This window comes from Mesobacterium hydrothermale, assembly GCF_035818635.1.
GTDB lineage: Bacteria > Pseudomonadota > Alphaproteobacteria > Rhodobacterales > Rhodobacteraceae > Mesobacterium_A > Mesobacterium_A hydrothermale.
Genome location: NZ_JAYLLH010000029.1, coordinates 1 through 50364, shown reverse-complemented (window position 1 = coordinate 50364; position 50364 = coordinate 1). Strand labels below are relative to the sequence as shown.

General features: G+C 63.1%; 11 protein-coding genes. 8 read left to right on the top strand and 3 right to left on the bottom strand.

What is annotated here, in order from left to right:
* The first annotated feature begins 69 nt into the window (after positions 1–69).
* From VK792_RS16120 to VK792_RS16110, 3 genes are read left to right on the top strand one after another with little or no spacing between them, the layout of a single operon-like run.
* Positions 70–1968 carry a GAF domain-containing protein gene (locus tag VK792_RS16120; protein ID WP_326298893.1) on the top strand — a complete coding sequence of 633 codons (1899 nt, stop codon included), beginning with the start codon at positions 70–72 and terminating at the stop codon, positions 1966–1968.
* Between the two features lies 1 nt (position 1969).
* Positions 1970–4120, top strand: a complete 2151-nt coding sequence (locus tag VK792_RS16115) for a PqqD family peptide modification chaperone (RefSeq protein WP_326298892.1) — start codon at positions 1970–1972, stop codon at positions 4118–4120.
* Positions 4113–6092 carry a preprotein translocase subunit SecA gene (locus VK792_RS16110; protein WP_326298891.1) on the top strand — a complete coding sequence of 660 codons (1980 nt, stop codon included), beginning with the start codon at positions 4113–4115 and terminating at the stop codon, positions 6090–6092. The genes VK792_RS16115 and VK792_RS16110 overlap by 8 nt, the downstream gene beginning before the upstream one ends.
* 55 nt (positions 6093–6147) lie before the next feature.
* Here the strand turns inward: VK792_RS16110 and VK792_RS16105 are convergent, their stop codons facing one another.
* Together VK792_RS16105 and VK792_RS16100 are read right to left on the bottom strand one after the other, a co-directional pair.
* A complete protein-coding gene (locus VK792_RS16105; protein ID WP_326298890.1) occupies positions 6148–6552 on the bottom strand; it encodes a type II toxin-antitoxin system VapC family toxin in 405 nt (134 codons plus the stop codon).
* Entirely contained in the window at positions 6549–6791 is a 243-nt protein-coding gene (locus VK792_RS16100) for a type II toxin-antitoxin system Phd/YefM family antitoxin (RefSeq protein ID WP_326298889.1), read from the bottom strand. Before VK792_RS16100 ends, VK792_RS16105 begins: the two co-directional genes overlap by 4 nt.
* A gap of 339 nt (positions 6792–7130) precedes the next feature.
* Here VK792_RS16100 and repA point away from each other — a divergent pair, with 339 nt between their 5' ends.
* From repA to repC, 3 genes are all read left to right on the top strand, one after another.
* Positions 7131–8312, top strand: coding sequence for a plasmid partitioning protein RepA (gene repA, locus VK792_RS16095; RefSeq protein WP_326298888.1), 1182 nt, complete (start codon positions 7131–7133; stop codon positions 8310–8312).
* 1 nt (position 8313) lies between these two features.
* On the top strand, positions 8314–9273 hold the full coding sequence (gene repB / locus VK792_RS16090) for a plasmid partitioning protein RepB (RefSeq protein ID WP_326298887.1): 960 nt from the start codon (positions 8314–8316) through the stop codon (positions 9271–9273).
* A gap of 175 nt (positions 9274–9448) precedes the next feature.
* Positions 9449–10510 (top strand): plasmid replication protein RepC, encoded by a 1062-nt coding sequence (gene repC / locus VK792_RS16085; protein ID WP_326298886.1) that lies wholly within the window; start codon positions 9449–9451, stop codon positions 10508–10510.
* Between the two features lie 56 nt (positions 10511–10566).
* Here repC and VK792_RS16080 read toward each other — a convergent pair whose 3' ends face one another.
* Complete coding sequence (locus tag VK792_RS16080; RefSeq protein ID WP_326298885.1) at positions 10567–11319, bottom strand: efflux RND transporter periplasmic adaptor subunit; 753 nt, start codon at positions 11317–11319, stop codon at positions 10567–10569.
* 333 nt (positions 11320–11652) lie between these two features.
* Between VK792_RS16080 and VK792_RS16075 the strand changes: the two genes are divergently transcribed.
* The gene (locus VK792_RS16075) at positions 11653–49959 is read left to right on the top strand and encodes a putative Ig domain-containing protein (protein WP_326298884.1); all 38307 of its coding nucleotides are present in this window, start codon (positions 11653–11655) and stop codon (positions 49957–49959) included.
* A 34-nt stretch (positions 49960–49993) separates the two neighbouring features.
* Complete coding sequence (locus tag VK792_RS16070; protein WP_326298883.1) at positions 49994–50338, top strand: DUF3467 domain-containing protein; 345 nt, start codon at positions 49994–49996, stop codon at positions 50336–50338.
* The last annotated feature ends 26 nt before the right edge of the window (positions 50339–50364 follow it).

The window sequence follows — 50364 nt, the reverse complement described above, 5'->3', positions numbered from 1 at the left end:
GTCCGGCTGATCGACGAGCACGAAAAACGGTACGGCCCGCTCGGCGACTGATCCGCGCGGAGCCCCTGAATGGCCATTGGCAAAAGCCTGAGCGACAGCGGCACCGGGACCCCGACCACGACGGGAGACAGCGCCGCACCCATCGGGCTGGACAAAAGCCTGTGGTCATCCTTTGTCAATGCGCGGGGCGAAACGGCGCTGCTGACCGCCTGGCTGGCGTTGCTGGTGAACCGCGTACCGGCGGCCACGCTGGGGGTTCTGATGCACCCCGATCCGACGGTTGCCGCCTTTGTCCCTGTTGCCATCGTCCCCGATCCACGCCGCGACCTGACGCCCCTGGGCGAAATCGTCGGAAAGGTTCTGGCTTCTGGCCGTCCGGCATCGCGCCGCAGCGGCGACGGCGCTGTCAGCCACGCGGCCTTTCCGGTGCGCCGGGGCGATGGGCCGGTGGGCTATGTCGCGGTGCTGGAACTGCGGGGGTGCGAAGACACCGATGTTCAGGCCGCGCTGCGCGACATGCACTGGGCCGCAGGCTGGCTGGCCGCGCAGTTGTGGCGCGACGCGGCCGAGGACACCCATGGTCAACTGGAGCGCGCAACGGTCGCGTTGGATATCCTTGCCGTTGCTTCCGAACACCGCACACCTGCTGCCGCCGCCATGGCCATCGTGAACGAGGCGCAGACCGTTCTGGGCTGCGAACAGATTTCCATCGGGCTGGTCCGAAAACGCAAAAGCGCGCCACGGATCAAGCTGCTGGCCATGTCTTATTCGGCTTGGTTCAAGAAACGGTCCGCCGTAACTGAAGGCATCGAAACCGCGATGGAAGAAGCGTTCGACCAGCACGGCGCGGTGTCTTACCCACCGATCGCGTCGATTGCCCGCGCCGTGGCGGTGGCCCATGCCGAACATGTTCGCACCAGCCGTACGTCGCATATCCTGACAGTGCCCCTGTCGGACGAAGACGGCCCCATCGGCGCGATGACCTGCGAACGCCGCGACCCCGACAAACCGTTCGACGAAGACGCGCTGTTGATGGCCGAAAGCATCGCCGCGTTGATCGGCCCGGTGCTGGAAATGAAGCAGCGCAACCGCCGCTGGTTCGGCGGGCGGCTGGTGGACGGCTTGCTGCATGTGCTGGGCGTGTTGCTGGGACCGCGCCACCTGAGCTGGAAACTCTTGGCTGTCGCCCTGATCGCGCTGGGTGTGGCAGCCGCCACGGTGACCGGCCCGTTCCGGGTACAGGCGGATGCCGTGCTGCGCGGCCAGGAAATGCGCGCCGTCGTCGCCCCCTTCCCTGGTTTCATCGCCGAAGCGCCCTGGCGCGCAGGGGACGCCGTGGCCAAGGGCGATGTTCTGGTCCGGCTCGACGATTCCGACCTGCGGCTGGAAGAACTGCGCTGGCGGTCGGAAATCGACCGGCTGATTTCTCAATCGCGCGAAGCGCAGGCGGAATATGACCGTGCTCAGGTCGCGCTTCTGGATGCGCAAATTGCGCAGGCGCGGGCACAGCTGGCGCTGGCCACGGCGGAACTGTCGCGCACACGGCTGCTGGCGCCCATCGACGGGGTGATCGTGTCGGGCGACCTGAGCCAGAAACTCGGCGCACCGGTACAACTGGGCGAGGTCCTGTTCGAGGTCGCTCCGCCCGACCGCTACCGCGTCGATATCTTCGTCGATGAACGCGACCTGTCGTTCGTCGAAACCGGCCAGTCCGGGCGGCTGGCGCTGGCCGGTCAACCGACCGAGGGGCTGGTTTTCGACACCACCCGCATCACCCCGATTGCCGAGGCCCGCGAGGGCGCCAACACCTTCCGTGTCGAGGGGCTGTTGCGGGAAACCCCGGCCGACCTGCGCCCCGGCATGGAAGGCGTGGCCAAGATCGACGCGGGGCAAGAGCTGTTGTCCTGGGTCTGGTCCCGACGCCTGATCGACTGGGCGCGCAAAACGCTTTGGACATGGCAACCGTGACATGGCCGAAAGCTATCTTTCCACGATCTGGTACCGCGTCGCCGACCTCCAGCCCCGGCTAAGGTCGCACGTCAAGGTGCACCGGCATCGCTACCGCGGACGGCCCTGGTACGTGCTGCATGACCACGCCTCGGGCCGGGTGCACCGGTTCACGCCGGGGGCCTACATGCTGATCGGGCAGATGGATGGGGGCCGCACCGTCGATGACGTCTGGCGCAGCATTGCAGAAGCCCATGACGAAGACGCCCCGGGGCAGGACGAGGTCATCCGCCTGCTGTCGCAACTGCACCAGAACGACCTGATCCAATACGCCGGATCGCCCGACGTGGCCGACCTTCTGGAACGCTATGACCGGCAGGCCAAGCAGGTTGTGAAACAGAACGTCCTCAACCCGCTCAGCTTTCGCCTGCCGCTGTTCGACCCCGACAAGTTCCTGCAACGCACCCTGCCCATCGTCCGCCCGCTGACCGGCTGGTTCGGGCTGCTGCTGTGGCTGGTCGTCGTCGCGGCCGGGCTGGCCACGGCGTTTGTCCATTGGCAGGAACTCTGGCGCGACATGGCGGGGCAATTGCTGGCCGCGCAGAACCTGATGATCGCCGCAATCGCCTATCCGCTGCTGAAAACCGTGCATGAACTGGCGCACGGCTATCTTGTGCGCGCGCGGGGCGCAGAGGTGCGCGAGATCGGGATCATGTTCCTTGTCTTCTTTCCCGTACCTTACGTCGATGCCAGCGCCGCCGCATCGTTTCGCAGCAAATGGCAGCGCGCCGCCGTGTCCGCCGGGGGCATCTTTGTTGAAACCTTTGTCGCCGCGATTGCCGTCATGGTCTGGGCCAGCGCCGAACCCGGGTTCGTGCGCGCCGTGGCGCATAACATCGTTCTGATCGGCGGGCTGTCCACGATCCTTGTGAACGGCAATCCGCTGCTGAAATATGATGGCTATTACGTCCTGTCGGACCTGATCGAGATCCCCAACCTTGCCAACCGATCGACGAAATACTGGGGCCATCTGATCCAGAAACGGCTGTTCAAGGCCAAGCAGCTGAAAGAGGAAATCGCCACCACCGGCGAAAAGATCTGGTTCCTGTTCTACGCCCCTGCCGCCTATGTCTATCGTCTGATCGTCATGGTCGGCATTGCGCTGTATATCGCACAGAAGTTCTTCGTGATCGGCGTGTTGCTGGCGATCTGGTCGGTGTTCAATTCTGTCGTGAAACCGGCGTTCAAGGCGGTCCGCCATGTCGTCACCTCACCCGCGCTGCGAAAGGTCCGCCGCCGCGCCTATGCCTGGACCTTCGGCGGTCTCGGTGTCGTACTGGCGCTGGCGCTGTTGATCCCGCTGCCTCTGCGTACCGATACCGAAGGGGTGATCTGGCTGCCGGACGAAGCGTACCTGCGCACCCAGACCTCGGGGTTCCTGACCCGGCTGGAGCATGAACAGGGCGACCGCGTGACCGCCGGCGCCGTGATCGCCACGATGGAGGAACCCACCGTGCGCGCCCGCATCAGCGTGCTGGAATGGCGGGTCGAAGAATTCCGCCGCCGCTTGTCCGCGACCGAGGTCCAGGATCGCCGCCGCACCGAAATCGCCCGGCTGGAACTGCAAGAGGCCGAGGCGGAACTGGCCCGCGAACGCGAACGCATTGCGGACCTGGCAGTGCGCGCGGGCACAGAGGGTACGTTCCAGCCCGCGCTGCCCGGGCATGATCTGGAACAGCGCTATATCCCGGAAGGCGAGTTGCTGGGCTATGTTCTGCCCGACGGGCCGCGACAGGTGCGCGCGCTGGTGCCGCAACAAGACATCGCCCTGGTGCGCAGCCGGCTGCAAGGGGTGGAACTGAAACTGGCGGGCCATCTGGACACGGCTGTGCCGGCCCGCGTGATCCGTGCCGTGCCGCAGGCCACCGCCAAGCTGCCAGCCGCCGCGCTGGGGTCCGGGGGCGGCGGGCGCTTCCTGGTTGACCCGACCGATGCCGAGGGGTTGACCCTGCTGGAACAGGCGTTCCTGTTCGACCTCGCCCTGCCCGACGGCATGACTGACACACCGTTCGGCACCCGCGTCTATGTCCGGTTTGACCACGGCACCGAACCGGCGGCTTTCCAGATCTGGCGGCGCGTCCGGCAGCTGTTCCTGAAGCAGTTCAATGCCTGAGCTGTCCGGTCCCTACGGCCTTGGCCGCCTGCCGCTTGGCACCGGGCCTTATCCGGAAATGGCCGACCCCAGCGGCAATGCCGTTGATCTCTGGCTCGAACGTCGCCTTGGCGCACTGGTCGCCCACCTGCCGCTGACCCGGATACGGCTGGAACGACGGGCCCGCAGGGTGCTTTGGCACGGCATCATGGTCGAAGAAATGTCCGACGCCGCACTCCGCGCCGAAGCGCAGCGTCTGCGCCCGGCGCTGTTGCGCGGCACCGATACCGAAGCGGTGGACCGTGCCTTTGCCATCGTCCGAGAAGCGTCGGCCCGCGTGCTGGGCAAGCGGCACTACAAGGTGCAGATCATGGGTGCCATCGGCCTGTTCGAAGGCCGGATGATCGAAATGGCCACCGGCGAAGGCAAGACCCTGACAGCCACCCCCGCCGCCATTGTCGCCGCGCTGTCGGGCAAACCGGTGCACGTGGTTACGGTGAACGACTACCTCGCCAGTCGCGACGCAGAGGAAACCGCGCCGCTCTACGATTTCTTCGGGCTGACCGTGGGTGTCATCGACAGCGACATGGATCCCCCCGCGCGGCGCGATGCCTATGCCTGCGACATCACCTATGTGTCCAACAACAACCTGACCTTCGACTATCTGCGCGATCGCATCGCGCTGGCCCGCAGGCGGGGCAGGGCACGGCGCAAGACGCTGGAACTGGTGTCAGGCCACGCGGCGCAACCGCTGATGCTGCGCGGCTTGGCCTTTGCCATCGTCGACGAGGCCGACAGCGTACTGGTGGACGAGGCGCGGACACCGCTGATCTTGTCGTCAACTGCCGACGACCCCGAGGCCGGCAATACCTATGCCACCGCCCTGACGATTGCCGAAGCCTTGCGACAGGGCACCGATTACACCGTTGACCTGATGAACCGCCACATCACGCTCGAGGATCCCGGCAAACACGCGCTGGAAGGGCTGGCCGAGGGGCTGCCGGGGATCTGGCGCATCCGCCGCGCGCGCGAAGAACTGGCCCGGCAGGCCCTGTCGGCGATCCACCTGTTTGAACTTGGGCGCGACTACATCATTCTGGACGGCGCGGTGCAGATCGTCGACGAATTCACCGGCCGCGTGATGCCCGACCGCAGTTGGCAAGGCGGGCTGCATCAGATGATCGAGGCGAAGGAGCGCCAAGAGGTGACGGGCCGCAAGGAAACGCTGGCCCGGATCACCTATCAACGGTTTTTCCGCCGCTACCTGCAACTGGCCGGCATGACCGGGACAGGCATGGAACTTGCCGGCGAATTTCGCGACACCTTCGGATTCTTCACCACCCGGATCCCGCGCCATCGTCCGAAAAAAGCGCGTCACCTCGGCACCCGGTTCCTGCGCGACGAGGCGCGGAAATGGGCCCATGTCGCCCGCCGCGTTCAGCAGATGCATGACGCTGGCCGCCCGGTCCTGGTCGGCACCCGCTCGGTCGAAGCGTCAGAGGCCTGCGCCCGCGCCATCGCCAGGCTGGGCCTGCCGCACGAGGTTCTGAATGCCACGCAGGACAAGGCAGAGGCCGACATCATCGCGCTGGCGGGCCAACCCGGCGCCATCACAGTTGCCACCAACATCGCCGGGCGGGGCACCGATATCCGGTTGGGTGACGGTGTGGCCAGGGCTGGCGGGCTGCACGTCATCCTGACCGAATTTCACGAAAGCGCCCGCATCGACCGACAGCTTTACGGTCGCACCGGGCGACAAGGCGCACCGGGCAGCACAGAGGCCATCGTCAGCCTTGAGGACGAACTGTTCCGCCGCTTCGCCCCGCGTTTCCTGCGGCTGGCCAAGGTGCTGCCGATCCGCCCGGTTCGAAGGCTCTTGCCCTGGGTCGCGCAGATGCGCGCAGAATCCGAACACGCCACCACGCGACGCGAACAAACCCGTCTGGACAAGCAACTGGAACGCGCGCTGGCCTTCACCGGACCCGTTGAATAGAAACTGTTTTCGTCTCCGTCTTAACATAATTCACATTATGGGAACTGTCGGCCCGTCAGAACGGGTCCACCACGCGCGCGCCCGTCGGCAGGAAATCGGCCACGTTCCCGGTGACCACCACCGCGTCCCGTGCCAGCGCTTGCGCCGCGATCATCAGGTCGGCGCCGTTGTGACCCAGCCGGGCCGACAAATCCCCCCAGATCCGCGCGTCGGTCGCCGTGAAGGGCAACACCCGATCGCCGAATACCGTCACCGTCCGGTCCAGCCAGCGTCTCAGGTCGCGGGCAAAGTCGGGGTTGCGGGGGTCTTGCAGGCGAATTCCCCGCTCGATCTCTCCCAATGTGATCACGCTCAGAAACAGCGTATCCTCTGCCCGGTCCGCCAGCCAGGCCGCCACCTGCGGCGCGCGGTCCGCGCGACGCACGGCGGAAATCACATTGGTGTCGAGGATATGGATCAAAGCACCACATCCCGCGGCGCAACTTCGGAGCGCGGCAGGTCTTCCCCCGGAAACGCCATCAGGTGATCGGCAAAGCTTTCGCGCTGGCTGCGGGCGGTCGACAACAGCCGGTGATATTCCTCGACCGACAGGATCACCACCGCCGGCTTGCCCCGGCGCGACACCTCTTGCGGGCGTCCGGCCAGCGCCGCCTCGACCACGGCGCTGAATTTGTTCTTGGCATCCTGAAGCGTCAGCATTGCTTTATCCTGTCCAGCTATCTGGCTAGATAGCATCAAAGGCTCGCAGAATCAACCGGGCCCCCTGCCCCATCGATTCGCAGACTGTGGATAACTCTGCCGAAACGCGCGAAATCAGAGCCTAATACGGCCCAAAACGCTGATTTTCCACAATATCATTTTTTTCCAAGGACTTATTCGTCATTTTGTAGGCATCGCCTGAAGTGCCCCAAAATCTGGTAGGTGCAGAAAAACACAGGAAAATCACGAAACTGTTGCCAAGACCCCTTCTGCTTTCGTAAAGAAACGGAAAATAATGCGCTGACGGAAAACAGCGTTACTATCGAGGCGGCACAGAAGATGACAGGGGCAGACCCGATTCATATCAATACCCGTATCCGCGAGAACGCGCAAAACCTTGCCGCGGCGCTTGAAAATCACATGCTGAAAAGCTTTGCGCCCGACGCGCGCAAAGAGATGCGGCTGTTTTCCGCGGGCGAGGCGGCCGAGCTTCTGGGCATTTCCCCCAGCTTCCTGCGCAAACTGCATTTCGAAGACCGCCTGCCAGAGGTCCACACCACCCCCGGCGGGCGCAGACACTATTCCGGGGCAGATCTGCAAATCATCCGCACCGCGCTGGAAGAAACCGCCAAGACGCCTGGCGCCTACCTCAAGGGCCGCCGCCCCGGCGACAAGGTGCAGGTTCTGTCGTTCCTGAACTTCAAGGGCGGCTCTGGCAAGACGACCTCGTCCATTCACACCGCGCAGATGCTGGCGCTCAAGGGGTATCGCGTGCTGGCGGTGGACATCGACCCGCAGGCCTCGCTGACCACCCTGTTCGGATACCAGCCGGAATACGATTTCCTGCACTCCGGCTCGATCTATGACGCGATCCGCTACGAAGACCCCATGCCCTTTTCGCAGATCATCCAGAAAACCTATTTTCATGGGCTCGATCTGGCGCCGGGCGGGCTGATCCTTCAGGAATTCGAACACGAAACCCCCACAGCCCTGCGCAACAACATCCAGCCGCCGTTCTTCGCCCGCATGGCCACCGCCCTGCAAGAGGTCGAGGCGGATTATGACGTGATCATCTTCGACTGCCCGCCGCAGCTCGGCTATCTGACCATGTCGGCACTGTGTGCCTCGACCGGGGTGCTGATTACCGTGGTGCCCAACATGCTCGATGTCGCCTCGATGAGCCAGTTCCTGCAAATGAGCGCGGATCTGCTGGATGTGGTGTCCGATGCCGGCGCGCGGATGGAGTTCGATTTCCTGCGCTTCCTGATCAACCGCTATGAGCCGTCAGACGGGCCACAACAGCAGGTCGTCGCCTTCCTGCGGCAATTGTTCGGGGACGAGGTGATGGTGTCGCCGATGCTGAAATCCACCGCCATTTCCGACGCCGGGTTGACCCAGCAAACGGTTTACGAGGTTGAGCGCAGCGCGTTCCACCGCAATACTTATGACCGCGCCATAGACTCTCTTAACGCGGTTAACGACGAAATAGAGACGCTTTTGCAACAGGCATGGGGGCGCTGAAATGGCACGAAAGGGCATTCTGACACCGTCGGACGACACCCCGGCCAAGCCGCGCAAGCAGCCCGATCGGCTGATGCCTCGCGGCGCTGTGGGCGCGTTGCAAAGTTCACTGACCCGGTTGCAGGAAAACGCGGTGCAGGATCTTGATCCGCACCTGATCGACGCCGCCGGGGTGGCGGACCGTCTTGGCGTTGATGAACAGGCCGACGAAACGCTGCGCGAGAGCCTGAAAACCTATGGCCAGCAGGTGCCGGTCCTGGTCCGGCCACACACGAACAAACCGGGCCGGTTCGAAATCGTCTATGGCCGCCGCCGGGTGCTTGCGCTGCGCGACCTTGGCCTGCCGGTCAAGGCGATGGTGCGCCAGCTGGACGACCACGCGCTGGTGCTGGCACAGGGCCAGGAAAACACCGCCCGTCAGGACCTGTCCTTTATCGAGAAGGCCAGCTTTGCGGCGCAACTGGATGCCGAAGGGTACGACCGCCAGACGATCTGCGACGCGCTGTCGATAGACCTGCCAATGGTCAGCCGGATGCTGAAGGTCGGCAAGGCGTTCGACATCGAATTCCTGCGCCAGATCGGCTCGGCCCCCGGGATCGGACGGGAACGCTGGATGAAGCTGGCCGATGCGATACAGGACGACGACGTCCGCGACCGCGTCGAAGAGATGCTGAGCGTGACACCCTTCATCGAAACATCCGACGCCCGCTTCGAGCAGGTTCTGGCTTGCGCGCTGAACCGCAGAAAAGACCCGAAACCGGCAGAAAAACCTGTCCCGGCCCGAACCCTGAGGCGGCGCGACGGGACCCGGTTGGCCGATCTGAAACGCAGCGCCAGGGCGCTGACCCTGACCATCCCGATGCGCGACGCTGACGGGTTTGACGATTGGTTCGAAACCCACGCCGAAGCGCTGCTGCAAGAACTTCATGACCGCTGGTCCGCCCGGCCGTCGGAAGACTGACCCAGAAACCGAGCAGACAACAGGAGGCACGACAGAAGACAAAGAAAAAGCCCCCCAGGACAATTCCCGGAAGGCTCTCTCATTTCTCGCACCTTTGAGATAGCCACCCTTCCCTGATCCTGTCAACTCTGCCGATTCGGTGGACGGGTATTTTTTGTCTTTCGTGAAATTTTGCATGACACAAATGTCCCGGATCGCATCCGGGCAGCCGGTCGATCTTTGCCCGGCGCCCGACAAATGGTCACTTCTGGACGCGCTCACGCGGGTGGCCAGGGACCACGGGCTGAACCATCGCAGCCTATCGGTGCTGAAGGCCCTGCTCAGCTTTTTCCCGGATCGCGCCCTGCCCCGCGATCCGGGTGCCGCGGTGGTGTTCCCATCCAACCGCACGCTGTCGCTGCGACTGAACGGAATGCCGGAAAGCACGCTGCGCCGGCATCTGGCGACACTGGTCAAATCCGGCGTGATCACACGGCAGGACAGCGCCAACCGCAAACGGTTTGCCCGGCGCGGCGGGTTGGCTTTTGGCTTTGATCTCAGCCCGCTGGCCCGTGCCGCAACGGCGCTGTTTCAGGCCGCAGATGCCGCGACGGAACAACAAGACCGGATTGCCGCCCTGCGCGATCGGCTGGCCGCCACCCGCGCCCGCCTGCGCGAGAGCGGCGCCCTGCCCGACGATCATCCCGCGATGGACGCCGCCCGGCTGACCCTGCGCCGCAAATCCGGCGAAGCGGCCCTGCGCGCGCAGATCGCAACGCTGGAATCCTTTGTGGACACCCCCCTGCGCTACCCTACGGATCCAGAAAAAACGAGCGGCAGAAACAGCCAGAATGAGCGGCACATACAGAAAACAGATAAAGAAGAATCTGTTTATAAATCGACACCTACGGATGAAAGCGACAGCGTCGCGCTGACCGATGTGCTGGACCATTGCAAAGAATACAAAAGCTACTTTCCCGACACGCCCGGCACCTGGACCGGGGTGCTGCGGACTTGTGACAGGTTGCATGGCATGATGGGGATCGACCGGCCAGTCTACGAAGATGCCCAGCGACGCCTTGGGGTCGAGGCTGCGGCGATAACCATTCTGTGCATGCTGGAACGCATCACAACCATCCGCAACCCCGGTGCCTATCTGCGGGGACTGGTGCAGCGCGCGGCGTCCGGCCGGTTCAATCTTGGGAGCATGGTCAGAGGGGTGGCACGAGGGCGATTGTCAGCTGACAATTTTGCCTGAAAGCGCTATGCCCCCTACCCTGCCCCGAAAAATTGTCAGCTGACAATTTCCCCCGGTCAGCGGCTTTCAGCGGACAATGCCGCATCGAAATACAGCTCGCATCGCAATCCTGCGGGCAAGGACAGATCGGGGTTGGGCAATGCCATCCGCACCCCGACCGTCGCCGTCGCGGCATCGAACACCTGGTCGATCACCGCAATCGTCGCGGGCCGGAACGCATCCAGCGGCGGTTCCGGCAGAATGCTGACCGGCTGCCCAATGCCAAGATCACGGTAATAAGTGATCGGAACAAAGGCTTCGACCCGCAGCACATCCATCTTGGCGACGGTGGCGATATGCGCCTGACCGTCACGGTATTCGCCAGGGTTCAGCAGACGTTCGACAACCACACCGTCCACCGGGCTGCGCACCACCTTCTGGTCCAGCCGGGCTTTCGCCCCGGCCAGTTCCAGCGCAGCAAGCTGTTTGGCCAGCCGTGCCTGGTCCAGTTCGCGCAAGGCAAGATCGGCTTCAAGCCGCGCTTCGCGGGCGGTGTTCTGGGAAACGGCATTGCTGCGCGCCAGCTTTTCGTTGCGCTCTGCCTGACTGGCCAGAAATTCGATCCGGGCCTGCAAGGCGGCGATCTCTGTATCGTCCTCGGCGCGGACCTGGGCGATTTCCACCTCGATTTCTTCCAGCGCGGTATCCAGCCTGGCGATCACCTGTCCCTGGGACACGCGATCGCCGCGATCAACCAGGACCTCGGCAACGATTCCGGCAACCGGAGTCGAGACGCGAATCACCTGATCCGGCTCGATCAGACAGCTCACAGGTGTGGCTGGTATTTCTGCGATAGCGGGAAAACCAGCCGACAGGACGGCCAACACCACCGGGATCCTGCAGGAAAGCCGCGTTTGCTTAAAGAAGGATATCACAAAAATGTTCCCAAATGCGGTCAGACCGGACTAACCTGAACCATATTAGAAAGTGCCGCCACTGTTTCAAGTTTATTGGGCGGAGCCGTTTTGAACCAAAGCCCTGGGGGGTTTGTTATGAAGCGACTGGATAAAACCCGGTTCCATGGTGTCACGGATGCCGAAGGCAGATCGCGTGGCGGATCAGGTTTGGGCAATAACTCCCGACGACAGCTCAAGGGGCACACGATGCTTAGCCGGGGCCTGCATCTTGAGATGCTGGAACCGCGCCTGTTGCTGTCGGCCGACCTGATCCCCGTTGCCGGCGAAATCGAAGTTCCCGGGGAAACCGATTTCTTCACGTTCGAACTGGCCGAAGAACGCACCATCCTTTTTGACGCGCTGACCCGAAGCAACAGCCTGACCTGGTCGCTGGAGGGCACGGGGGGCCAAATCGTTGCCCCGACCTATTTCGAGGATTCCGACAGTTACGACGGTGGCGAAATCATCGCGCTGGATGCGGGCACCTATACGCTGGCCATCGACGGACAGGGCGATGCGCAGGGCGAATACCAGTTCCGCCTTCTGAACACCGACAACTCTACCCAGATCGCGACCGATACCCTGATCACCGGAACGCTGGAAAGCGAAGGCCGTGAAACGGACTTGTTCCAGTTCGATGTCGATGCGGGAACGGAACTGTTCTTCGACGCGGTGAGCGGCATGGAAAACGGCACCGCGACGTGGCAACTGGTCGACCCTGACGGCACAACGGTTTTCGGGCCCAGCACATTCAATGTCGGGGCCGATGTCGCGCGCTTTGTTGCGCCTAAGACCGGTACTTATACCCTGATGCTGGAAGGCCGGGTCTATAACACGGTTGAGTCCGACTATGCCTTTACGGTGGCACGGGTCGTTGACGAAACCCGCGCGATTGCGCTGGACGAGGTGGTTTTCGGCGAATTGACCCAACCCGGTCAGAAACATGTTCTGACCTTCAACCTTGCCCAGAACACGCAGGTGTTTTTTGATTCACTGATCGATTCCTACACGCCCTATTCGCTTTTCGGGCCGAACGGGCAGGAAATCTTGAATGTCGATCTGCGCAATGCGGACGGAAGTGCGCGGCAACCGCTGAACCTGCTGGCCGGGGATTATGAACTGACCATCGGTGACGGCACTGACGATATCGGATTCTATGGCTTCCAACTGCTGACCGCGGCGTCGGCGCAGACGGTGGCGCTGGGGGAAACCGTCAGTGGTACCCTGAGCGACCGGGGGGTTGCCCTGCGCGAGGCGCGGGTGACATCAACCGCGCCTCTGACCGGCGATGCCGGGCGGGCGCAGCGCTTTGGCCTGGACAGCGAACCGATTGTCACCGTGGCGGATGACGACGCGCTGAAACCCGCGGCGTTTACGCTTGAGGCCTGGATCAAGCCGGATCGCGTTGACCGGTTCCAGGCGATCGCGGCCAAGACTTCGGGGTTTGGTCTGACCGACGGCTATGGGTTGATTACCAACGGATCGGGGCAAATCACCTTTTTCGTCAACAACTGGTATGACACGGCCAGCCAGATCAGCGCGAACATCAACGCCAACGAATGGCAGCACGTCGCGGCAACCTATGACGGGACTGCGCTGAAGCTTTATGTGAACGGCGTGCTTCAGGTCGAACAGGCCTATGCCACCGACATGTCGCATTCGTCGGATGCGCTGCGGATCGGCGGTGATGAATACGGCAACAGCAAGTTCGACGGCGATATGGACGAACTTCGCCTGTGGAGCCGCGCTTTGACCCAGGCCGAGATCGAGGCCCAGAGGACGCAGGTGATTGCTTCGGCCACCGGGCTGGAACTGTCGCTGGGTTTTGACGCGGCCGATCCGGCCAGTTCCGAAGACCGCTCTGGCAATGGTCTGACCACGACCCTGTCGCAGGGGCCGGGGCTGGAAACGCGGTTGTTTTCCATCGACGCGGCGGGCGGGGAATCCGTTGTGCTTGGCACCACCCGCGACGGGGGGACGGTGTATTACACGCTGCTCGATCCGAACGGGCAGGTGCTTTATGGCCCGACCTCGCGCAGCAGCGAGGACCTTGTGCTGCCGGATGTGGCGGGGTCCTATACGCTGGTGGTCGAGGGGTATCAGCGGTCGTCCTACCCGATCGAGTTTTCCTTCCTGATCACACCCAAATCGGAAGAAACGCTGACGCTGTCGATCAATGACACGGTCGAGGGCAACATCGCCGTGCAGGGCGAAGCGGACGCCTACAGTTTCACACTGGCAGCGGCGAGCGATCTGTATTTCGATTCGCTGGTCGACCGAAGCGACTTGACTTGGCGGCTGATCGGGCCGCGGGGCGAAGAGGTGGCACCGCGGCGGTTCGATTCGTCGGACAGCTATGGCTTTGATGGCGATCCGCTGCTGCACTTGCCAGCGGGCGCCTACACACTGATCGTGGATGGCACCGGCGCGGCCACCGGCGACTACGGCTTTCGGTTGGTGGACCTGTCCACCGCAACGACGGTTGCCTATGGCGATGCGGTCAGCACCACCCTGGCCCCTGGCAGTGCGACCGCCATCGTGCGGTTCACTGCGACAGCCGGTGACACGATTTCGCTGCCCCGGACAACGGGCAACCCGCAGGGGACCATGATCGACCCGTTTGGGCGGACTGTCTTTGAGGACAATTACTTTAGTAATGTCAATGACTTACAGCTTAACGCCACCGGCACTTACACGCTATTCGTGGAAGGGTATCCCTATAACGGGGCGACTGACGAGATCCTCTATGAATATGTGATCCAGAAAACCGGGTCGAACGCGATCCCGGCGCTGACCGGCGACGCGATGACGTTGGGCACGCTGGTGACCGGCGCAATCAACGACGGTACCCAGCCTGACACCTATCTGTTCACCCTGACCGACGCGACAACGATCTATTTCGATGCGGTCAGTTCGCCGGAAAACTGGGCGCGCTGGTCGCTGACCGGGCCTGGCGGGCCACTGGTGGCGAACCGCTATTTCTATCAGACCGACGGGTTCCAGGGCTATCAGGACGACGTTGTCATGACGCTGGCCGCGGGCACGTACCAGGTGAGCCTGGACATGGCGGGAAGTACCGGCAGCTATGGATTCCGGGTGCTGGATCTTGGCAACGCGACGGATATCGACCTGGGCGTGGCCGTCAACAGAACGCTGGATCCGCGCCAGTCCACCGCCGCCCTGAAGCTGGCGGTGACCGAAGGCCAGCGGCTGACGCTGGATGCCCCGACGGTCAGCAACGCCGACAATTACGGGCTTGCGGTCCGGGTGATCGACCCGATGGGCCGCCAGATTCTGGCCCGGCAATCCTTCCTTGAATCGCCCGAGTTCACCGCGACGATGACCGGCGATTACCTGATCCTTGTCGAAGGCAGCATCTACGACGGAGCGTCCGGCACTCCGACCTTCGGGTTCACCGTAAACGAGGTGCAGGACACCACCACCGCGCTGACGCTTGGCGATACGATCACCGGCAGTTTGCAGACGGCGCACGGCACCGCCACCTACACGTTCAGCGTGTCTGGTACGACGGACGTGGTGATCGACAGCTTGCTGCGCACCGACCAGACAACTTTCCTGATCCGCGGCCCGAACGGGTTCGTGCGTGAATTCCAGCTGCGGTATTCCGACTCTGCCGAAACCGGCACATCACCGATGATGCGGTTGCCGGCGGGCGATTACGAGGTGGTCCTGAGCGCCGACCGGGGCGCAACAGAGCCCTATGCCTTCCGCTTGCTTGAGGCGGGCAAGGGTACCGTGGTGGCGCTGGACACGGCAGTGACGGGCAACCTGCCCACCGGGCGGGAAACCGATGTCTACCGTCTGGACGTAACGGCGGGGCAGGTTGTGACCTTTACCGGCGTATCGAACACTGGCGGGTATTATGGCGCTTATTACCGCCTGATCGATCCGCGCGGGCAGGTGGTTTCCGGGTCTGCCCGTCTGAACGATTTCGGGCCGATCACGCTGGAAGAGACGGGGACGTATACGATCCTTGTCGAAGGCCGGATCTATGAACCCGACGGGCGCAGCATCGACTATGGCTTTACGGTGCAGGACCCGCAAAATCCGGCGGACCAGACGCTGACGCTGAACAGCCTGGTCACGGGCACCCTGTCGCGCAGCGCGCAGGCGCACACGTTTACCTTTGACCTGGCGCAGGCCGGACAGCTGTACCTGGACAGCTTTACCAACGAAACCTACGCGCGGGTGCGGATCGAAGGCCCCGAGGGGCTCGACCGGAGCTATCGCCTGATCAGCGCCGACAGCTATGACTATGGCAGCGGCAACCCGGTGATCCAGGCGGCGGCGGGGCGGTATACCGTGACCGTCTATTCCGAGAACAGCTTTACCGGCGACTACGCATTCGTGCTGCGCGAACTGACCAGCAGCGGCACCGACATCGCCATTGGCGACACTGTGCAGGCCACGCTGGACCCGGCGCGCGAAACCGACGTGTACCATTTCGACGCGACGGTCGGCGACAGTTTCCTGATGGATATGCTGCGCGAGGACAACGACAGCAGCGGCGTGTACTGGCGGCTGATCGACCCGTCGGGCAATCAGGAAATCACCCGTCAGCGGTTGCAGGATGGCAACCTGTTCACGCTGAAACGAACCGGCACCTATACGCTGCTGATCGAAGGCAGGACGTATGAATCGGCGACCGGGACGATCAACTATGGCTTCATCCTGCAACCGGCGGTGACCCGTGACTATGCGGTCAGCTTGGATGACCCCGACCTGTCTGCCGGGCTGGCCGCCAGCATCGGGCCGACGGGCGCGGCGGCGCAGGGCTTTACCGGTTTTGAAAACATCGAGATCGACAATCCGGCGGTGAACATCACCGGCGATGTCAGCTTTGATCTGTGGTTCAAGCCCAACACCCCGCGCCAGACCTGGCAGGCGCTGGTCTATCACGGGGAAGGCACGAACGGAACGAGTGGCCGGCAATATACACTTTGGCTGAACAGTTCGGGGTATTTGCACCTGACCAGTTCGGATTCCAGTGGCCAGATCAACGTCAATTCGCCCGGCGGATCCGTGGTGTTCGAAACCTGGAACCACGCCGTCGGCGTGATCGACAGGACCGCCGACGAATTGCGGCTGTATCTGAATGGCGCGCTGGTCGGGACAACCGCGTTGCGCGATCAGGACAGCGTGAGCACCGACAAGCCGCTGTACCTGGGCCGCAGCCTGGAAGGCAACGACGGCTACCTGGGGGCCATGGCCGGATTCCGTCTGTTTGACGCGGCTCTGGACGATGCCGCGGCGCTGGCCGCTTATCAGCGGGGTGTGGTTGGGACCCCGGCAGTGATCGACCTGACGATGACCGATGCGCCGGGGGTGGATGCCTTGGCCGACCAGTCCGGCAACGGGCTGAACGGGACGGTCAACGATTTCACCGACCCGTTGAAAGGCGTGTTCGCGGGCAATCTGGAACAGGCCGGTGAGGCGCATGTCTACAGCTTTACGCTGACCAGCGAGCGCACGCTGTATTGGGATACGCTGAGCAATCGGGGCGACATCACCGCCAGCTTGCGCGGGCCGAACGGGTTGCAGATCTCGCGCGATCTGAACACCACCGGGATGCCCTACAACACCGGTAACTATGCGTTCACCGCGCCGGCGGGGGATTACACGCTGACGATCAAGGCCGACGCGGGGGTGAAAGCCGCCTATGGCCTGCGGCTGTTGGATCTGGCGGACGCCACGGTGATTTCCGCCGATGGCGCCGCGGTGACAGACACCATTCCCGCCGCGCGCAGCAGCGTGGCCTATGGGTTCGACGTGTCGGCGGGCGACCGCATCTTCCTGGACATGCAAAGCCTGGGGGTCAGCGCGAACGAAGCCAGCTGGCGGTTGTACGACCCGTTCGGGCGGATGGTGCTGGGGCCGGTGTCGGCCAGCGATATCGCCGATACGGAACTGGCGTTTGACGGGCGCTATACGCTGCTTCTGGAAACCAACCGCGATCTGTGGAGGCAGCGGAGCATCGACCTGTCCTTTGCTCTGCATGGTGTGACGACGACGCAAATCCCGATCACCATTGGGCAGGACAATCCGCTGGGCGACCCGGTGGTCGCGGCGGGGCAGGTGGGCAACGCGCTGGAACTGCGCGGCGCGGAACGGCTGCACATCGCGCATGACGCCGCGCTGGAAATGACCGGCAACGTCACGATGGAGGCGTGGGTCAAGCTGGACCGGTTTGCCAACACCTGGACGCCCGTACTGTCGAAATCAGACGGGGCGGGCGGGCGCACGTATGATCTGTGGATCCGCAACAACGGGCAGGTCTACACATCGACCACGATCCCGGGCGGGTCGAACCAGAACGCGGCTACCGGAACCGGGCAGGTCACGCTGGGCGACTGGGTGCATCTGGCGGCGGTGTTCGATCGCGGGGCAGGGATGCAGCGCATCTATGTCAACGGCACGCTGGCGTCTGAGGAATCGATGTCGACCACCCCGGCCGAAGGCTCGGGCGGGCCCTTCCTTGTTGGCTGGACGATGGAGACCAGCAACAGCTACGGCCCGTTCGAAGGCATGGTCGACGAAGTCCGACTGTGGAACACCGCCCGGACAGAGGCCGAGATTCAGGGTGCGATGAACAGTGCCCTGACCGGCAGTGAAGACCGGTTGCAGTTGTACCTGCCGCTGGACGTGGTGACCAAGGCCGATGGCACCGCCGACGCCGGGCCCAATGGTCTGGATGCCGGCTATGTCAATATGGTCAGCGACGGTATCACCGGAGTCATTGCGGCCGCAGGGCAGGAACTGGAATACACGTTCACGCTGACCGACGATACACGGCTTTACCTGGACAGCCTGACAAACCGCGGGGACATCCGGTACCGGCTGACCGGGCCGCAAGGTGTGCTGGTCGATCGCGAAATGCGGCAATCGGATGCGGACGGGCAGGGCAGCGGCAACCCGGTGCTGAGCCTGCCGCCGGGCGATTACGCGCTGCGCATCTCTGGCACCGGCGATGCCACCGGCCCGGTGAACTTCCGCCTGGTCGATCTGGGCGATGCGCAGGATATCGTCACCGGCAGCCCGATCAGCGGCGAATTGCGTCCGGGAAACCGGACCGCCGCCTACAAGTTCGACGCAACGGCGGGGCAGGGGGTCTATATCCACAACATCGTCGAAAATGGCGACATGGAATGGCGCCTGATCGACCCCTTTGGCCGGGTGATGTTGGGCTATGTCAACCCGGCGGATCAGGCCAATGTCGCTCTGGACTATGACGGGACCTATACCCTGCTTGTCGAAGGCGACGTCGATGCAGGCGGGCGCGCCGTCTATGAGTTGGGGATCTATGACCTGGTGCAAGAAACCCCCGATGCGCTGGTGTTCAACACCCTGACCAACGTCGACCTGACCTATCCCGGTGATGTGCAGCGTTTCAGCTTTGATCTGACGGGCGCCACCAACCTTGTCATGGACAGCCTGGAAAACCGCAGCGATCTGTTCTGGAGCGTTGTGGATTCCGAGGGGCGCAGCGTGGTCTCGTCCCGGGCGTTTTCGGCCACGGATGCGGAACGGTTCAGTGGCGATCCGACGATGCGTCTGGGCGCGGGCAGCTATGAGTTGCAGATCTTTTCGAACACGGCGCTGACCGGTGCGTTCGAATTCCGCATGATCGAACTGGAGAGCGCCGCCAGCGACATTTTCTTCAACGATCTGACCAGTGGCAACCTGCCCACCAGCGGGCTGGGGACGAAGGTTTACAAGATCACCGGCACCCGCCACCAGCCGTTCAGCATCGACGTGGTTGACCGACCGGCGAACTATACCAGCTGGCGGATGATCGACGCGCAGGGCTATCAGGTGATATCCGGGCGCCGGATGCTGGACGAGGGTGGCTTTGTCCTGCCTGAGGACGGCACCTATTACGTGCTGATCGAAGGTAACGTGCGGGACGGCGAAACCTCGAACGGGTATCGGTTTGAACTGCAAAGCCCGGCCTATGCCAGCGCGATCGGACAATCGCTGGAAGAGTTTGGTGCCGGGTCGGGGATCGAACATGTTCTGCTTAACGACAACGGCACGCAGGCACAGGAAGTGCCGGCCGGCGGTGGCGAAACCGTTCTGCAACTGCTGGATATCCTGTCGGCCAACAATCGCAACGGGATTGCGTTTGGCCAGACCTTTGCCGGGCCGGTCGATGCGCTGAACATTGATTTCGACTATGATCTGACGGCGCCGGGCGTGGGGGATCCCGGCAACGGGTTCTCTGTTCTGGTGCTGCCGACAGCGACCTATGGCGCGGGCGGGCCGATTGGGTTCCTTGGGTTGGAACCGAATGCAAGCGGCGTCTTTGGCGCCGTGATCGACATGTACCAGGACAGCGGTGACGGCCCCGTTCCGCATCTTTCGCTGCACTATGGGTCCGAACTGGTCGAGGTGCCGCTGTCCGATCACGGGCTGGGCGTGGCCGATCTTGTCGGGTCTGCCGGCAAGCTGTCGATTGCGCTGTCTCGGGCCGCTGGCGGGGCGACGGTGGACGTGTCGCTGATCATCGGCGGGACCACGACGCTTTTGGTCGATGATTTCTTTGTCGGCGGACTGGAACTGTCGGACAAGCGCGTGGCGCTGAACGCGCAGAACGGCAACACCACGGTCATGGGCATGACCGTCGACAATGTGTCGATATCCACCACGGCGGCAGCGTCGCCGATGACAGCGGCGCCCGGCGACGTGCTGAGCGGCACGCTGACCGAAGGCACGGCGGTGGATGTCTACCAGATCGCGCTGACCGATGCGGCGCGGGTGGTGTTCGATGCGATGACCAACAACAGCGCGCTTTACTGGAGCCTGTCCGGCCCGGTCAGCCAGAGCGCGCTTCGGTTCACTTCGACCGACGGGTATGGTCGCACCAGCAACCCGGTCTATGACCTGCCGCCGGGGAATTACACGCTGCGGGTTTATACCAGCGACACTTCGGTGGGCAGTTACACCTTGGCGTTGCGCGACGTCGATGCGGCAACCGCGGTCAGCCCGGGCGAGACCGTCGACGTGGCACTGAACCCCGGCAACGACAGCGGGCTTTATGCGTTTGACTGGCCGGGTGGCGAGACACGGTTCTTCCTGGAAACCGACCTGGTGTCGGGAACGAACGGATACTGGAAACTGATTGCCCCCGATGGCAGCGTGGTGACGCAGCGCCAGCGCTTTGACGTCGACTACGAATCCACCGGGCTGAGCCTGCCGGGCACCTACCTGCTGATCTACGAAGGCCAGATCGATGCCGGTGAACCCAGCGCGGTGCGGTTTACCCTGCGCCAGCCGGCGCAAGGCAGCCAGGCGATGTTGCTGGACACGGTGGTCAGCGGGACGCTGGCAGCGCCGGGGGCGCGGCAGGTTCATACCTTCAGCCTGACCGGGCCGACGCAGCTGTTGCTTGATTCGCTGACCAACCGCTATGACATGACGCTGTCGCTGGCCGGACCGCAGGGCACGATCTATTCCAACGAGATCCAGCAACTGGACGCCAACTATCGCGGCGACGCGGCGGTGTTGTCCCTGCCAGCGGGAGATTACACGGTTACGATCGACGGTGCCGGGCTGACCACGGGCGATTACAGCTTTGTCATCCGTAACCTGTCCAACGCAACGCCGCTGACCCTGTCGGACCGGATCGACCTGACCTTTGATCCCGGCAATACAACGCAGATCCTGAGCTTTGACGGGTCTGCCGGCGACAGTTTCTATCTCGACTACCTGGAAGGCACGCAGAGCGGGCGCTGGAAGATCGTCGATCAGTACGGCAAGCTGGTAGGATCGACCACAAACCTGCGCAGCGACATTCAAAGCGTTTCGCTGGCCACGAACGGGCGTCACTACCTGATCATCGAAGGATCGGTGGACATCACGGATGCCCGCACCCACGCCTTTCGCATGGTGCCCCTTGTGGGATCGGCCAGTGCGCTTGTTCTGGACCAGACCGAAGCAGGCACGATCGACCTTCCGGGGCAGACCGCGGGCTACAGGTTCAGTGTCACCGACCAAAAGCGGGTCTATATCGACGTACAGACCCCTGCCGACGGCAATTGGCGCTGGACGCTGAGCGGGCCGCGGGGCACCGTGGCCAGCCGGATCTTCACCCAGTCGGATTCCGTCGATACCAGCAGCCCGCCGCTCTATGATCTTGGGGCAGGGGACTATACGCTGACCATTGCGCCGTCGGGCGGCGTGACGGGCGATTTCAGCTTTGTCGTGCTGGATGCCGACAACGCCGCGGCGCTGACGCTTGGCACTGCGGTCACTGACCAGATGGCACCCGGATCGGAAACCCGGGCCTACAGCTTTGACGCGACGGCGGGCGACCGGTTCTTCTTTGATGTGGCAACCCAGAACTACGACACCTATTGGCGCCTGATAGACCCGTTTGGCAACCAGGTGTTCCGGGAATATTTCACCGATATCGACACGATCGAACTGCCGTTCGACGGCACCTACCTGTTGTTGGTCGAAGGCCGGGTCTATGCCCCGACCACGCGCGATTTCACGTTCAACGTCTTTGCGACGCCTGACCGTGCCCCGATCAAACTGACGCTTGAAGATATCCCGGCACCCGATCTGGTGCCGTCCGGATTTACCGTGACAACCGCTGACCCGCTTGAAAGCGGCGGGGTCATTCCGCTGTCCTGGACGCTGTCGAACAACGGCGACATTCCGATGGCGACCGATTTCAACAGCCGGATTACCGTCCGCCGGGTCGACAATGGAACGATCCTCACCGATGTGGTGCTGCCCTACGCGGTGGCGACCGAAGGCCAGATTTCCGTTGGCGGCTCTGTCACCCGGACCGCCAGCCTGCAACTGCCTGCCGGGTCCGGCGCGGTCGGAGAGCTGGAAATCACCCTGCGCGTCGATGTGAACAACAACGTCGAGGAACAGAACGACTTCGGCGACGCCGAAAACAACAACTCGCAAGCCATGACGGTGGATGTGGTTCTGGCGGCGTCGCCAGATCTTGTCGCGCGCGATGTGGCGATTTCGCCGGCGTCGGGCTGGGACTCCGGTGACACGGTCACGCTGGATTACACGCTTGCCAACGACGGCGGCAAGGCGGCGGGCGGGGTCTGGACCGAACGGCTGGTGGTGACGAACCGCAACACCAACCGTGTGGTCCTGAGCCAGGATCTGCGCTCGACGGGCGAGGCGCCACTTGGGGCAGGGGAAACCCGTGCCCGCAGTTTTGAATTCGGTTGGCCCGAAGGGCTTGATGGCACCGGCCTGTTCGATTTCACGGTAACGGTCGATGCGCTTGGCGAGGTGCCCGAAGCCAACGCAACCGACACTGGGGAAAGCAACAACACCACGGTGACGCAGGTCGCCTCTGGTCCTGACCTGGTGGTGACGGATGTATCTGTCGCCGAGACCGAGCTGGCCGCAGGCGGACAACTGACGCTGAGCTGGACCTTGCAGAACGCCGGGGCTACGGCGACGCCGGGCGACTGGTTCGACCGCATCCGGATCTACAACCGCAGTACCGGTCAATGGCTGCATGACGTGGCTGTGGCGTCCGAAGGGGCGATGATCGGGGCAGGGGACAGCGCCACCCGCACCCTGAGCTTTGACCTGCCGCACGGATCGGCCGGGGTTGGCGATCTGCGGATCTATGTCGATGCGGATCAGGATACCTCGGGCCGCGATGCGTTGAACGAAGCGCGCGACGGGCTGACCACCTACCAGGCGGAAACCAACAACCGCAGCACCCTGGACGTGACGTCGATTCAGCGGCCCTATGCAGACCTTGTGGCGACGATCACCGGCACGCCCGCCGACCCGCGTGGCGGCGAGACCGGTCAGATTTCCTGGAAAGTCGAAAACAAGGGTGCGATTGCAACCGATGCGACAGGGTGGACCGACAAGGTCTATATCTCCACCGATGCGATCCTGGATGACACCGATATCCTGCTGACATCGGTCAGTCATGCCGGCGCGCTGGATGTGAATGGCAGCTATACCGTTACCACCGACGTTACCCTGCCAATCGGGATCGAAGGCGCGGTCAGCTTTCTGGTTGTGGCTGACGCAGACAAGGCGGTGCTGGAACCCGACACCCGCACCAACAACGTGGATGATGCACAGGTCACGCTGTCCTCCCCCTATTCCGATCTTGCGGTTCAGGCGCTGACGGCGCCGACCGGATCGTATGTCGCGGGCGAGGAAATCACTGTTGCATGGCGGGTGGCGAACTTTGGCCCCAACGACGTGACCGCGGGCAACGATGCCTGGGTCGACCGGGTCTATCTGTCGTCCGATGTCACGATCGATGGCACCGACGCGCTGCTGGGTGAATTCGTGCGCGACACCGCCCTGGCGAAGGACGCCAGCTATTCCCAAAGCGCGACCTTCACGCTGCCGCCGGGCTTTATCGGCAACTATTATGTCATCGTTGAAACCAACCCGCGCGGGGACGTTTACGAACGCGGCGAGACCGGCAACAACGTCAAGGTTTCGACCGGTACGCTGGCGCTGGCGGCAGCACCGTCGGCTGACCTGCGGGTGTCGTCTGTCACCGGACCATCGTCGTTGGTACCGGGCGAAACCGTCGATGTGACCTTTACGGTTGTCAACGATGGCGAAGCAAGCGCGCGGGCCACCTGGGAAGACGCACTGTATCTTGTCGGGCCGGGGCTGGGCAGCGGGGCGCTGCTGGCGCGCGCGGACCGGACCTTTGATCTGGCGGTGGGCGACAGCTATACTACCACGCTGCAAGTCGTCGTCCCCGAGGTGGGGATCGGCGAATACCGGTTCGAGTTGCGCACCGATCGCGCCGGTGACGTGTTCGAAGGCGGTCGCGACAACAACAACTCGGGCCAAAGCGCGGCGGTCACACTGCGCCACCCGAACCTGACCATTGGCACGCTGACGCTGGATGACACGGCGCCGACTTCGGGCGATACCATCCGGGTCAGCTGGGAGGTGGTCAATGCCGGCGACGGCCCGGCGCGTCTGGACTGGACCGACCGGATCTGGCTGAGCCGCGATGACACGCTGGATTCGCAGGACATCACGCTCGCCGACGTGGCGCAGGTTGCGCCGCTGGCCAACGGGGCTTCTGCCGCGGCCTTTGCCGATATCGCGCTGCCGATTTCCGTGTCCGGGGCCTGGTTCATCCTTGTCGGCACCGATGCCGATGGCACGGTGACGGAACCAGGCCACGAGGATGACAACATCGGTGCTATCGCGCTGGATGTGACATTGGCCCCCTATGCCGATCTGGAAGTCACCGCGGTTGACGCCCCGAACCTGACGGTGGATGATCCGGGGTATGTTACCGTCAGCTGGACGGTCGAAAACACCGGCACCGGACGGGGCATTACCGATGGGTGGACCGACCGGATCGTCATTTCCACCGACGAAGTGATCGGCAACAGCGACGACCGCACGATTGCCGAGTTCGACCACACCGGCGGGCTGGACAAGGACGCCACCTATGACCGCAGCGAAAGCTTCTACCTGCCGACGGCGCTGAACGGACGGTTCCACCTGTATGTGATCGCGGACGCCAAGGACGAGGTGTTCGAGAACGGCCAGGAAACCGACAACCGGATGAAGCTGGACGGGTTCTTTGACGTGGCCCCGATCCCCTATGCGGATATGGTGGTGACCGATGTCACGGCCGCGGATACGGCCAAGTCCGGCGAAACCGTTCTGGTCAGCTGGACGGTGGCGAACCAGGGCATCGGCCTGACCCAGACAAGCCGCTGGACCGATCTTGTCTATATCGCGGACAATCCCGATGGCACCGGCAAGGTGCTGGCTGGCAAGTTCCAGCATCTGGGCTTTCTTGCGGCCGGGGCGGACTATACCCGCGAAGCACAGATCGCGTTGCCCGACGGCTGGGAAGGCCCGGCCTATTTCTTTGTTGAAACGCCGGGCGGCACCAGCACCACCCCCTATGGCGCGCCGTATGAATTTGTCTTCACCGACGATGGCAACAAGGGTGTTTCCAACAAGGTCGACGTGACGCTGACGCCGCCGCCAAACCTGGTGGTGACCGAGATCCTGGCACCCGACACCGCGCCCGAAGGGTCGGCCATCGACGTGACGTGGACGGTCAAGAACACCGGCACCGGAACCGCCGAAGGACCGTGGACCGACCGGCTGGTGCTGCGCAAGTCCGACGGGTCGGGCAACGATATCGCCATCGGGACCTATTCGTTTGACGGACCGTTGCAGGCCAACACGACCTATACCCGGCGTGAACAGATCATTCTGCCGGCGCAGACCAACGATCGGTATGATCTGATCGTCATCACAGACTACGGCAATGACGTCTACGAACATACCAACGAAGGTGACAACGAAAGCGACGGCGCGACGCAGATTCTGGTGTCGCGCCTGCCGCGGCCCGATCTTCAGATTTCCGGGTTCGAGGTCAACGACACCTTTACCGCAGGCGGCACCGGCTCTTTGCGCTGGACGGTGATCAACCAGGGCGCAGTGGCGACCACCGTGCCGAACTGGACGGATTCGGTTTACCTGTCGCTGGATGAAAAGATCACCCACGACGACATCCGGCTTGGCAGCTTCTCGAACGAGGCGGCGCTTGGCTCGGGCGAGGAATACCTGAGCCAGGAGGTGTTTTTCCAAATCCCGCTGCGGTTCCGCGGCGACGTTTACCTGCTGGTCAACACCGACAGCGGCAACGCGGTCGAAGAATGGCCGAATGACGGCAACAACCTTGGCGTTCAGAAGATCTATGTCGATCCGGTGCCGTTTGCCGACCTTGTCGTTCATGACGTGGTCACGCCGACGCAGGCGTTTGAAGGCAACGAGGTAACGGTAACCTATACCGTCACCAACCGTGGGGCAGGGGCCACCAACCTGGGCTCCTGGGCGGAACAGATCTGGCTGACCGTTGACAAGAACCGCCCGCATCCGGGGCAGGGCGATGTTCTGTTGCAGACGCTGCAATATACCGACGGTGTGTTGGATGTGGGGGCCGGGTACGACCGGACGGTGACCGTGACGCTGCCCGATACGGTACGGTCGGGGAACTACTACATCACGCCTTGGGTCGACCCCTATGGCACGCTGCTGGAAGATACGTTGGCGGTCAACGTCAACGAAGACGACCCGACAGAGCTGAATTCGAACAACTACAAGGCTGGCGGCGGCGATGTGATCGGGTCGAACCCGGTGCTGGCGGTGATCGGCGATCCGCCGGATCTGACGCGACCGGACGTGAACATCACGATCGATGCGGTCACACCCACGGCTCTGGCCGGGGTCGATGGCGAAAACGACTTCGAGATCACATTTACTGTCGGCAACACTGGCGACAAGGAAGCCGGGAGCAGTCTTGTCACGATCTACCTGACCTCGACCCCAAGCCTGAGCGCGTCGGGGCAGGAATACTGGCGGTTGTTTTATTACAACCTGCCGGATTCGATCGGCATCAACGAAAGCAAGACTTACACGCTCAAGACCAAACTGGCGCCGGGTCTGGACGGGGCTTACGTGCACGCCATCGTCTCGCAGTCGGGCGATCCGAACAGCGACGACAATTCCGATGTCACCACCACCAGCGTCAGTTCGCCGGAACCGAACCTGCGGGTGACGGATGTCGTGACCCCGACCGAGGCGTTCTCGGGCGAGCTGGTCGAATTCACCTACACGGTGACCAATGACAGTACAGCGGACATCTGGGACACGACGCAATACTGGCGCGATCAAGTCTGGGTGTCGCGCGATCCCGAATTCATCCGGGACCGCGCAACTCTGCTGAAGACGGTGACGATTTCCAACGCCGACGGGCTTGCGGCGGGCGAAAGCTATTCTCGCACGGTGGAAGGGACGTTGCCGCCGGGAATCGAAGGCCCCTATTACGTTTATGTCTTCACCAACACCGACAGCGCGCAGCAGGACCACCAGAGGACCTGGCCCTATACCGGCAGCAACAACGAATTGCAGGCGGCGCGGTTTACGCGCAATGCGTTCGAACACCCCGAAGGTTCGATGCTGCAAGGCACGTTCGATATCACCTATCGGGAACCCGATCTGCAGGTGACGGCGCTGACCGTGCCGGAAGATCTGCACGCGGGACAGACCATCGACATCAGCTTTGAGGTTACCAACGTCGGCAACCGGGCCACGCGCGAAGAAAGCTGGATCGACCGGGTCTACCTTTCGGTGGACAGTTCGCTTGATACCGGGGATTTCCTTTTGCGGCGCGAGGTTGGAAACCGCGAGATCAAGGCCGAAAGCAAGCACGTCGGGGTGCTTGACCCAGGTGAAAAGTACACTGCGACGGTCACCGTAACCCTGCCGTTTGAAATCGAGGGCGATTTCCACGTTCTGGCCGTGACCGATGCGGACCTGTCCGACAGTTCGTACAGCAAATCGACGATTTCCGACCGTTTGCGTGGCCTTTCAGGTAATTCCATCGGTGTGGTGCGCGAATTCCAGGGCGAGGGCAACAACACCACGTTCGAAGCGATCAACATTGGTGCCTATGTCGCGCCGGAACTGGTTGTCACACAACTGGACGCCAGCGAACGGGCCGTGCGCGGACAGTCGTTCGACGTGTCTTATACTGTCACCAACCAGGGCGGCGCGGTGCCGTTCCAGCAGGCGGATTGGGACGATCTGGTCTATCTCAGCCGCGATCCGTTGCTGGACATCCGGTCTGACCGCTTTATCGGTACGATCGGCCATACCGGGGGTCTGGGTGCGGGCGAAAGCTATGACGTCAGCAGCACTTTCACGGTGCCCACCGACATGCCGACAGAGGCCTACTATGTCTTTGTCGTCACCGACCCGTCCCGGAACGGCAACCGCGGCACGGTTTACGAGGTCGATGACGCCAACAACGATGCGCGTTCCGATGTGCCGATGATCATCGACCTGCCGCCGCCGACGGATTTGCAGGTGACGTCGATCACGGTTCCGTCGTCGGCACGGGCGGGCGAACCGATCACGATCAGCTGGGTCGTGACCAACAAGTCCGATGACGTCGTGGCGGAAGGCAACTGGTCCGATACCGCGTATCTGTCGTCGGATGGCACCTGGGATCTAGGCGACCGGCCGATCGGGCGGGTCAGCACCTCGGGCCCGCTGAACCCCGGCGAAAGCCGGACGATGACGCTGGAAACCACGATGCCGGCAGCGACGCCGGGCGGGTATCGCGTCATCGTGCGCACCGATATCTTCAACCAGATCCACGAGGGCGTGAACGAGGCCAACAACACCACCGCCAGCGCCGACACGCTGCAAACCACGGTGGACGAGTTGCTGATCGGGACGCCGACGACGATTTCCTTGCAGAACGCGGGCGAGAAACTCTACCGCATCACGGTTCCGCCAGAGGAAACCCTGCGCGTCACGGTGCTGTCGTCCGAACCGACGGCGCTGAACGAGATTTTCATCCGGCACGATGCGCTGCCGACGGCAAATGCGTTTGACGCAACCTATGAAGGGTCGTTGTCCAGCGACCTGATTGCGCTGGTGCCCTCGACCGAACCGGGAACCTATTATATCTCGGTGCGCAACTTCTCGGGTCCGCAGGACGGCACTGACCTGACGATCCTGGCAGAGCTTATGCCGCTGGTCATCACCGATGTGCAGACCGACCGTGGCGGTTCGTCCAAGTTCGTCACGACCAAGATCACCGGGGCTCAGTTCGCCGACAATGCGACGGTGAAATTCGTGCGTCCCAACATTGCCGAATTTGCGCCGGTCGACTGGAAGGTCGTGAACTCGACCGAGATCATCGCGACCTTCGATCTGACCGACGCGCCGCATGGCTTGTATGACGTGGTGGTGACCAACCCGTCGGGGGCGCAGGCGCTGTCGCCCTATCGGTTCCTGATTGAACGCGCGATCGAAGGCGACGTGACGATCGGGATTGGCGGGAGCAGGGTTGTCCTGCCGGGCGAAACCGAAACCTACTCGGTTGCGTTGCAGAACCTGAACAACCTTGATGCCCCTTACACCTTCTTCCAGGTCGGCGTTCCGGAACTTCTGAACAACCCATATGTGTATGGTCTGCCGTTCCTGGATTTCTTTACCAACGTGCGGGGCGAACCGGATGGCGCTGCCGGGACTCCGAACGAAGACATCTTCTGGGCCGGGCTGGAAAGCATCGTCAACACCAACGGTCAGCTGACCACGCAGGGCTATCTGTACGATCTGCCGGCAGACGGGTTTGCGGGCTTTACCTTCAATATCGCGGCCTATCCCGGCCTGCAGGAACTGCATGACGAGGCGTTCGACGCCTTCCGGTCGCGGATGGCCAGCGTGCTGCCCGATCTGGACGGTATCCTTGAAGAAGGCGGGCAGGGCGCGATTGGCGACTGGTACGACGCGGTCGTCGACAAGGCGGCAGAGGCCAACCCGGCGCTGGGGGCGGCCATGGCGGCCTTCCCGTTTGAGGATCTGTACAACAAGAACGTGGCAAAGCCGGGGGAATGCGAGATCCCGTTCATCCCGTTCCGGTTCCACATCTTCGCCACCTCGACCAGCATGACGCGCGACGAATTCGTGGCGCATCAGACCAAGATCGCGCTGGAATTGCGCGACAACATCCTGGCCGCCGACGAGGCACCCGCACCGCTGATCGCAATCGTGGCCGACCCCGACCTGTGGGTCGACTTCTACCTGGCCGGTCTGGAACAGGCGGGCATCCTGCGCGACGAAGGTGAAAAGCCCCCGATCCGCGAACAGCAGGAAATCCTGTCGCTGATGGCAACGTTGGCGTCGGGCATCCTGTTTGGCCCGGCAGGCCAGGACATCCGGTCGGATGGCGACATTCTTGGGTTCTTCGAAGAATTGCGGACGCTCTACGGCCACCAGGAAGGCCTGATGGCCGAGATCGAGTACTGGGACGAACGCGAAAGCGAATGCTATACCGGCGAAATCCCGGTGCCGCAGTTGCCCGAGTTTGCCGACTACAACCTTGGTCTGACCAACGAAACGCATTTCGAGGCGGTGCGCATCTATTCGCCCTGGGTTCCGTTCGAGGATCGCGGCGCGGCATTGCCAGAGGACTTCATGAACCAGGGCCCGGCCCCGGTGGATGGCGACGAGTTCGAGGCGCTGAACTTCGCCGATTATTTCGCCGATCCGGCGAACAGCGGTGCGCTGGCGTCGATTTCCGGTCCGCAGACGCTGGAAACCGAAGGCTGGTTGCCCGCGTCCGAGGACTTGCCGTTCACGGTGAAATTCGAAAACGATCCGGCCTCGTCGACCTATGCCAACCAGATCGAGGTGGTGACGCAGCTGGATGACGATCTGGACCCGCGCAGCTTCCGGCTGGGCGATATCAAGATCGGCAACATCACCATCGACGTTCCGGACGACCGCTGGTTCTATCAGGACGAAATCGACTTTTCCGACACGCTGGGCTTTGTCGTGCGCATCAGCGCCGGGATCGACCTGTTCCAGGATCCGGCGGCGGCGCGCTGGGTGATTCAGGCGATCGACCCGCTGACCGGCGAAAAGATCCAAAGCACAACCAAGGGCCTGCTGCCGCCGAATGTGGCGGCCGGCGAGGGGGCCGGCTTTGTCACCTACACGGTCAAGCCCGCCGACGATGTCGAAACCGGCACGCGCATCACATCTTCTGCGCGGGTGCTGTTCGACACCGCCGCGCCCGAAGACACCGGTGAACTGATCCAGGTGGTGGATGGCGCAGCCCCGGACACCTCGATTTCCGCAGCGCAGGTGAAAGGCACCGACAATTACGAGATCAGCTATGAATCGAAAGACGATCCAGGCGCGTCGGGCGTCAAGCATGTCACGCTTTACGTGGCCGAGAACGGGGGCGATTTCCGCATCTGGCAACGCCGCCTGACCGAGGTGAGCGGCACACTGATCTTCGAGGGCGAAGCCGGCAAGACCTATGAATTCCTGGCCCGGGCAACCGATATCGCGGGCAACCGCGAGGTGCCGTCGGATGGCTCTGCCGTCACATCTGACGGGCAGCCGGTGAACCTTGGCGGGACGGCGACCGTCGACAGCACCACCGCGCCGAACTTTGGCCGCGCGCCCGATCCGGTGGAAACGCCCTCGACGAACGATCTGTTCGTCCGTGCCAGCGAAAACGTGCCCGCGGCCGACCCGTTGGTGAACCTGCCGGAATACACCACGGTCCTGAACCCGTTCATCGGCAACGCCTTTGCCACCGGGTTCCAGGCGTCGCAGACCGGCATCGCGCCGATGGCCATCCTTGAGCTGTCGAACGGCAATGTCCTGATCTCTGGCGGGTTGAACCGCGGTGAACTGTTCCTGTTCGACGGGCAGGGCGGCGTTGCGGACAGCACCACCCGTCTGGCACAGTTGGATGACCCGATCTTCAACCTGGCCGAAGACGCTGATGGCACGATCTGGGCCACGACCGGTGGCGGCGCGCTGCTGAAGCTGGACGCGGAAACCGGCGGTGTCGTTGCGCGCTATGGCGACGGGCTGACGATGGGTCTGGCGATCGAGGAAACCACCGGGTTGATCTATGTCGGTGCCAATTCTGGCATCCTGACCTTCGATCCCACGACCGAGAAATTCACCCAATGGAGCCGCGACGAAAATCTGCGCATCGGCTCTATCGCCTTCGACAACCAGGGGGCGCTTTGGGCGGTGACCTGGCCCGACCGGAGCCAGGTGGTGAAGTTCACCAACCGTCAGCGGGCGGAAATTCAGCTGGAATTCGACAGCCTGATCGACAGCCTTGCCTTCGGTCAGAAAGGCACCGCGTTGGAGGACTTGCTGTTCATCTCGGCCAACACCGGGACGGTGTCCAGCACCGGCGAGGCGGCAGAAGGCTCGGCCCTGACCATGGTCGATCTGGAAACCCTGCAACGGATCGAGGTCGCACGCGGCGGCACCCGGGGCGATGTGGTCATCACCACGATGGATGGCCGCGTCCTGGTCAGCCAGTCGAACCAGGTCGACGTTGTCAGCCCCGCCTATGCGCCGATGATCGTTGCCACCAACCCGCCTAAGGACGCGGTCATACCGTTGCCGATGTCGGTGCTGACGGTACGTTTCGATCAGGATATGTTCGCGGGCGATCCGACATCGACAGCGTCGGTGGTAAACCCCGAGAACTACGTACTGGAAGGCGTCGAAAACGGCACGATTACGCCCAATGCGGTGGTGTACGACGCTGCCAACCGGTTGGTTCTGCTGAAAGTGTCGAACCTGCGTGCCGACGACTACACCCTGACGGTGAAAGGGTCTGTGACCTCGACCCAGGGTATCCGGATGGGCAACGATTATGTCACCGAGTTCCAGGGGATCGAGGACCTGAGCGCCCAGATCCAGGTTGAATTCGTTGCTACGCGGTACAACCGTGCGCTTGGCACCGTGTCTTATGATGTGCAGATCACCAATACCGGGGCCAACGACATTGTTCTGCCGGTGCTGCTGATGCTGGATCCGCGCCGTGGCTATTCCGGCGTGCCGTCCGATGCCAGTGGCCAGACCGACCAGGGGGTCTGGCTGATCGACCTGTCCTCGACGCTACCCGATGGCGGCAAACTGGCCGCGGGGGCCACCACAAGCGGCCAGACAGTGGCAATCGTTACACCTGATCGCCAGCGGGTGCAGTTCTCTGCCGGTATCGCGGCGTCGGCCGGCCCGAACAAGGCGCCGGTCATCACCTCGACCCCGCCGGAAACCGCGACCGTGGGCGAGGCATTTGCCCACACAATCACGGCGCAGGACCCAGACAACGATACGATCGTTTTCCACCTGCTGGATGGTCCGGCAGGTATGGCACTGAACGCGACGACGGGCGAATTGACGTGGATGCCCGACGCCACCGCGAACCTTGAAACGCCCGTTACGGTGCAGGTGTTCGACGCTCGTGGCGCGGTGACGGTGCAGCGTTTCGTGCTGACCGTCGAAGGCGGCAACGAAGCGCCCGAATTCCTGTCGATACCGTCAGAACTGCGCGCCAGCGAAGGCGAACTGGTCGAATTCGAAGTGGTTGCCGCCGATATCGACGGCGACGAGGTCGTGACCTGGATCGACAACCTGCCGGAAGGTGCGTCCTATGATGCCGAACGCCGGACGTTGTCGTGGCAGGTGGGCTATGAACAGGCGGGCACCTATACCCTGACCGTGCGCGCCTCGGACGGGCTGCGCGAAGTGGCGACCGACGTGATGATCTTTGTCGCCGAAGCCGCGCGCCCTGTTGCCCTGCGCACGCCGGGCAAGATCACTGCGACAGAAGGCGACCGCATCCGCTTCAACCTTGTCGCCGATGCAGAGCCGGGCGCACCTTTGTCCTTCGGCGTGGTCAACGATACGCTGCCATTCGGGGCCAAGCTGAACGCAAGCACCGGCGAATTCGAATGGACCCCGGGCTATATTCAGGCCGGCACCTACGAAATCATGTTCGCGGTTTCTGATGGCACGGGCGTTGCCGTTCAGGCGATGGAAATCGAGGTGACCGCCAGCAATGGTGCCCCGGTCTTTGACAATTTCGATGGTTTGCAGGTCTACGAAGGCCAGGTGTTCTCTGTCCGGGCCTTTGCCACCGATCCCGACAACCCGTTCTATGAACCGGGCTATCGCGATTCAGACGGCGTGTTCCACGAACTGGGCGACCTGTCCAAATCCGTCACCATCGAAGTGGTTGAAGGCCTGCCGACCGGTGCAACGTTCGATGCCGAAACCTGGGAGCTTTTGTGGGTGCCGGGTGCCGATCAGGCGGGTGTCTACGACATCAAGTTCCGCGCCACCGACGATGGCGCCGAAACCGGTACCCCGCTGACCGCAGAAGAAACCCTGCGTATTACCGTGCGCGAACTGAACCTGCCGCCGGTTTTGTCGGAACTGACCAACATCACGCTGGCGCGGGGCGAGGTTCGGGAAATCCCTGTGTCCGCGGTTGACCCCGACGGCGACCCGATCGCACTGATGCTGACCAACGAAAGCCCTGGCCTGCCGCTGCCGAACTTCATCACCTTCACCGACAACGGCGATGGCACAGGCAAGATCCGCCTTGCGCCCGGCGTGGGCGACCGTGGCGAACACGCGGTCACCATGGTGGCCTATGACGATGGCGGGGCACAGGGGGTGCAGCGTGGTGCGCTTTATACCTTTGTCATCGATGTCCAAAGTGACAACGAACCGCCGCAATTCTCATATCAGGGGGATGTGGTTGCCGTTGCGGGCGAAGAACTGTCGCTGACGCTGAATGCGACCGATCTGGATCAGGACGCGCTGACCTTTGCGCTGTCGGGTCTGCCTGCGGGGGCGGTTCTGACGATGGACCCGCTGATCTATGGCCGGGCGCAACTGACCTGGACGCCGACCAGTGGCCAGATCGGGGCGCATACCGCCACCGTGTCCGCCACGGATACCGGGGCTGCGGGTGTGACCGCACCGGCCACCACGAACCTGGTGTTCGGCGTCACGGTGCGGGCTGCCAACGCCGCGCCGGTGCTTGATCCCATCGGCATTCTGAAGGGCAAGGAAAACACCGCGCTCAGCTATACCTTTGGTGCTGCGGATGCGAATGGCGATACGCTGACCTACAGCGCCGGCAACCTGCCCAGCGGAGCCACCTTCGACCGGGCGACCGGAACGTTGAACTGGACACCGTCGCCGGTACAGGCGGGTACCTTTACCGTCAACGTAACGGTGTCGGACGGCCACTCGGAAAGCAACGAGGCCGTGACGATCGAGATTGAGCAGGAAAACCGCGCACCGGTCTTCGTGCCGATGACGACACAACTGGGCCGCGACCGGGCGGAAATGCGCTTTACCGTTGTGGCAGACGATCCCGATGGCGACGCGCTGAAGCTGAGCGTCGTGTCGGGCCTGCCCGAAGGCGCGGCCTTCTCGGAAGAGCGGGGCGAATTCGTCTGGATCCCGCAATATGACCAGAGCGGCACCCACACAGTGATCTTTGGCGCGCAGGACTCCGCCGGGGCCGAGGTGCGCTATGCCGTCGATATCATCATTGCCGATGTAAACCGCGCGCCAGTGATGCAGGTCTCGGATCGCGCCTTCCTGATCGGCGAAGAAAAGAGTTTCACGCTGGAGGCCAGCGATCCGGACGGCAATCCGCTGACCTTCAAGGCGCTGGATCTGCCCGATGGCGCGACTCTGGATGCCACGACAGGCACGGTAACATGGACGCCGGGGCCGGGGCAGGAGGGGGACTATTACGTCACCTTCATCGCTGACGACGGACGGCACGATGCGCGCCAGACCATCGTCATGCGCGCGACGCTGGAACCCGAGTTGCCGGTGGTGCGGATCGAACTGACGCCCAGCTTCCCTGCCGTGCCGGACCAGCAGGTTCTGGTGCAGGTGGTGGCCGACAGCCTGTCCGACATCACCGCCATCAGCCTGTGGGCAGGGGCGCAGGAACTGGCACTGGATGATCTGGGCCGCGCGCTGATCACCCCGACAGAGGCGGGCAAGATCGACCTGCACGCTTATGCGCAGGACGCAGACGGCAATATCGGCGACACCGTGCTGCCGCTCAAGGTCCGCGATCCGGCCGACCGCGCTGCGCCGGTGCTGTTCCTTGGGCAGGGGTTGAACCTGACCCAGCTGAGCGGCGAGGTCGAGATCGGGGGGTTGGTCGAAGACCTGAACCTTGATTTCTGGCGGCTGGAATTGCGCAGCGCCGATGGCAGCCAGCTGATCCGCGAACTGGCCTCGGGCGAAGACCCGGTGGGCGGCGTTCTGGCGACGCTGGATACCCGCCACCTGGCCAACGGGTTCTATTCGCTGCGGCTGACCGCGGCGGATATCGGCAACCGCTATTCTGTCGAAAACGTGGATATCGAAATCAACGGCGCCGACAAGACTGGCCGGTATATCGCCACCGAAACCGACCTGACGACCGATCTGGACGGGGTCAGTTTCTCGCTCACCCGGCGGTATGACAGCCTGGCCGGGCCGGATGCCGATTTCGGCAGCTGGAGCGCGGGTTTTGATCTGGATATCGAAACCAGTGCCGGGACCACCGGACGCGAGGCCTATGGTATCTATGCCGCGCTACAGGAAGATGCGCGGCTGTACCTGACGACCCCGGATGACGACCGGATCGGGTTTACCTTTGCCCCGACCGAGGAAATCCTCGGCGGACGCACGTTCTATCGCGCGGCCTGGGTGGCCGATGGCGGTAGCGGCTGGACGTTGGAAAGCCCCGACATGTTGCTGCGCAAGTCCGGCGGGCGGTACTTCACCGCTGATGACGGGCTGCCCTACAACCCGACCGATCCCTTCGTCGGGGGCGCCCGCCCCTTCCTGCTGACGGCGCCGGATGGACGGGACTATTCCGCCGCTTCCGATGGGCGGATTCAGGAAATCACCGTAGGGGGTCAGCGCCTGTTCGTGGGTGACAGCGGCATCACCTCTGCCGCGGGCGACGTACTGTCGTTCCTGCGCGATGCCGATGGCCGGATCGTGCGCGTCACCACACCCGACGGCAAGGCAACGGTCTATAGCTATGACAGCGACGGCCGACTGGTGCGGACCCGGGCGCTGGAAGACGGCTCTGGCAACAAGTTCGGCTATGACGACGACGGGCTGGATATCGTCACCGGCGCCGGTGGCAGCGGCAAGGTCATCGTGCACGACGGCGCAGGCGGTATCGCAGAGATCCCTGTGAACGAAGACCTTGGCGGTATTTCCCAATTCACCGGCCGGACGATCAGCGGTGACGCGACCGGGGCCAGGCAGATCTATACCCTGACGGTGCGTGACAGTGATTTCATCACCGGACCAGGCGATGGCAAGGGCCCGATCGTGCGTATCGTCACTTCAACCACCGACGCAACGCCGGAAATCGACGGTGCCAACCTTTTGTCGTTGCAGCGGACCGGTGGCCAGACCGTCGCGCTTTATCGCTTTGCCAAGCCCGGGCTGTATACGCTGGCCGTGGGGGGCACTGGGGCCTATGACCTGATTGTTGACGCCGCGGGCGACCTGAACAACGATGGCGCGGTGAACGGGACCGACAGCGACCTGTTGCGGACGAATGCTGCGGGCAGCGACATCACCGGCGACGGGGTCATCGACGCGCAGGACCGGCAGGTGCTGAACGTCAACTTCGGCATTCGCGGGAATTCCGCCCCGGTGGTCGCGACCACGCTGCCGGATATCTTCACCCATGCCGAACTGCCGGTGCTGGTGGCGCTGGACGACATCGCCAAGGATGGCGAGGGCGATCCGGTGTTCTTCCGCATCGTCTCGACCGAGAATGTCTCGGCCCGGTTCACGCCGGATGGCGAATACCTGCGCATCGTGCCGGACCTTGGCTTTACCGGCGCTGCGTCGATCACGGTGTCGGCGGACGATGGTTTTGCCGCGACACCCGATATCAAGCTGGATGTCGACGTGTCCGCTGCGGCCTTGACTGAGTTGACGATCCTCAAGCGTGAATTCCTGTTCAACGAACCGGGCGAAGTGGGCGAACTGATCGTCGTCGGCCAGTTCGAGGATCAGGCAGACGTGATCCTGCCGTTCGACTACGTCAACGTCATGTCGCATGACACCTACGTGGCGCGGGTCGCCGACAGCGGGCTGGTGACCGGCCTGTCCGAAGGTGACACCTATATCACCGTTCAGCGTGGCAATCTGTCTGCGGCCACCGCCGTTGCCGTGGGCATCGCCGATGATTCCGCCGGAGCAGTCGCGCAGATCTTTGGCATCGACGCCTATCCCGACAGCGTCACGATCCTGAAGGACGGTGGCAGCCGTCAGGTCGTCACCGAACTGGGGGCCACCGGTACCAAGTTCGTGCAAGGCACCGAAGATGGCGTGGTCTATGTTGCGGGCAATACCGATATCGTAACGGTCGATGCCGAGGGCCTGATTGAATCCGTGGGGGAAGGCATTACCACCGTCACCGTGATCTATCGCGGCGCAGAAGAAGTGCTGACCGTCCGCGTCGTTCCCCCCGTCGAAGGCAGCAGTGCCACGATCGGCGAGGAAGGCGGCGCGCTGGTCACGCCGGACGGTCTGGAAATCGCCATCGGCGCGGGCCAGATCGAAGGGGCGGCGCCGACCGTATCGCTGACCGCCGTGGACGAGGCCGACCTGGAGATCGACGTGCCGCCGGACTTCACCTTTGTTGGTGGCGGCGTGCTGGAAGTGACGGGCGGCGAGCTGACCGGACCGGTGCAGCTGGGTGCCAAAGTTTCGGCGGACGTGGCCGCGCCGGGCGATGATGTGCTGTTCTTCGTGCTGGATGATTTCACCGCCCGCACCAATGGCCAGTACGGCAAGATCTGGCGGCTGGTCGACAGCGGCAAGGTCGACGCCAATGGTGTGGCCCGGACCGCGTCGCCGCCGTTCCCGGGGTTCTCGGAACGGGGCAGTTTCCTGGTCGCGCGGGCCAACCAGCCGCTGATGGATGCGACGCTCTATCTCCCGTCGCTGGCGCGGGCTGCCGTGGCCGTGATCCCGGCGATGGCAATCGGCCTTGCGGTCGGTGGTCTGCCCGGCGCGCTGGTCGGGCTGGGGCTGGTCGCTGGGATCAGCTACATGGCGTTCCAGATGACCCCCGCGAAACAGCGGATCGACGTTTACCAGGAATTCCTGGAAGGCAAGGAATGGTCGCATTACGAACACGATGCCGACCCGACCGGTGTCGAAGGCCGCCTGAACATCAAGGCTCAGCTGCCCGCCACCCCGTTGACTGCGGCCCCCGGGGCCGATCCGGCGATCACCAAGGTGGAACCCAAGCTGCTTGGTGACGGCTCTGTCGTGTTGGAAATCACCGGCGACAACCTGTTCTATGGCACCAACAACGGCAATTCCTCGACCTTCGGGTCGTCGCTGTCCGACACCCGGCTCAAGATCACCATTGGGGGGTATTCGCAGTACATCAGCGGTGCGTCCTTTACGCCGGTCACTTTGGATGCACAGACCGGCAGCGGCACCTTCCAGGTGGCCTTGTCGTCCGACATCCTGGTTTCGCGCGCGAAATACACGTTTGAACGGCCCAAGCCCGGCGGCATTGCCGGTTCGGTCAACGGCTGGAGCGCCGGGACCGAGGCAATGGCGTCCGAAGAGTTCACCGTAAAGAACGATCGTGGATATGGCGTTGTCGGCGGCTCGGAATGGGATGGCGGGGTCGATCAGACGATCCTGCAAGTGTTCGACGTTCTGCCCGCAGGTCTGTCGGATAGTGAAAGCGGCGCCGCCCCGATTGATGGCACGCTGCCCGAAAAGACCGAGGTGGTGACAAACATCAAGCTGTTCGATGGCGTCAAGCCGATCAACGGGTGGGCCACGGACGTGGTGCTGGCGGGCGATCTGTCCGCAGCCTATGTGGCGACCTACGACGGTATTGCCGTGGTCGACATGCTGAGTCTGCGCCAGTTCGACATCGACCCGAACGCGCCGGGCACCAATATTATCAAGATTCCGGGCAACTGGGTTCAGGCAATCACGCTGTCGAACGATGGCAATTTCCTGTACGCCGCAGGGGCCGGCAAGGTCCATGTGATCGACCTGCGGCCCGGTCCGAACTTCCTGCAGCAACGGCAGGTATCGCTGCCGATCCCGGCGGATGCACAAGCCAGCCAGAATGGCAAGATCAACGACATCGAGGTCAACTCGGACGGTCGCCGCCTGTATGTCGCGGTGCCCTATTCGGGCATGTTCGGCGATGGGGGCTGGGCGCGAGGCAACGGCACCGACGGCCGGATCTTTGTCATCGACGTCGATCCCAAGCAGGCGGAACTGGCCGCACAGGGCGAGACCAACACCTATTTGCAGGTCATCAAGGATTTCAACGGCTACGAAGACCCCTACGACATCGAAGCGACCAGCGATCCGAACAAACTGGTGTTCGTGGCCCGCGGCGAATATCGCGAAGGGTTCTATACCATCCAGGCGACCGAAAGCGACTCGGGGTCGTTCGATGTCAGTGTCAGACCCCTGCGCACGATCACCGATTCCGACGATCAGAATTCGGGCCGCCGCGCGCTGGAGTTGAACAAGCGTGATATCGGTGTGCGCTACAACGGCTTCGTGCTGCCGTTCCCGCCGATCCTGATCGACGACTATCTGCCCCTCAGCAGCCAGCGCTACGACCTGGACATCCGTTACCCGGTGGCCGTGCAGGTGGCGCCGGACCTCAGCTATGCGTTTGTCGCGGATTACGACCTGTCGCGCTATCTGACGATGAGCGACAATCTGATCGCCTATGAAATCGAGCGTCGGCACGAACTGGGCAACAAGGTGGGCCTTGTCCGCAATCCGTTCGACATGGATGAAACGGCATGGAACGAACTGGGCACGCAATATGAATACGGCCTGTCCGGCCTTGTTGGCGCCACCAGCCCGATCCCCGATCAATACCTGACGGAACTGGCGATGCGCCCGGACGGCAGTCAGCTGTTCGCCAACTATCGTGCCTCTGGTGCACTGGTCACGTTCAACATCGACGAACTGATCGCGGCCTCTGACCTTGGGGTCGACGGCGACAAGATCGGCCGCAACCGTGAACTGCCGGTCGATCTGGAGCGTGGCCTGTTCGGCCTTGGCGATCCGATCATCCGCGACAAGGTGTTCGGCGACCCGCTGGATATCGTGTTCTGGGGCCGTGGCCTTGATGTGCAGAATGAAATCGGGCTGGAACTTGTCTATCCGCAAAAGGTCATCAAGGTGAACGGGGCGGATGCCGACCCGCTCAAGTTCGAGGTGCACCTGGACCCGGCCAAGATCGGCCAGCCCTATTTTGAAATGGACCTTTACGTTTCAACCCAGAAGCCGGGCGAGGGCCTGTTCCCGACCGATCCGTTCCGCGACCGCGCGTGGCTGGGCAATGACAATCCGACCGAGGCGACGGACTATCACCGCTATCGCCTGATCAATTCGCCTGCCACCGAGGGTAGCTTTGCGTTCCGGTCGGGCAAGTACTACTTCCTCAAGGCCAACGGCAAGATCGACGGGTCCAAGACCCGCGACCTGACAGAGGATGACGTCGCGCCCGGCACCGATCTGAAACATGCCGTTGTGATCGAGGTCGACGACGGGTTCAGCAATGCGCTGACCGGCAGCCAAAGCTATTACTGGGGGGTCGAGGTCAAGAGTTCCGGCGCATCGATCACCGGGTCGCGCCGTTTCATCACCGATGCGGTGATCTCGGAACAGTCCAAGTTCTCGACGGTCAACGTTCTGACCCACGGGTTCCAGATCGAAGGGATTCTGCCCGACTATGCCAACACCCCGCTGAACGAAGACACGCTGGCGGCCTGGCTGAGCTATGGCGAGATCATCGACAAGGCGTCGGGCGGCGGCACGATCCTTGTCTACAACCGTCAGACCGGCAAATGGCACGAATACCGTCCGGGTGAACCCGAAGGCTACCGGATCGACAAGGATCCGTACACGGTTGCCAATCTCAAGGAAAAAGAGGCGGTGACGCTGATCCTTGACTGGTATCGCGAAAGCAACATTTCCGACAGCGGCTTCTCCGAAGCGGCGGCGGATGCGTTCTTTGCGTCGATTGTCCAGTTGAACGACGACACCGGCGGCAAGGTCTTCAAGAGCCCGGTACACTTTATCGGCCACAGCCGTGGTACGTCGGTCAACTCGGAAATCATCCAGCGTCTGGGCGTGCATTTCCCGGAAACCGATTCCAGCAAGAACATCGACATCCACATGACCACGCTGGACCCGCACGACTTCAAGCAGGATACGCTGAAGGTCGAGCTGGAGACGATCATCAAGAACTGGCTGAAGCTGTTCAAGTTCGGGGCCGCATTGGTGTCGATCGCGAACCCGGCACTGGCCGCGACATTGATCAAGTATATCAACGGGCTGGAAGCCGGGGCCGAGATCCTGTTTGACATCGCAGGGCTGGCCGGGTTGCAGGCACGTTCGATTCCGTGGGACGATTTCAAGGACCCGAACGTTCAGGTCTGGTCGAACATCGACTTTGCCGACAACTACTATCAGACCACCGCACCGACAGGCCCGTCGACGCTGGTCACCTATGTTCCGGTGCTCAACCTTGTGCCTGTCACCACGCCGAACGGGACCGCCGTTCCGACAGAAAACGATGGCAAGGACAAGGTTCCGACGAAAAACGGGCTGGGCAAGCCCGACATCGAACTGAACTTTACCAAAGCCAAGGTGCCCGGCTTCATCGACGACGATGCCACCGCGACGCCACACAGCCGGATCACAAACTGGTATCTGGGCACGGCGGACGTCAATTCGCTCTACGTTGGCGGTGTCGGGATCCCAAGGACATTGGGCGACGAAGGGTTGGCGATCAATTCGTCGGGCGAAGGCGGATTCCTGGAAACCATCTCCAACATCTTTGACGAACAGTTCACCAAACAGCCGTACTACGGCATTGACCCGGTCGCGTTCAGCGAAGGCTGGACCGAGGTGAAGGCGCACTTCCAGAAGTACTTTGAATTCGCCAACGTGAACCCCGGGACCAACAAGTCCAACACCACCCGCACAGAGGCGATCGGCACCGGCTTCTATTTCTCGACCGTGGCGGGCAACCCCGATCTGCGGCCGGATACCAGCGAACGGGCGCGCACCAGCCTTGATTTCGACAATACCGAGGTCAGCCGTCCGACCGCGCCCAAGACAGATCCGTATCCGGCGGTGCCGACCGTGTTCAACGGCGACTTCTCTCATGGCACGCGGCACGCGCTGTCGGATTACCTGAAGTGGCTGTTCACCGCAGGCTTTACCGAAGCCGTTGGCGGTTCGAAGAACTGGACCGCAGTGCGCGACAAGATCAAGTCGACCGACGTCAAAGGCATCGAAAAGAGCATCGGCGTTGCCGGCGCAGTTGGTGCGCTGATCCCGAACCTGCCGCCCGAGCTGGGCCGTTTCCCGCTGCATTATGACCTGCCCGGTTGGTCCATGCATGGTGGCATCGACGGTACGTCGCTGGATGCGGCGATGGCTGCGGCCTTCCCCGATGGCGTCGATGAAGGCACGTCTTTCACCTTCGACCTGTTCACGGAAAACCAGGCTGGCGGATGGGGGCTGGATGGCCCCGTTGATATCACTGGCAAGTTCCTGGTGAACATGAACTTCGGCGCCGAGGCGATCGACGTGCTGAGCCGCGTGATCAAGCCGCTGCTGGAAAAGAAGCTGACGGAATACGCCGACAAGTTCACCAACCCGAACTACACCAACGCCTATACCCCAACCGAACAGAAGGCACGGCTGCGCAACGAATACGCTGCCAACGTCGGCGGCACGGTCAAGGATTTGGGCAACGGCAATTACTCGGTCGTCGATGCCAATGGCAACACGCTGCTGAACAACAGCCAACTGTCCAGCACGGTCGACAATATCTATAACTTCGTCATCGACGACAGCACGCTGCTGAAAACGCTGGCGACTGTTTTTGACAACCTGGTCAAGTCCGCCGCCAGCGATCCGCTGATTGCCCCCGCGATCAAGGAATACCTGGGCCCGTCGACCGACATCAGCGGTGGCGTGCCGCTGCTGGCCAATATCCTGGCCACGCCGCTGGACGAAAGCAGCCCGGATGCGCTGGCTGCGTCCAAGTCGGCACGCGCCAAGTCGCTGACGGAATATTTCTCGTACCTTGGCAAGAACCTGCTGGCCTTCTTCACCCACAAGTTCAAGTGGGACCTGAACCCCGATTACGCCCTTGTCATGGGCGGGTCGCAGGCGCTCAAGGAACTGGTGCGGACGTTCTTCCCCGAGGCGGAAATCCCGTTTGTGGGCAAGTCCATCCCGGACATCTTCGACAGCGTGATCGACAGTGTCGGGCAGCTCGACAAGATCACCCACAACCGGATGCTGGTGCCCAAGGGCATGGAATACGTCACCTTCGATGCCTTCTTGCCGCTGAATTCGCGTAACGACCTTCAGACCGAAGTGATCTTTACCACCATGGACGGCAGCGAATACCGCGCCAAGGCGCTGGTGACCCGTGATGGTGTGACCACAGAGGAAGACAAGTTCACCTTCGAACGGAGCTTCTTCGGCACCCAGACCGCCAAGTTCAAGATCCCGACGGATGTGCAGGGCAAGGTCGCCAACATGACAATCCGCAATCTTGGGTTGGAACGCGCGCCGTCTGAATCGCTTGCTCTTGAGGTGGTCGAAGCGCTCAAGACCTTCAATATTTTCTCGGGGATTGCCGATGCGGCCTCTGCCGTGATCGTCATCGACGACATCAAGTTCGTGAAAACCCTGTCGAATCAGACCGCTGCCAAGATTGGCGCGGGGGCCGAGTCCATCACCCTGAACGAGGTCAAGGCCCTGGCAGAAGTGGCCGAAGGCATCTGGATCGATTCCGCTCTGGTGCCCGATGCCCAGGGGCGGCTGTCTGATCTGGTGATCCAGGTCGGTGATCTGGAAGGCGACGCGCTGGCGCTGACCGACGGCAATGTGATCACCATCGACATCGACGCCGCCGGCAACGGCTGGTTCGTCGATCAGACGCCTCTGGACCAGGCTGAATACGTGGCCACCGCCAGTGCCCATGTCTTCCGCGCCGATCTGGGCAGCGAGGCATTGGACAGGATCGACCTTTTGACCGTGCTCATGCACGAAATGGGCAACGCCATGGGCCTGCCCGACCATGTCGATCCGACCGGCGACGGTTATCTGATGAGCCCGGTTCTGGACACCGGGATGCGTCGCCTGCCGTCCGGCCCGGACGTGGGGGATTGGTCGGCCCTGCTGGAAGAGGTCGACTATGTCGGCCGCGAAGGCATCGCCCGCCCGACCACCAGCCAGACGGTCGAGGCCCCCGGGGCCGCCACTGTCACGCCAGTTTCGACCCCGACGGCACCCTTCGCCAACGGATCGTTTGACAGCGGTCTGACCGGCTGGACCACCACCGGCAGCGTGTCGGTCGTCGGCGGCAAGGCCAAGCTCGACGAAGGCTCGGGCGTCATGTCCGGCCTGAGCCAGGCCTTCGATCTGCCTGCCGGTGTGACCGCACTGCAATTCACTCTGTCCGACATCACCCTTGGCAACCCGACAGATGGCCCGCCCGACGCGCTGGAAGTCGCGATCTTCGACGCGGCCACCGGCTATACCGTTCTGCCCGCGATTGCCGATCTGGGCGCGACCGATGCGGTCCTGAACATTCAGGCCGATGGAACGCGCTATACCTCGTCCGCGGTTGGGGTCAGCGATGACGGATCGGGCAACCTGATCGTTACCGTCGATCTGACCGGTATCTCGCCACGCCCCGCCGGGCTGATCCTGGCGTTCGACCTGATCGGGCTGGGCGACGTGAATGCCGCTGCCAGTGTCGACAGTGTCCGCCTGTTGGGGCTGGTTGCCAACGATCCGCCGGTTGCCGCGGGTGAATCCGCCACCACGCCGGAAGATACCCCGGTTCTGATCGATGTTCTTGCCAATGACAGCGACCCGGATGGCGATCCGCTGATCGTTCAGATCGAAACCATCACGGGTGGCGACACGTTGGTTCCGGTGGCGGGCGGCCTGTTCCGCTATACGCCAGAGGCCAACGTGACCGGCACACGGGAGGTCACCTATCGCCTGTTCGATGGCGTGAACCGGACCGACCCGGTGACCCTGACCGTCACCGTCACCCCGGTGAACGACGCGCCAACCATGCAGGCGATCCCGGATGCGCGTGTGCCGCAGGATCAACTGGCCCGCGTGGCGGTGACGGTTGCCGATATCGACAATGCGCTGGCCGATCTGGTGCTGTCGCTGGATGCCGCCCCGGCAGGGGCCACCATCGACCAGGCGACCAAGGAAATCCTGTGGACGCCGACGGCGGTTTCGACCGAAACCTTCACCGTCCGCGTCACCGACCCCGCCGGCGCGTTTGCGACCCGCAGCTTCACACTGTCGGTCATGGCTCCGCCGGTTCTGACGGTCACCGATACCAAGCTGCTGGAAGGTGCTGCGCTCAGCCATGCGGTGTCCGCCACCGACCCGGATGGCGACGACACAAAGATCAGCTACAGCCTTGTCTCCGGTCCCGGCTGGATCGCGATCGACCCGGCCAACGGTGTTCTGGCCGGTGACAGCACCGGACAGGCGGGCCGCTATGCAGTGACCGTGCGCGCCACTGACGAAGACGGTCTGCACAGCGACGCGATTGTCAATATTGCGGTCAATGCGGCGCCGACCCTGTCGGCCACGAACGTGGTGCTGGTCGAAGGCGATGCGCTGGCCGCAACACCGTTGGCCACCGACCCCGATAGCCCGGCAAGCGAGCTGACATTCACCAAGCTGTCCGGTCCGGCGTGGATCAGCGTGGATCCGGTGACCGGCACCGCCAGTGGCAACAGCGCTGGCAATGTCGGCACTTTCACCGTCGCTCTGCGCGTCACCGATGCCGAGGGCTTGACCGGTGATGCCAGCTTTGACGTCACGGTCCGCGCGCGCCCGGTTCTGACCGCAACGGATGTGACCGTGACGCAAGGCACCGCACTGTCCCATGCGGTCACCGCGACCGATGCCGACAGCCCGGCGGCCAGCCTGCGCTTTGCCAAGCTCGACGGCCCGGCCTGGATCACCGTCGACGCCGCAACCGGCGCCATCACCGGCGACACCACTGGCCAGGCCGGAGTCTTTGCCCTGCGTGTGTCGGTCACCGACCCCGACGGGCTGAGCGCAGAGGCCACTCTGAATGTCGATGTCAATGCGCCGCCGGTTCTGGCCATCGCGAACACCACCGTGGTCGAAGGCGAGGCGCTGGCAATCACGCCAACCCTGACCGACCCCGACAATCCGGCGGGCACCGCGACCTATGTCAAACTGTCCGGCCCAGACTGGATCACCGTCGATCCCGCCACCGGCGCGATCAGCGGCGACAGCTCTGGCCATGTCGGCAGCCAGGTCTTGCGCGTGCAGGTCACCGATGCAGACGGCCTGACCGGCGCGGCCAGCGTCACGATCACCGTACAGGCACGGCCCGTCATCGCCGTGCCGGATGCCACCGTCCTGGCAGGCGAAACGCTGGCCCTGTCGCCCACGGTCACCGATGCCGACAGCCCTGCCTCCAGCCTGCGCTACAGCAAGGACAGCGGCCCGGACTGGATCACCGTGGATGCCGTGACCGGCGCAATTGCCGGGGATAGTACCGGGCAGGCGGGTCTGTTCAACGTCACGGTGACGGTCACCGATGGCGACGGCCTGACCGGAACCACGTCCTTCTCGGTCGATGTGAACGCGCCGCCGGTTCTAACCGCATCCGACGTAACCCTGACCGAAGGCCAGGCAATGGATGTGACGCCGGGGATCACCGACCCGGACGATCCCGCAGGCAGCCCGACGCTGGAACTGACGACAGCGCCCGCGTGGCTGTCGATCGACCCAACCACCGGTCGGATCACAGGCGACAGCACCGGCCATCCGGGTGTCTTTACCGTGACCATCAAGGCCACCGACAGCGAAGGGTTTTCCGGCACCACCAGCTTTACCCTGACGGTCAAGGCACGCCCGGTTCTGGCCGTGTCGGATACCACGCTGGTCGAAGGCACCGTGCTGGCCCACGCGATCGCGGCAATCGACGCCGATACCCCTTCGGGCGCGTTGGTCTTTGCCAAGCTCTCTGGCCCCGACTGGATCACCGTCGACCCAGCCACCGGCGCGTTGTCGGGCGACAGCACCGGAAAGCAAGGCCGTCACAGTGTCCGGGTTCAGGTGACCGATCCCGACGGCTTGTCCGATGCCGCCACGCTGACCGTCACGGTCCTGGCCAAGCCGGTGCTGGCAGGCACCGATGTCACCCTGACGGAAGGGGCCGCGTTGTCGCTGCAACTTGTTGGCTCTGACGCGGAAACCGCCTCGGCCGATCTGCGCTATGCACTGGTCTCCGGCCCGGCATGGATCAGCGTCGATGCCACGACCGGCCTTGTCACCGGCGACAGCACCGGCCATCCGGGGGCGCAAACCGCCACCTTCCGCGTGACCGACACCGACGGGCTGACCGCCGATGTGACCCTGACGATTGACGTCAACGCCCGCCCGGTCCTGACCGCGACGGATGTCACGCTGGTGCGCGGCGATGCGCTGAACCATGCGGTCACGGTATCGGATGCCGATACGCCCGCCGCCGGGCTCAGCTTCCTGCTGCTGTCCGGCCCGGCGTGGATCTCTGTCGATCCGGCCACTGGCACCCTGACCGGTGACAGCACCGGCCAGGCAGGCGAGGCGCTGGTGCGCCTGTCGGTGACTGACGCTGACGGGCTGGTGGCCGAAGCGACGCTGACGGTCGACGTCAACGCTCCGCCAGAGGTCGAGGACCTGAGCTTCAGCCTCACCAGCGGCCAGCCGGTCTTTGCCAGCCTCGCCGCCACCGACGATGATGGTCCGGTCAGCGCGCTGACCTATTCGCTGGTTTCTGGCCCGGACTGGCTGAATGTCGATGCGACCAGCGGCCTGATCGTGGGCGACACCACCGGCCATGTCGGCAGCACGTCTGCCGTCATCCGCGTGACCGATGCCGATGGTTTGACCGCCGATGCCACCGTTGCGCTGAACGTGCGCCCGGCCGCAACAACCCGGTTGTCGACCTTCACCCCGATCCAGGTAGAGCCATTCGTCCAACCAACGTTCCAGCTGAACAATCCGCGGATCAACGGGTTCCAGCCGATTCCGGTAAACGGCACCACGACCAGCACACTGACCGGCGGCGGCACCGCGGCGGGTGGCGGCGGTGCGCTGCTGATCCCCGTACTGTTCCAAAGCACCGGCGGCATCACCGACATGGTCGTTGAAATCACCCACCGTCCCGAAGCGATCTGGATGATCGACGCGCTTTTGGGCATCTGCCTGCCGTTTGGGGTCGACGTCGACAGCGTGGTGACGACGCGCGACGGACAACCGCTCATGCGGGTCGAGATCCACGCCGAACAACCGCTGCCCAAAGGGGCACTGGACCTGTTCCGCCTGCGCATCCTGAAGGGCGACAACCCGTCCAACTCGGGCCTGCGGATCCGCGCTGTGGAAATCAACGGCCAGCCCGTCGACACCCCGATCCAGGAAGCGCCCGCGCAACTGGACGACGGCGGCGCGCTGCGTCTTGATCTGCCGGATGCGAACTTCAGTCAGGCCGACCAACTGCCCGAGGTTTATGACATCGTGCTCAGCCCGACCGGCGGGGCCGAGGACCCGGGCGAAAAGTTGATCGACCCCGAGGCGCTTCTGGGTGGCTATCTTGCCCTGAGGATGCGCGGCTTGCAGGGGGCTGACAGCGTGACCATGCGGTTCGGATACGAAGGCGCGGCGCTGATGCCCGACAGGCTTTTGCCGGTCGCCGAAGGCATCGGCGCCACCCTGACCGATCACCCCGAGCGCGAGGAGTTCGAGGTCACGGTCAGCGATCTTCCGGCGCTGGTGGGGGAACTGGCGGTGCTGGCCTGCGTTGCATTCAACCGCACACCGCAGGGCCGCCGCACCGGCACGGTCAAGCTGCGCGGCATGCAGATCGACGGCGCCGATGTCCCGATCGAGGAAGATCTGTCCGACTGGACAGGCGCATCGGGCGGCAGCTACAGTATCGCCAAGGGCACGCCCGGCGGGCTGTCCGTTCCGATCGTCCATGCACCTGTACGGGCGCCGGAGAAATGAACCGAATGAAGACCCTGACACAGGATTTACCTTGATGGCCAAAGCCGCGGAACAGCACACAGCAGACAAGACGGAAACCGTCGCTGCCAAACCCGAAGCCAACCCGAACCGGGCGGCGACGGTCCCGCCGCACCAGGTGAAATTCGAGACGGAGAACCTGAAAAGCAGTTATTGCAACGTCTGCAACGGGTCGTCCACCCGCGAAGAGGTGGTGGTCAATTTCGGCGTCAACGAAAGCTGGGACCTGGGCGAACAACAGCTCAGGGTCAAGCTGGAACATCGGGTGGTGATGGCCCCGCACGCCGCCAAGCGCCTGCGCGACATGCTGGTCCGGCTGATCGACGAGCACGAAAAACGGTACGGCCCGCTCGGCGACTGATCCGCGCGGAGCCCCTGAATGGCCAT

What these genes read in the sequence shown, in the direction of transcription:
- VK792_RS16070 (WP_326298883.1), top strand. Translation starts at nt 49,994, where the DNA reads ATGGCCAAAGCCGCGGAACAGCACACAGCAGACAAGACGGAAACCGTC.
- VK792_RS16120 (WP_326298893.1), top strand. Translation starts at nt 70, where the DNA reads ATGGCCATTGGCAAAAGCCTGAGCGACAGCGGCACCGGGACCCCGACC.
- repA (WP_326298888.1), top strand. Translation starts at nt 7,131, where the DNA reads ATGACAGGGGCAGACCCGATTCATATCAATACCCGTATCCGCGAGAAC.
- VK792_RS16100 (WP_326298889.1), bottom strand. Translation starts at nt 6,791, where the DNA reads ATGCTGACGCTTCAGGATGCCAAGAACAAATTCAGCGCCGTGGTCGAG.
- VK792_RS16115 (WP_326298892.1), top strand. Translation starts at nt 1,970, where the DNA reads ATGGCCGAAAGCTATCTTTCCACGATCTGGTACCGCGTCGCCGACCTC.
- repC (WP_326298886.1), top strand. Translation starts at nt 9,449, where the DNA reads ATGACACAAATGTCCCGGATCGCATCCGGGCAGCCGGTCGATCTTTGC.
- VK792_RS16075 (WP_326298884.1), top strand. Translation starts at nt 11,653, where the DNA reads ATGCTTAGCCGGGGCCTGCATCTTGAGATGCTGGAACCGCGCCTGTTG.
- VK792_RS16110 (WP_326298891.1), top strand. Translation starts at nt 4,113, where the DNA reads ATGCCTGAGCTGTCCGGTCCCTACGGCCTTGGCCGCCTGCCGCTTGGC.
- repB (WP_326298887.1), top strand. Translation starts at nt 8,314, where the DNA reads ATGGCACGAAAGGGCATTCTGACACCGTCGGACGACACCCCGGCCAAG.